47 protein-coding genes and 1 riboswitch (2 of these 48 only partly in view) are annotated in these 57,538 nt (G+C 74.5%); of the genes, 25 read left to right on the forward strand and 22 right to left on the reverse strand.

Annotation, left to right across the window (positions count from 1 at the left end; all coding sequences use genetic code 11):
• The 3 genes from ACIP37_RS24015 to ddaH all read left to right on the forward strand — a co-directional run.
• Window positions 1-688 carry the 3' end of an amino acid adenylation domain-containing protein gene (locus ACIP37_RS24015; protein ID WP_400844470.1) on the forward strand. The gene continues 10,316 nt to the left of window position 1, outside the view, so the window shows 688 of its 11,004 coding nt (coding positions 10,317-11,004); its start codon lies beyond the left edge, outside the window; the stop codon is at window positions 686-688.
• Window positions 685-909: an MbtH family protein gene (locus ACIP37_RS24020; RefSeq protein ID WP_063349723.1), complete on the forward strand. Its 225-nt coding sequence runs from the start codon at window positions 685-687 to the stop codon at window positions 907-909. The genes ACIP37_RS24015 and ACIP37_RS24020 overlap by 4 nt, the downstream gene beginning before the upstream one ends.
• 253 nt (window positions 910-1,162) lie before the next feature.
• Window positions 1,163-2,002 carry a dimethylargininase gene (gene ddaH, locus ACIP37_RS24025; RefSeq protein ID WP_363585092.1) on the forward strand — a complete coding sequence of 280 codons (840 nt, stop codon included), beginning with the start codon at window positions 1,163-1,165 and terminating at the stop codon, window positions 2,000-2,002.
• Window positions 2,003-2,197: 195 nt separating this feature from the next.
• Here the strand turns inward: ddaH and trpD are convergent, their stop codons facing one another.
• The 3 genes from trpD to ACIP37_RS24040 are packed head-to-tail and all read right to left on the reverse strand — an operon-like array spanning window position 2,198 to window position 5,372.
• Complete coding sequence (trpD, locus tag ACIP37_RS24030; protein ID WP_363585090.1) at window positions 2,198-3,259, reverse strand: anthranilate phosphoribosyltransferase; 1,062 nt, start codon at window positions 3,257-3,259, stop codon at window positions 2,198-2,200.
• A gap of 41 nt (window positions 3,260-3,300) precedes the next feature.
• Window positions 3,301-3,876 (reverse strand): aminodeoxychorismate/anthranilate synthase component II, encoded by a 576-nt coding sequence (locus ACIP37_RS24035; RefSeq protein ID WP_063349726.1) that lies wholly within the window; start codon window positions 3,874-3,876, stop codon window positions 3,301-3,303.
• Window positions 3,873-5,372 (reverse strand): anthranilate synthase component I family protein, encoded by a 1,500-nt coding sequence (locus tag ACIP37_RS24040; RefSeq protein WP_400810049.1) that lies wholly within the window; start codon window positions 5,370-5,372, stop codon window positions 3,873-3,875. The genes ACIP37_RS24035 and ACIP37_RS24040 overlap by 4 nt, the downstream gene beginning before the upstream one ends.
• Window positions 5,373-5,567: 195 nt before the next feature.
• Here ACIP37_RS24040 and ACIP37_RS24045 point away from each other — a divergent pair, with 195 nt between their 5' ends.
• Window positions 5,568-6,911 carry a class II 3-deoxy-7-phosphoheptulonate synthase gene (locus ACIP37_RS24045; protein WP_063351485.1) on the forward strand — a complete coding sequence of 448 codons (1,344 nt, stop codon included), beginning with the start codon at window positions 5,568-5,570 and terminating at the stop codon, window positions 6,909-6,911.
• Window positions 6,912-7,131: 220 nt separating this feature from the next.
• On the forward strand, window positions 7,132-10,251 hold the full coding sequence (locus ACIP37_RS24050) for a BTAD domain-containing putative transcriptional regulator (RefSeq protein WP_363585086.1): 3,120 nt from the start codon (window positions 7,132-7,134) through the stop codon (window positions 10,249-10,251).
• On the opposite strand, the gene ACIP37_RS24055 is transcribed toward ACIP37_RS24050, so the two are convergent.
• A complete protein-coding gene (locus tag ACIP37_RS24055) occupies window positions 10,248-10,586 on the reverse strand; it encodes a hydroxyisourate hydrolase (protein ID WP_363585084.1) in 339 nt (112 codons plus the stop codon). The genes ACIP37_RS24050 and ACIP37_RS24055 overlap by 4 nt on opposite strands.
• A 301-nt stretch (window positions 10,587-10,887) precedes the next feature.
• On the opposite strand from ACIP37_RS24055, the gene ACIP37_RS24060 reads away from it, so the two are divergent.
• The 5 genes from ACIP37_RS24060 (at window position 10,888) to ACIP37_RS24080 (ending at window position 16,199) form a co-directional block, all read left to right on the forward strand.
• Entirely contained in the window at window positions 10,888-12,081 is a 1,194-nt protein-coding gene (locus ACIP37_RS24060) for a pyruvate carboxyltransferase (RefSeq protein WP_363585082.1), read from the forward strand.
• Window positions 12,081-13,481 (forward strand): 3-isopropylmalate dehydratase large subunit, encoded by a 1,401-nt coding sequence (gene leuC, locus ACIP37_RS24065; protein ID WP_363585081.1) that lies wholly within the window; start codon window positions 12,081-12,083, stop codon window positions 13,479-13,481. The genes ACIP37_RS24060 and leuC overlap by 1 nt, the downstream gene beginning before the upstream one ends.
• Before the next feature lie 109 nt (window positions 13,482-13,590).
• On the forward strand, window positions 13,591-14,229 hold the full coding sequence (leuD, locus tag ACIP37_RS24070; protein WP_363585079.1) for a 3-isopropylmalate dehydratase small subunit: 639 nt from the start codon (window positions 13,591-13,593) through the stop codon (window positions 14,227-14,229).
• Between the two features lie 119 nt (window positions 14,230-14,348).
• Window positions 14,349-15,386: an isocitrate/isopropylmalate family dehydrogenase gene (locus ACIP37_RS24075; RefSeq protein ID WP_363585077.1), complete on the forward strand. Its 1,038-nt coding sequence runs from the start codon at window positions 14,349-14,351 to the stop codon at window positions 15,384-15,386.
• A gap of 396 nt (window positions 15,387-15,782) precedes the next feature.
• Complete coding sequence (locus ACIP37_RS24080; protein ID WP_063349734.1) at window positions 15,783-16,199, forward strand: metalloregulator ArsR/SmtB family transcription factor; 417 nt, start codon at window positions 15,783-15,785, stop codon at window positions 16,197-16,199.
• 8 nt (window positions 16,200-16,207) lie between these two features.
• Here ACIP37_RS24080 and ACIP37_RS24085 read toward each other — a convergent pair whose 3' ends face one another.
• From ACIP37_RS24085 to ACIP37_RS24120, 8 genes are all read right to left on the reverse strand, one after another.
• Window positions 16,208-17,617 carry a nitrate/sulfonate/bicarbonate ABC transporter ATP-binding protein gene (locus tag ACIP37_RS24085; RefSeq protein WP_400810044.1) on the reverse strand — a complete coding sequence of 470 codons (1,410 nt, stop codon included), beginning with the start codon at window positions 17,615-17,617 and terminating at the stop codon, window positions 16,208-16,210.
• A gap of 33 nt (window positions 17,618-17,650) precedes the next feature.
• Window positions 17,651-19,408 (reverse strand): ABC transporter permease subunit, encoded by a 1,758-nt coding sequence (locus tag ACIP37_RS24090; RefSeq protein WP_363589665.1) that lies wholly within the window; start codon window positions 19,406-19,408, stop codon window positions 17,651-17,653.
• Window positions 19,409-19,697: 289 nt separating this feature from the next.
• Window positions 19,698-20,063 carry a glyoxalase gene (locus ACIP37_RS24095; RefSeq protein ID WP_363589663.1) on the reverse strand — a complete coding sequence of 122 codons (366 nt, stop codon included), beginning with the start codon at window positions 20,061-20,063 and terminating at the stop codon, window positions 19,698-19,700.
• The gene (locus ACIP37_RS24100; protein ID WP_363589661.1) at window positions 20,060-20,521 is read right to left on the reverse strand and encodes a hypothetical protein; all 462 of its coding nucleotides are present in this window, start codon (window positions 20,519-20,521) and stop codon (window positions 20,060-20,062) included. Before ACIP37_RS24100 ends, ACIP37_RS24095 begins: the two co-directional genes overlap by 4 nt.
• An 87-nt stretch (window positions 20,522-20,608) precedes the next feature.
• Window positions 20,609-21,016: a winged helix-turn-helix domain-containing protein gene (locus ACIP37_RS24105; protein ID WP_363589659.1), complete on the reverse strand. Its 408-nt coding sequence runs from the start codon at window positions 21,014-21,016 to the stop codon at window positions 20,609-20,611.
• 77 nt (window positions 21,017-21,093) lie between these two features.
• On the reverse strand, window positions 21,094-21,360 hold the full coding sequence (locus ACIP37_RS24110) for a hypothetical protein (protein ID WP_363589657.1): 267 nt from the start codon (window positions 21,358-21,360) through the stop codon (window positions 21,094-21,096).
• A 74-nt stretch (window positions 21,361-21,434) separates the two neighbouring features.
• Window positions 21,435-21,707 carry a hypothetical protein gene (locus ACIP37_RS24115; RefSeq protein WP_363375417.1) on the reverse strand — a complete coding sequence of 91 codons (273 nt, stop codon included), beginning with the start codon at window positions 21,705-21,707 and terminating at the stop codon, window positions 21,435-21,437.
• A 95-nt stretch (window positions 21,708-21,802) separates the two neighbouring features.
• Complete coding sequence (locus ACIP37_RS24120; RefSeq protein WP_400810040.1) at window positions 21,803-23,452, reverse strand: NRAMP family divalent metal transporter; 1,650 nt, start codon at window positions 23,450-23,452, stop codon at window positions 21,803-21,805.
• 327 nt (window positions 23,453-23,779) lie between these two features.
• Window positions 23,780-23,957: riboswitch (M-box (ykoK) riboswitch) on the reverse strand.
• Window positions 23,958-24,179: 222 nt separating this feature from the next.
• Here ACIP37_RS24120 and ACIP37_RS24125 point away from each other — a divergent pair.
• Complete coding sequence (locus ACIP37_RS24125) at window positions 24,180-25,499, forward strand: YhgE/Pip domain-containing protein (RefSeq protein WP_400810038.1); 1,320 nt, start codon at window positions 24,180-24,182, stop codon at window positions 25,497-25,499.
• 71 nt (window positions 25,500-25,570) lie between these two features.
• On the opposite strand, the gene ACIP37_RS24130 is transcribed toward ACIP37_RS24125, so the two are convergent.
• Together ACIP37_RS24130 and ACIP37_RS24135 are read right to left on the reverse strand one after the other, a co-directional pair.
• Window positions 25,571-27,838 carry an FdhF/YdeP family oxidoreductase gene (locus tag ACIP37_RS24130; protein ID WP_400810111.1) on the reverse strand — a complete coding sequence of 756 codons (2,268 nt, stop codon included), beginning with the start codon at window positions 27,836-27,838 and terminating at the stop codon, window positions 25,571-25,573.
• Window positions 27,839-27,930: 92 nt separating this feature from the next.
• Entirely contained in the window at window positions 27,931-28,401 is a 471-nt protein-coding gene (locus tag ACIP37_RS24135; RefSeq protein ID WP_363588321.1) for a GreA/GreB family elongation factor, read from the reverse strand.
• Between the two features lie 297 nt (window positions 28,402-28,698).
• Between ACIP37_RS24135 and ACIP37_RS24140 the strand changes: the two genes are divergently transcribed.
• The 5 genes from ACIP37_RS24140 to ACIP37_RS24160 all read left to right on the forward strand — a co-directional run bounded on the left by ACIP37_RS24140 (window position 28,699) and on the right by ACIP37_RS24160 (window position 37,396).
• A complete protein-coding gene (locus tag ACIP37_RS24140; protein ID WP_363588319.1) occupies window positions 28,699-30,141 on the forward strand; it encodes a glyceraldehyde-3-phosphate dehydrogenase in 1,443 nt (480 codons plus the stop codon).
• 526 nt (window positions 30,142-30,667) lie between these two features.
• Window positions 30,668-31,171, forward strand: coding sequence for a hypothetical protein (locus ACIP37_RS24145; protein ID WP_363632548.1), 504 nt, complete (start codon window positions 30,668-30,670; stop codon window positions 31,169-31,171).
• A gap of 342 nt (window positions 31,172-31,513) precedes the next feature.
• Window positions 31,514-32,542 carry a hypothetical protein gene (locus ACIP37_RS24150; protein WP_363588315.1) on the forward strand — a complete coding sequence of 343 codons (1,029 nt, stop codon included), beginning with the start codon at window positions 31,514-31,516 and terminating at the stop codon, window positions 32,540-32,542.
• A gap of 55 nt (window positions 32,543-32,597) precedes the next feature.
• A complete protein-coding gene (locus ACIP37_RS24155) occupies window positions 32,598-34,484 on the forward strand; it encodes an HSP90 family protein (RefSeq protein WP_363588313.1) in 1,887 nt (628 codons plus the stop codon).
• A complete protein-coding gene (locus ACIP37_RS24160; protein ID WP_400810034.1) occupies window positions 34,484-37,396 on the forward strand; it encodes a hypothetical protein in 2,913 nt (970 codons plus the stop codon). Before ACIP37_RS24155 ends, ACIP37_RS24160 begins: the two co-directional genes overlap by 1 nt.
• Before the next feature lie 84 nt (window positions 37,397-37,480).
• Here ACIP37_RS24160 and ACIP37_RS24165 read toward each other — a convergent pair whose 3' ends face one another.
• Window positions 37,481-38,773, reverse strand: coding sequence for a carbohydrate-binding protein (locus tag ACIP37_RS24165; RefSeq protein ID WP_400810032.1), 1,293 nt, complete (start codon window positions 38,771-38,773; stop codon window positions 37,481-37,483).
• 208 nt (window positions 38,774-38,981) lie between these two features.
• Window positions 38,982-39,908, reverse strand: coding sequence for a LysR family transcriptional regulator (locus tag ACIP37_RS24170; RefSeq protein ID WP_400810030.1), 927 nt, complete (start codon window positions 39,906-39,908; stop codon window positions 38,982-38,984).
• A 202-nt stretch (window positions 39,909-40,110) separates the two neighbouring features.
• Between ACIP37_RS24170 and ACIP37_RS24175 the strand changes: the two genes are divergently transcribed.
• From ACIP37_RS24175 to ACIP37_RS24185, 3 genes are read left to right on the forward strand one after another with little or no spacing between them, the layout of a single operon-like run.
• Window positions 40,111-41,049 (forward strand): DMT family transporter, encoded by a 939-nt coding sequence (locus ACIP37_RS24175; protein WP_400810028.1) that lies wholly within the window; start codon window positions 40,111-40,113, stop codon window positions 41,047-41,049.
• Window positions 41,050-41,058: 9 nt separating this feature from the next.
• Entirely contained in the window at window positions 41,059-42,369 is a 1,311-nt protein-coding gene (locus tag ACIP37_RS24180) for a sensor domain-containing protein (RefSeq protein ID WP_363588303.1), read from the forward strand.
• Window positions 42,354-43,010: a response regulator transcription factor gene (locus ACIP37_RS24185; protein WP_363632557.1), complete on the forward strand. Its 657-nt coding sequence runs from the start codon at window positions 42,354-42,356 to the stop codon at window positions 43,008-43,010. Before ACIP37_RS24180 ends, ACIP37_RS24185 begins: the two co-directional genes overlap by 16 nt.
• A 46-nt stretch (window positions 43,011-43,056) precedes the next feature.
• On the opposite strand, the gene ACIP37_RS24190 is transcribed toward ACIP37_RS24185, so the two are convergent.
• The 6 genes from ACIP37_RS24190 to ACIP37_RS24215 all read right to left on the reverse strand — a co-directional run bounded on the left by ACIP37_RS24190 (window position 43,057) and on the right by ACIP37_RS24215 (window position 51,063).
• Window positions 43,057-44,271 carry a lanthionine synthetase LanC family protein gene (locus ACIP37_RS24190; protein WP_363632559.1) on the reverse strand — a complete coding sequence of 405 codons (1,215 nt, stop codon included), beginning with the start codon at window positions 44,269-44,271 and terminating at the stop codon, window positions 43,057-43,059.
• A gap of 137 nt (window positions 44,272-44,408) precedes the next feature.
• A complete protein-coding gene (locus ACIP37_RS24195) occupies window positions 44,409-44,579 on the reverse strand; it encodes a hypothetical protein (protein WP_363588297.1) in 171 nt (56 codons plus the stop codon).
• Between the two features lie 12 nt (window positions 44,580-44,591).
• Window positions 44,592-47,369 carry a lantibiotic dehydratase gene (locus ACIP37_RS24200; RefSeq protein WP_400810024.1) on the reverse strand — a complete coding sequence of 926 codons (2,778 nt, stop codon included), beginning with the start codon at window positions 47,367-47,369 and terminating at the stop codon, window positions 44,592-44,594.
• A gap of 1 nt (window position 47,370) precedes the next feature.
• Window positions 47,371-48,333 (reverse strand): thiopeptide-type bacteriocin biosynthesis protein, encoded by a 963-nt coding sequence (locus tag ACIP37_RS24205; protein WP_363632563.1) that lies wholly within the window; start codon window positions 48,331-48,333, stop codon window positions 47,371-47,373.
• 265 nt (window positions 48,334-48,598) lie between these two features.
• Entirely contained in the window at window positions 48,599-49,699 is a 1,101-nt protein-coding gene (locus tag ACIP37_RS24210; protein WP_400844477.1) for a glycosyltransferase family 4 protein, read from the reverse strand.
• Window positions 49,585-51,063 (reverse strand): hypothetical protein, encoded by a 1,479-nt coding sequence (locus tag ACIP37_RS24215; protein WP_400810022.1) that lies wholly within the window; start codon window positions 51,061-51,063, stop codon window positions 49,585-49,587. The genes ACIP37_RS24210 and ACIP37_RS24215 overlap by 115 nt, the downstream gene beginning before the upstream one ends.
• Before the next feature lie 175 nt (window positions 51,064-51,238).
• Between ACIP37_RS24215 and ACIP37_RS24220 the strand changes: the two genes are divergently transcribed.
• The 6 genes from ACIP37_RS24220 to ACIP37_RS24245 all read left to right on the forward strand — a co-directional run.
• The gene (locus ACIP37_RS24220) at window positions 51,239-52,243 is read left to right on the forward strand and encodes a GNAT family N-acetyltransferase (RefSeq protein ID WP_400810020.1); all 1,005 of its coding nucleotides are present in this window, start codon (window positions 51,239-51,241) and stop codon (window positions 52,241-52,243) included.
• The gene (locus tag ACIP37_RS24225; RefSeq protein WP_363588286.1) at window positions 52,236-53,027 is read left to right on the forward strand and encodes an aminotransferase class IV; all 792 of its coding nucleotides are present in this window, start codon (window positions 52,236-52,238) and stop codon (window positions 53,025-53,027) included. The genes ACIP37_RS24220 and ACIP37_RS24225 overlap by 8 nt, the downstream gene beginning before the upstream one ends.
• Window positions 53,028-53,178: 151 nt before the next feature.
• On the forward strand, window positions 53,179-54,036 hold the full coding sequence (locus tag ACIP37_RS24230) for an ABC transporter ATP-binding protein (RefSeq protein WP_363588284.1): 858 nt from the start codon (window positions 53,179-53,181) through the stop codon (window positions 54,034-54,036).
• A 43-nt stretch (window positions 54,037-54,079) separates the two neighbouring features.
• Complete coding sequence (locus tag ACIP37_RS24235) at window positions 54,080-56,710, forward strand: FtsX-like permease family protein (protein ID WP_400810017.1); 2,631 nt, start codon at window positions 54,080-54,082, stop codon at window positions 56,708-56,710.
• Window positions 56,711-56,975: 265 nt separating this feature from the next.
• On the forward strand, window positions 56,976-57,446 hold the full coding sequence (locus ACIP37_RS24240; protein ID WP_363579649.1) for a hypothetical protein: 471 nt from the start codon (window positions 56,976-56,978) through the stop codon (window positions 57,444-57,446).
• Window positions 57,443-57,538 carry the beginning of a multicopper oxidase domain-containing protein gene (locus ACIP37_RS24245; protein WP_363632572.1) on the forward strand. Its footprint extends 1,497 nt past the window's final position, so the window shows 96 of its 1,593 coding nt (coding positions 1-96); its start codon is at window positions 57,443-57,445; the stop codon falls past the right edge of the window. Before ACIP37_RS24240 ends, ACIP37_RS24245 begins: the two co-directional genes overlap by 4 nt.

Here is a 57,538-nt window from a genome sequence, read left to right on the forward strand (position 1 = left end):
TTCGGCCGGCACCGGGATGGTGGTGCAGGCGGCGTTCGCGGCCGCGCTGGGCGACCTCGGCGCGGGGCACGACCTCCCGATCGGAGTGCCGCTGGCCGGCCGGGACGACGAGGTGCTGGACGGCGTGGTCGGCTGCCTGGTCAACACCGTGGTGCTGCGGGTCGACACCTCCGGCGCCCCGACGGCCCGCACCCTGGTCGGGCGGGTCCGGGAGCGGCTGCTGGCCGCCCACGCCCATCAGGACCTGCCGTTCGACCGGGTGGTGGAACTGGTCAACCCGGCCCGGCAGGCGGGCCGCCAGCCGCTGTTCGGGGTGGCGCTCTCCCATCTGGTGCGGGCCGAACCGGCCGACGGCGGGCGGTGGGCCGACGCCGTGACGGTCGCCGAGCGGCCCGTCCCGGTAGCCCGCACCGCCGTCGACCTGCTGCTCCAACTGGTGGAGCGGCGGACCGCGGACGGCGCACCCGGCGGGCTGGAGTGCGCCCTGGTACACGCGCTGGACGGCTGCGACGAGCCGACCGCCCGGCGGGTGGTGGCCGCCTTCCGACGGCGGGTCACCGAGTTCTGTGACGAGTTGAACAACGAGTCGAACGACGAGGTCGACGGCGAGCTCGACGACGAGCCGGCCGACGAGTTGAACGACCTTGCCCACGTGCACGACCACAACCATGAAGTGAGGGCTCGATGAGCAGCACCAACCCCTTCGACGACGAGCAGGGCGCGTTCCTGGTCCTGGCGAACGAGGAGAACCAGCACGCGCTCTGGCCCGCCTTCGTCGACGTGCCCGCCGGTTGGCGCAGCGTGTTCGGCGAGGAATCCCGGCAGGCCTGCCTGGACTACGTCGAGAAGAACTGGACCGACCTGCGTCCGCGCAGCCTGGCCGAGGCGATGGACGCCCGCGTCGACTGAGCGCGATCGGCCGGTCCATCAGGGCTGTTCCGCCCTGGCTTAAGGATCTTCCGTCCCCCGCAAGTGAACTGACAGCATGTCAGAGACGGGCGCGGGGCCGGCCCGCAGGAACGAGTGCGGCGCGCCTGGGTTTCCCCCACGCCCGGCCGCGCCGCCGGCGAGCCGGCCCCGGAGCCCCGCAGGCACCCGATTGCCGCCCGTCCGGACCGCAGCGGCACCGCCCGTTGTCCGAAGCCCTCACGAGGAGTCACCGATGAACGCTGTCACCCCGCGCCCCGCCGAGCGCACGGCCCGGCCCCGGCACTACCTGATGTGCCGCCCCAGCCACTTCGAGGTCACCTACGCGATCAACCCGTGGATGGACCCGGCGAAGCCGGTCGACACCGGGCTCGCCGTGGCGCAGTGGGAGCGGCTGTACGCGCTCTACCAGGAGCTCGGCCACCGGGTCGACCTGATCGACCCGATCCCGGGCCTGCCCGACATGGTCTACGCCGCCAACGGCGCCACCGTGGTGGACGGCAAGGTGCTCGGCGCCCGCTTCCGCAACGCCGAACGCGCCGCCGAGGGCCCCGCCTACCTGGAGTGGTTCCGCGCCAACGGCTACCCCGAGCTGCACGACCCGGAGCACGTCAACGAGGGCGAGGGCGACTTCCTGGTCACCGCCGAGTACGTGCTCGCCGGGCGGGGCTTCCGCAGCACGCCGGCCGGCCACGCCGAGGCCCAGGAGTTCTTCGGGCGCCCGGTGATCGGCCTGGAGCTGATCGACCCGCGCTACTACCACCTGGACACCGCGCTGGCCGTCCTGGACGGCGACGAGATCATGTACAACCCGGAGGCCTTCTCCGCGGGCAGCCGCGAGGTGCTGCGCCGGCTGTTCCCGGACGCGGTGCTGGCCGACGCCGGCGACGCCGCCGTGTTCGGCCTCAACGCGGTCAGCGACGGCCTGCACGTGTTCCTGCCGGAGGCGGCCACCGGCCTCGCCGACAAGCTGCGGGAGCGCGGCTTCGAGCCGATCGGCGTCGACCTGTCCGAGCTGCTCAAGGGCGGCGGCAGCGTCAAGTGCTGCACGCTGGAGCTGCGCCACCGCGCCTGACCGCTGCCCGTCCGCCCGTCCGCCCCTTCGCCCGCCTCCGTGACGCCGGGGGCGGACGAACGGGGCGGACGCGGGCCGTGCGACCACCCCGTACCAACGCGACGGGCCGCGCGGGCCTCCCCCCGAGGAGGTCCGCGCGGCCCGTCGGCGTCGCGCCCCGGTGCCGCCGCCCGACGACGGCGGCCCGGTGGCGGCTCAGTCCGGCCGCCCCGCGCGCGGCGGCCCGCTCTCGGCCCAGCGCTTCAGCAGGGCGGCCGCCGCGCCCGAGTCGACCGCCTCGGCGGCCCGGGGCAGCACGGCCGCCAGCCGCTCGACGACCGGCCGCTCGGAGGGCGTCAGCGCCGCCAGGCCGGCCGCCGCGGACAGCAGGACGGCGTCACGGACGGGGCCCTGCTCGCCGTCCAGGACGGCGTGGACCACGCCCGCGTTGTGGGCCGCGTCGCCGCCGCGCAGCGCGTCCGGGGCCGCCGTCGCGATCCCGAGCTCGCGCGGGTCGAGCCGCTCCTGCACGAACCGGCCGGTGGTCGCCGTCCAGACCGTCGAGGTGGTGGAGACGGACAGTTCGTCGAGGCCGTCGTCGCCCCGGAAGACCAGCGCGTCCACGCCCTGGCGGGCGAACACGGCGGCGATCAGCGGGCCCAGCCGGGGATCGGCGACGCCGACCGCCATGGCCGTGGGCGAGGCCGGGTTGGTCAGCGGGCCCAGCGCGTTGAACGCCGTCGGCACGCCCAACTCCTTGCGGGCGACGGCCGCGTGGCGGAACGCCGGGTGGAAGGCCGGGGCGAAGCAGAAGCCGATCCCGACCTCGCGCACCGAGCGGGCCACCTCCTCGGCCGAGAGCTCCAGCGCGATGCCGAGCCGCTCCAGCACGTCCGCCGAGCCGGAGGCGGAGGAGGCCGAACGGTTGCCGTGCTTGACCACCCGGGCCCCGGCGGCCGCCGCCACGATCGCGGCCATGGTGGACACGTTCACGGTCTTCGCGCCGTCCCCGCCGGTGCCGACGATGTCCAGTGTCGGCCCCGGCACGTCGACCCGCACCGTGTGCTCGCGCGCGGCCCGGACCAGCCCGTCGACCTCCTCGGCGGTCTCGCCCTTGGCCCGCAGCGCCACCAGGAACCCGGCCAGCTGCGCCGGTGCCGCCTCGCCGCGCATCACCCGGTCCATCGCCCAGGCGGTGTCGGCGGTGCTCAGGTCCGTCCCGCCGATCAGCGCCGTGAGCAGCTGCGGCCAGCTGCGCGATTCACCATTCCCTGTCACTGGTCACCCATTTCCGCTCGTCGGTTCCGATGTGCGTGCGGTCAGCGCCCGGCGCCGACCGCGAGGAAGTTCTCCAGCAGCTGCATGCCGCCGGTGGTGGTGATGCTCTCGGGGTGGAACTGCACCGACTCGATGGGCAGGCTGCGGTGCCGCATGCCCATGACGTAGCCGTCGTCGTCGGCGGTCGCGGTGAGTTCGAGGTCCTCGGGCAGCGGCTGGGTGACGATCAGGGAGTGGTACCTGGTCGCGGTGAGGCTGTTGCCGAGGCCGGCGAACAGGCCGCGCCCGTCGTGCGTCACGGTGCTGGTGCGCCCGTGCATCAGCCGGTCGGCGACCTGGACCCGCCCGCCGAACGCCAGGCCGATCGCCTGGTGGCCCAGGCACACGCCGAGCAGCGGGACCTTCCCGGCGAAGTGGTGGACGAGCTCGACGTGGCCGGAGGCCGCCGGGTGCCCGGGGCCGGGGCCGAGCACGACCGCGTCGGGCGCGGTCGCGGCCAGCTGCTCGGGGGTGCGGGTGTGCGAGCGGACCACCTCGGTGTCCGCGCCGAGCGCCCGCAGGTACTGGTCGATGATGTGGACGAAGCTGTCCCGCGCGTCCACCAGCAGAACCTTCACGCCGTCAACTCCTCACCCGTCAGCGCCCAGTAGGCGGCGCCCAGCTTCGCCAACGTCTCGTTCCACTCGCCCTCGGGGGTCGAGTCGGCGACGATCCCCGCGGAACTCTGCACGGAGTACACCGCGCCGTCGTGCGCGATCGTGCGGATGCACAGCGCCAGTTCGCTCCAGCCGCCGACGTCGATCAGGCCGACGGCACCGGCGTAGGCTCCGCGCGGCTCCCGCTCGATCTCGTGGATGATCTCCATGGCGCGCAGCTTCGGCGCGCCGGTCATGGTGCCGGCCGGGAAGGTCGCGCACAGCGACCGCCACACGTCGGCGTCCTCCTCCAACTCGGCGCTGACCGTGGACACCAGGTGGAAGACGTGCGAGAAGGTCTCCACCACCATCAGGTCGTCGGCCGTCAGGGTGTGCGGCTTGCAGACCCGGCTGATGTCGTTGCGGGAGAGGTCGACCAGCATGACGTGCTCGGCCTGCTCCTTGGTGCTCGCCAGCAGGGCCTTGATCCGCCGCTCGTTCTCCTCCTCGTCCTGGTCGCGACGGGTGGTGCCGGCGATCGGGCGCATCACGATCCGGCCGTCCTCGATCCGGAACAGCAGCTCGGGGCTGGCGCCGATCAGCGTGCCCTCGCCGTTCGGGAGCAGGTACATGTGCGGGGAGGGGTTGCGCGAGCGCAGCCGCCGGTAGACCTCGACCGGCGTCAGCGCGGTGCGGACGTCGATCCGGTGGCCGACCTGGATCTGGTAGATGTCGCCGACCCCGATGTGCTCCAGGCAGCGCCGGACCCAGCCGTGGAAGGTGTCGCGGTCCACGCTGTCGTGCACGGACTGCGGGCGGACGGCCGGCGGGCACGCGGCCTGCGGCTCCTGCCCGGCCGCTTCCCGGGCCGCGCCCGCGAGGTCGTGGCGGCCGTGCTCGCCGAAGGCCGGGCTGTCGGCGGTCCGCAGGACCGGCGCGCCGTCGGTGCCGTAGTGCACGCTGTCGCGGAACAGCGTCAGCACGGCGTCCGGGCGGGCCGGCGGCAGCGCCCGGACGGGCAGGTCCTCCATGTGCCAGGCCGCGTCGTAGCCGAACCGGGCCAGGAAGCCGAAGTGGAAGCGGTCGCCGGGCAGGCCCGGCTCCAGGCCGAACAGGCCCTGCGCGCGCCGCAGGAACTCCCAGACGCGGGCCGGCTCGGGGGCCTCCAGCCGCGCGGGGGCGTCCGCGGCGGGGGTGAGGCCCGCCGCCTCGGCGGTCGCCCGCAGCACCGGGGCGAGCTCCGCGATCCCGTCGATCTCCAGGTACGAGCCGTACAGCCGGATCTCGGCGAGCGGGCCGCAGCCGAGCACCGCGGGCCCGCCCTGCCGGCCGGACTCGGTCAGGCTCTCCAGCAGGTACACCTGCTCCGCGCCGAGCCGGTCGCCCAGCCGCGTGTACAGCTCCAGCGGGTCGTGCGGCGGCAGCGGCTCGGTGCCGAGCCGGACGGCGAACGGAGGGTGCGATGGCGCGTCTGGCATCGGAATCCTCATCATGAATGGCCGGCTGGGTACGGCCGGTGAACCAATGGCCTCCAGTCAATCCGTTCGTCCCGGAAGGCGGTCAGACCAGTTCTCCGGTGCGGGAGCAGGCCAATTCGCGGACGCTTGACCTTCTTTCCGCGGCCGGGCTGCAATGAGCGGGCCAGCGATTTCCGTTCCCATCCGAGGGCCGTGATGAATCGAATTCCGCAGACCGGAGCACCTGCCGCCTGGCGTTCCCTGCCGGCGGCCCAGCAACCGCAGTGGCCGGACCAGGCGGCGCTGCGCGAGGTGGTCGCCGACCTGTCGGCCGCCCCGCCCCTGGTCCTCGCCGAGGAGTGCGACCGGCTGACCGACCGGATGGCCGCCGTCGCCGCCGGCGAGGCCTTCGTCCTCCAGGGCGGCGACTGCGCCGAGACCTTCGGCGGGCTCACCGCGGACGCGGTCACCGCCAAGCTGCGCACCCTGTTGCAGATGGCGGTGGTCCTGACCTACGCGAGCGGCGTCCCGGTCGTGAAGATCGGCCGGCTGGCCGGGCAGTACGCCAAGCCCCGCTCCCAGCCGGACGAGACCCGCGACGGCCTCAGCCTGCCCTCCTACCGGGGCGACGCGGTCAACGGCCCGGAGTTCACCGAGGCGGCCCGCCGCCCGGACCCGGCGCGGCTGCGGCGGATGTACGAGGCGTCGGCGGTCACCCTCAACCTGGTCCGCGGCTTCGCGGCCGGCGGCAGCGCCTCCCTCTACCAGGCCCACCAGTGGAACCGCGGCTTCCTGGAGGACTCCGCCGAGGCCCGCCGCTACGAGGAACTGGCCGACGGCGTGGACCGCGCACTGCGCTTCCTGCAAGCCTGCGGCTGCGACCCGGCCGGGCTGCTGGAGGCCGAGTTCTTCGCCAGCCACGAGGGACTGCTGCTGGACTACGAGCAGCCCCTCACCCGCACCGACCCGCGCACCGGGGCGCACTACGCCACCAGCGGGCACCTGCTCTGGGTCGGCGAGCGGACCAGGGGCCTGGACGACGCGCACATCGCGTACTTCGCCGGGATCCACAACCCGATCGCCGTCAAGCTCGGCCCCACGACCACCGCGGACGAGGTCCTCGGCTACGTCGACCGCCTCGACCCCGACCGCCGGCCCGGCCGGCTGACCTTCGTGGTGCGGATGGGCGCGGGCCGGGTGCGCGAACTGCTGCCGCCGCTGGTGGAGAAGGTCACGGCGGAGGGCGCCCGGGTCGCCTGGATCTGCGACCCGATGCACGGCAACACCGTCCAGACCGACGACGGCCGCAAGACCCGCCGCTTCGACGACATCCTGGGCGAGGTCGCCGGCTTCTTCGAGGTGCACCGGGAGCTGGGCACGCACGCCGGCGGCATCCACGTCGAACTCACCGGCGACGACGTCACGGAGTGCCTCGGCGGCGGCGACCAGGTCCGCGCCGAGGACCTGCACCAGCGCTACGAGACGGCCTGCGACCCACGGCTGAACCACCGCCAGTCCCTCGACCTCGCCTTCCGGGTGGCGGAGCTGATGAAGGCCTGAGAACCGCCCCGGGCCGCGGTTGGCCGGATCGGTGCGCGCCGATCCGGCCAACCGGCTTTTCCGCGCCGATTCCCCGTCGGTCACCCGGGGGCGCGGACGCCGATCGCAGTCCGTCAGGCGGCGTCTTTTGGGGAGAACTGAATATCGTTGACCCATTGACCGGGCCGTCCTTAGAGTGCCTTGCGATCCTGCGCCTATTCCTCTGGGGGGAGTGGAAACGGTGGGGTACCGACCTGGTTCCGGCATACGCCACGACGGCAGTTCCTCACCCGTGCCCCGGGTCGAGTACCGCATTCTCGGCCCGCTCGAAGCGCTCGTCGACGCCAGGCCGCTGAACCTCGGCGGGATCCGGCAGCAGACGGTGCTCGCCGCGCTGCTCCTCGACGTCAACCGGGTGGTCAGCGTGGACCGCCTGGTCCGCGCCCTCTACGAGGAGGCCCCGCCGGCCACCGCCCGCGCGCAGTTGCAGATCAGCGTCTCCGCCCTGCGCCGGCTGTTCGCCGTGCACGGCCTCTCCGACGTCATCACCACCCACCCGCAGGGCTACATGGTGAAGGCGGCGGACGCCCAGCTCGACCTGCTCCAGGCCCGCGACCTGGTCGGGAAGGCGCGGGCGCTGCGCGACCGGAAGGCGGCGGACCGCGACCGGACGGCGGAGGACCGCGACCGCAAGGCGGAGGCCGCCGCCCTCTTCCGGCAGGCGCTCGGACTGTGGCGCGGCGACCCCCTCGGCGGCCTGCCCAGCGAGGCGCTCCGGTCCGCCGCCGGCCAGCTCACCGAGCAGTGGGTCGGCGCCACCGAGGAGTGCGTCCAGCTCGAACTCGCACTCGGCCGGCACGGCGCGGCCGTCGGCGAACTCATCGGCCTGGTCGACGAGTTCCCGTTACGGGAGCGGCTGCGCGGCCAGCTGATGCTGGCGCTCTACCGCTCCGGGCGCCAGACCGAGGCGCTCCAGGTCTACCGCGACACCCGTCAGTGGATGATCGACGAACTCGGTGTCGAACCCGACCCCCGGCTTCAGCGGCTCGAACTCTCCATCCTCGCCGGCGACCCCCGGCTCGACCTGCCCGACGGCCGTCCGGCCGCCGCCCACGCCACCCCGGCCGCCGAGTCCGCCGCCGCGCCGCCCGTGGCCACCGCCGCCCCCGTCACCGTCCCGGAGATGCTCCCCGCCGACCTCGCCGACTTCACCGGCCGCGAGCACCTGCTCGCCGGCCTGCGCGAACGGCTGCTGCTCTCCTCCCACGACCAGTCCCGGCTCGCCGTCCCGATCGTCTCCGTCGTCGGCAAGGCCGGGGTCGGCAAGACCGCCGTGGCTGTCCACGCGGCCCACCAGATCGCCGCCGAGTTCCCCGGCGGGCAGCTCTTCGCCGACCTGCACGCCGGGGCCCCCGACACCGTCGGCCCGGCCCAGGTGCTGGAGCGCTTCCTGCGCGCCCTCGGCGTCAACGGCACCGCCATCCCCGACGGGCTGGAGGAGCGGGCCGAGATGTACCGGGCCCTGCTCGCCGAGCGCCGGGTGCTGATCGTCCTCGACAACGTCGCCACCGAGAGCCAGATCACCCCGCTGCTGCCGGGCAAGCCCACCTCGGCCGTGATCGTCACCAGCCGGCGGCACATCGGCAGCCTCGCCGGAGCCGTCCGGGTGGACGTCGACACCTTCGACCCCGACCAGTCCGCGGAACTGCTCGGCCGGATCGCCGGCCCCGCGCGGGTGGCGGCCGAACCGGAGGCGGCGAAGGCGCTGGCCGAACTCTGCGACCACCTGCCGCTGGCGCTGCGCATCGCCGGCGCCCGGCTCGCCGCCCGGCCGCACTGGGAGATCACCGAACTGGTGGAGCGGCTGGAGGACGGGACCCGCCGGCTCGACGAGCTCAAGTACGCCGACGTCGGCATCAGGGCCGGCCTCTCGCTCACCTACGAGAGCGTCAGCGAGGACGCCCGCCGGCTGCTGCGGCGGATCGCCCTGATCGACGAGGGGCCGTTCTCCACCTGGGTCGGCATGGCGCTGCTCGACCTGCCCGAGTACCAGGTCCAGGACCTGATCGACGAACTCTCCGACGCCCAGCTGCTGGACGCCGTCGGCACCGCGCCCGGACGCCACACCCAGTACCGGCTGCACAACCTGGTCCGGGTCTTCGCGCGCGAACGCCTCGTCGACGAGGAGAGCGTCGAGGAGCGGGAGTCCGCACTGGCCCGGGTGATCGGCTGCTTCCTCTACCTGCTGATCGAGGCGAGGCAGCGCGAGTACGGCCGCGACGTGCTGATCCGCGGCCGCGGCACCGCCCTGCACCCGCTGCCCGCCCGGACGGTGGACCGGCTGCTGGCCGAGCCGCTGCGGTGGTTCGCCCGGGAGCGGCCCATGCTCGTGCCCCGGGTCAGACAGGCGGCCATGATGGGCCTCACCGCGCACTGCTGGGAACTCGCCGTCACCGCCGTGACGTTCCTGGAGACCCACGGCCGGCTCGACGACTGGCGCGACACCCACGAACTCGCCCTCGCGGCCGCCCGCAAGGGTGGCGACCGGCTCGGCCAGGCCGCCGCACTGCACTCCCTCGGCTCGCTCGCGCTGACCCGGCAGAACTTCGCCGCCGCCGAGGAGCGCTTCCGCCAGGCCGCCGGGATCTTCACCGACCTCGGCGACGACCTCGGCTCCGCCCTCACCGCCCGCGGCCTCGGCTACCTCGCCCGGGTGGACGGCCGGATCGACGAGGCGACCGCCCACTACCAGGCCGCCCTCACCGTCCTGCGGGCGAGCGGCGGCTCCGTCGCCGTCGCCTACGTGCTGCACAACCTGGCCCAGCTCAAACTGGGCGAGGGCGACGAGGAGGGCGCCGGAGAGCTCCTCGACGAGGCGTTGCGGCTGAGCCGGGAGGGCCGCGGCCGGCGGGTCGAGGCCCAGGTGCTGCACCGGATGGGCCAGAGCCACCTGGAACGCGGCGGCTACGACCGGGCCCTGGAGGCCTTCTCCCGCGCCCTCGACGTCGTCCGGCTGATCGGCGACCACACCGGCGAGATCTACGCCCTGCACGGCATCGGGGCGGCCCGCCACCGGCTCGGCGAGAGCGGCGAGGCCGCCCACGCCCTGCACCGCGCCCTGCTCCTCGCGGAGGGCTCCAACGAGCGGCTGATCATGGGCCGGATCCTCGTCACCCTCGGTGAGTTGGCGCTCGGCACCGGGGAGGCCGACCTGGCGGTCCAGCACCTGCGGCGGGCCCGGCTGGTGTTCCGCCTCATGCGGACCCCCGCCGAGGAGGCCCGCACGCTCGACCTGCTGCGCTCCGCCCGGCTGGCCGCCGGCGACCCGGAGCCCCCCGCAGGCCCGGGTCCACCTTCCTAGTCGGCGATGAAGGCCACCGCGTAGTGGTTCAGCGAGAGGGTGAGGCTCACCCGGTGCCCCGACTCGCCGTCGGAGACCCGGAAGGTGGCCGCCACCTCGGGGTGCACGGTGAACAGGCCGAGCCCGCTGAAGTACCGGTCGACGTCGAACACCAGCCGGTAGAGGCCGCGCCCGCCGTCCGTCCCGCCCCACTCCTCGATCCGGCCGCTCGCGTCCGTTCTGCGCTCGACCACCGGCACCCACTCGTTGTCGACCAGCGACTCCAGTCTCGCGTCGAGGCCGACGGCGGTGCGCCCGTGGACGCTGTCCAGCGCTTCGACGATGACCCTCGCCATCAGCCCACCCGCCCCGGGCGCGGTAACCGGGCCGGCGGACGTTCCTCGGACGGGATATCTCGCATGAAAACCACTCCTTGCCTCAGTACACGATGCATTGGGAAAAGGGCGCGTCAAGCCTATTGTCAGGGGTCCCGCTATCGGCCCGCCATCGAATGATTATTTGTTCGAAAAGTCTTGACGGGCAGTGATTCCGGACCAGTAAAGTCACCGCTGCCAGCCACAATCCTCCGCCGCCGCACACCGCGACCTCCCGTCCGGTCGCCCGTCCGGCGGCGTTCCCGAAAGAGGCGGAAAATCCATGTCTCCGAAATCCGTCCCCACCGCACGGCGGCTCCGGGTATTCGACTCGACACTGCGCGACGGCGAACAGGCCCCGGGCAACGCGATGAACCCCGACCAGAAACTGGAGCTGGCCCTCGCCATCGAGGCGACCGGCGTGGACACCATCGAGGCCGGCTTCCCCAGCTCCTCACCGCGTGACTTCGAGGCGACCAGACTGATCGCGGGCGCGCTCACCACCGCCAAGGTGGCGACTCTCAACCGGGCCGTCCGCGCGGACATCGAGCTGGCCGCCGAGGCCGGCGGCGTCGAGCGCCACCAGGTCCAGATCATGGCCACCGGCAGCGACGTCCACCTGGAGCACAAGCGCGGCCTCACCCGGGCCGAGGGCCTGCACGAGATCATCGACAGCATCCGGTTCGCCCGCGAGCTGGGCTTCACCGACATCACGCTCGGCATCGAGGACGCGAGCCGGGGCAGCGACGACCTGCTGCGCCCGATGATCGAGGCCGGCATCGAGGAGGGCGCAGGCACGGTGGCGCTCGCCGACACCACCGGCTGCCTGATCCCGGCCGAGTTCGGCGCCCAGGTGGCGCGGGTCCGCTCCTGGATCCCGGACCACATCATCCTGTCCACCCACTGCCACCAGGACCTCGGGCTCTCCCTCGCCAACGCCCTGGCCGGCGTCGAGGCGGGCGCGGACGAGGTGCAGGCCACCATCGCCGGCATCGGCGAGCGCGCGGGCAACACCCCGCTGGAGGAACTGGCGGCGGTACTGCTCTACAAGGGCGAGCAGCTCGGCCTGACCAGCCGGCTGCGCACCGAGAAGTTCTACGAGGCCTACCAGCTGCTGGCCCGGATCATCGGAATGTCGACGCCGCGCAACAAGGCGATATTCGGGGAGAACGCCTTCGCCACCCAGGCCGGAATCCACCAGGCCGGAATGCTGCGCAATCCGGTGACCTACGAATACGTCGAGCCGCACAGCTTCGGCCGGGAGCGCGGAATTCTCATCGGCCGGCACTCCGGGCGCAATGTGGTCCGCAACCTGTTCGACCAGATGGGAATCGGCGCCGAGCGCGACCTGCTCGACGAGATCTACGAGACCTACATCGCGGGCCGCGCCGACGGCACCTGCATCGAACTGGGCGAGCTGCGCGAGATCATCGCCGAGCGCCTGGAGCGCACCAGCGAGATGGCGGTGGCCAGCTGATGGGCGGCACCGAGCGCAACCTGATCGAGAAGGTCTGGCAGAGCCACGTCGTCGACCAGGCACCGGGCGAGCCCGACCTGCTCTACATCGACCTGCACCTGCTCCACGAGGCGAGTTCCCCGCAGGCCTTCGACGGCCTCCAGCTGGCCGGCCGCCGGGTCCGCCGGCCCGACCTCGCGCTCGCCCTCGAGGACCACAACGTGCCCACCAACACGCTGCTGGTCAAGGACGCGATGGGCAGCGCCCAGCTGGAGCGCCTGCGCGAGAACTGCGAGGAGCAGGGGATCGAGCTGTTCTCGCTCGGCGACGACCGGCAGGGCATCGTGCACGTGGTGGCGCCCGAACTGGGCTTCGTGCGCCCCGGCATGACCGTGGTGTGCGGTGACAGCCACACCTCCACGCACGGCGCCTTCGGGGCGCTCGCCTTCGGCGTCGGCACCAGCGACGTCGAGCACGTGCTCGCCACCCAGACGCTGGCGCTCCAGCGCCCCCGGACGATGTCCGTCGAGTTCGTCGGCGAGCCGCCGGCCGACGTCACGCCGAAGGACCTGATCCTCGCGCTGATCGCGCACATCGGCGCCAACGGCGCCAACGGCTACGCGATCGAGTACCGCGGCAAGGCCGTCGAGAACCTCTCCATGGAGGGGCGGATGACGGTCTGCAACATGAGCATCGAGGCGGGCGCCCGCGCCGGCCTGATCGCCCCCGACGACACCACGCTCGCCTACCTGCGCGAGCGCTGGGACCCGGCCGCCGAGGCCGACTGGGACGAGGCCGTCCGCTACTGGCAGTCCCTGCGCACCGACGAGGGCGCCGCCTTCGACCGCGTGGTCGAACTGGACGTCACCGGGCTCAAGCCCTTCGTCACCTGGGGCACCAACCCCGGCCAGGCCGTCCCGCTGGACGCCGCGGTGCCGGCGCCCGAGACCTTCGCGACCCCCGCCGAGCAGCAGGCCGCGCGCCGCGCCCTGGAGTACATGGGCCTCGAACCGGACGTCGCCCTGCGGGACGTCGAGATCAACACGGTCTTCCTCGGCTCCTGCACCAACGGCCGGATCGAGGACCTGCGGGCCGCGGCCGACGTGCTGCGCGGCCGCAAGGTCTCCGACCGGATCACCATGCTCGTCGTCCCCGGCTCGATGGCCGTCCGGGCCCAGGCCGAGGAGGAGGGCCTGGACCAGGTCTTCCTCGACGCGGGCGCGCAGTGGCGGCTCTCCGGCTGCTCGATGTGCATGGGCATCAACGCCGACCGCCTCCAGGGCATCCAGCGGGTCGCGTCCACCTCCAACCGCAACTACGAGGGCCGGCAGGGCACCCACGCCCGCACCCACCTGGTCTCGCCCGTCGTCGCCGCCGCCACCGCCGTGGTCGGCCGCCTGGCCGCGCCGACCGAGCTGTGACCGCGCCCGCCGGGCACACCCGCCCGACCCGCCCGACCCGTTCCACCCGACCGGCCTGTTCGACCCGTTCGACCGACCGCAGCCAGACCGACCAGCAGGGGGCAGAGGCATGAGGGAGCCGCTCACGGCGCACACCGGACAGGCCGTGGCCCTGTCCCGGGACGACGTCGACACCGACCAGATCATCCCGGCCGAGTTCTGCAAGCGGCTGACCAAGACCGGCTACGCCGACACCCTGTTCGGGCACTGGCGCAAGGAGCCCGGGTTCGTCCTGAACCAGCCGCAGCACCAGGACGCGAGCGTCCTGGTGGCGGGCCACAACTTCGGCACCGGCAGCTCCCGCGAGCACGCCGTGTGGGCCCTGCGCGACTGGGGTTTCCGGGCCGTCATCGCCACCAGCTTCGGCGACATCTTCCTGCGCAACGCGCTGAAGAACGGCCTGCTGGCCGTCGCCCTGCCGGTGCCCGTCGTCGCCGACCTCGCCGAACGCGCCCAGGCCGACCCGAAGTTCGAGATCACCGTCGACCTGGAGCAGCTGACCGTCGGCACCGACCTCGGGACCTGGGAGTTCGAGGCCGACCACCGCGCCCGCTGGCTGCTGCTCAACGGCCTCGACGACATCGACGTCACCCTGCGCAAGGCCGACGCGATCGCCGCCTTCGAGCAGGGCCGCCCGGCCTGGATGACCAGCATCACCCGCGGCGCCTTCTCCTCCCCGGACACCGCGAAGCAGCGCCGGGCCTCCTGACGACCGCACCCCCCGGCGCAGCTCCCAGGGCCGCGCGGCGGTGACCCTGCCCGACGCCCCCGGCCCGGCCGACCCGACCCACAACCGGCCGGCCCCACCCCAGAAACGGTGAGAGACCCATGACCAAGACAGTGACCGTCATCCCCGGTGACGGCATCGGCCCCGAGGTGACCAAGGAGGCCCTGGAGACCATCGAGTCGCTGGGCCTGGACCTCGCGGTCGACGTGCTCGACCACGTCAACGCCGACACCTACCTGCGGACCGGGGTCTCCCTGTCCGACGAGGACTTCGAGCGGATCAAGGCGAGCGACTCGGTGCTCTTCGGCGCCATCGGCGACCCCCGCGTGAAGACCTCGGACTACGGCCGCGGCGTCCTGCTGCGCCTGCGCTTCGACCTCGACCTGTACGTCAACCACCGCCCGGCCACCCTGCTCCAGGAGCGGCTGAGCCCGCTGCGCGACGCCCGGACCCGCGCCATCGACGCCGTGATCGTCCGGGAGAACACCGAGGGCCTCTACACCGACATCGGCGGTGTGCTGCGCGGGAACACCGTGCACGAGATGGCCGTCGACGCGGACGTCAGCACCTACATGGGCGTCTCGCGGGTGATGGAGTACGCGTACTCGATCGCCGAGCGCGGCGTCTGCATGGTCGACAAGTCCAACGCCGTCCGGCACGGCGGCCAGGTGTGGCAGCGGGTGTTCCGCGAGGCCGCCGCGAAGCACCCCGCCATCAGCTCCACCCACCTCTACGTCGACGCCGCCGCGATGAAGCTGATCTCCGACCCGTCACAGTTCGACGTGATCGTCACCAACAACTCGTACGGCGACATCCTCAGCGACCTGGCGGCCATGCTGGCCGGCGGCCTGGGCAACGCGGCCTCGGCCAACATCAACCCGGACACCGGGTTCGGCCTCTACGAGCCGGTGCACGGCAGCGCGCCCGACATCGCCGGCCAGGGCATCGGCAACCCCTTCGGCGCCATCCTCAGCTCCGCGCTGATGCTGGAGCGCCTGGGCTGGGCCGCCGAGGCGAAGGCGATCCAGCTGGCCGTCGGCACGGCCGTGGCCGAGGGCGCCTGCACGCCGGACCTCGGCGGCTCCCTCACCACCGAGCAGGTCGGCGCCGCGGTCAGGGCGGCCCTCGCGGCGGCCTGACGGCATGACCCGCCCCCCCCCCCCCCAACCGCCGCCGTGGTCGCCCCACCGACCACGGCGGCCGGGTCCGTCCTCCCCGACACCGCCCGGCGGGCGGGCGTCCGAAGGCGGACCCAGGCCGCTCAGCCCCAGGGATTGTGCTCGTGCGATTCGCTGACCGCGGTACGGAACGTGGTGTGCTCGATCATCTCGTACGGACTCCAACTCCTGGACGGTGCGGCCGGTCGGCAGCGGTTGAAAGGATGGCTGAAGCCTGGCAGCTCCGGCCATCGGCCCACTATCGACGCCCGCTGTCGACGCCCGCCGGGTACGCCCGCTGTCGACGCCCGCGCCCGGCCGGACGGCACCGGGTTCGGCGCCGCCGGGGCGGCGGGGCCGGCTCGGTAGGATCCTGGCATGGGTGCGCAGGAAGAGGCGTGGGACACGGACGCGGCGGAGCGGGCGGTCGCGGTGCTGAAGGCGGTCGCCGACCCCTCCCGGTACCGGCTGCTCTGGGCGCTGACCCGGCGGGAGCTGCCGGTCAGCGAACTGGCGGAGCTGCTGGGCGCGCACGTGGCGGCGACCTCGCAGCACCTGGCCAGGCTGCGGGCGGCCGGGCTGGTCGTCTCGCGCCGGGAGGGCACCCGGATCTTCTACCGGGCCGCCGAGGTGCGCGGCCTGCTGACGGAGGCGGCGCTGATCGCCAACGACCTGCCCGGGCGCGGTGACGGCGGTGACGGCGGCGGTACCGGCCCGGCCGCCGCGACGGCCGAGCAGCCGTTCGCCCGCGCCGTCCGCTCCGCCCGCCGCCGCCCGGCCACCGGCCAGGCCTGAGGCCCGTCCTAGGGCGTCTCCTCGTCGAGCCGGTACTCCCGCAGGGCGGCGTCGTAGCCGAACAGCCCGGCGTAGCGGCCCCAGTCGGTGGCGGTCTCCAGCTGCCGGTCGACCTGTTCGCTGGTGTAGTGGTGGGCGAGCAGGTCGCGGAAGAAGCCGGCGTGCACGGCGGTGCCGGGGCGGCCGCGCAGGCCGTTGGTGATCAGCCGGACCAGCGGGACGTCCACCGCGGCTCCGGCGAAGATGGTCCGGGACTCCTGGACGTCGGCTCCGGCGAAGGCGGTGCCGGCCTCGGTGAGCAGCAGGTCGTCGCCGTGGATCTCGGCGAAGCCGAGCAGGTCGAGGGCGTCGAGCTGGGGGAGCATGTCGTCGATGTCGAGGCCGAGTTCGTCGGCGAGGTCGGCGAGGTCGCAGCAGCCGCCGCGGTGGGCGATCATCGCGGCGAGGCCGGCGAGGCCGTCCACGCTGGCGGTGGGCAGCGGGGTGTTGGCGACGGTGCGCCGGTCGGGCCGGGCGCCGTCGGCGCGGCCGGGCAGGCGGGTCTCCTTGGGGCGTCCGGTCATGATCCGGTAGACCCGGTCGACGAGTTCGTCGAAGGCGGCGGCGTCGCGGTCGCGGGGCCGGTCGAGGTCGACCTCGACGGTCTCCCGGATGGTGCCGTACGGGCGGGAGCCGAGGACGACGACGCGGTCGGCCATCAGGACCGCCTCCTCGATGTTGTGGGTGACCAGTACGACGGCGCGGGTGGGGAACTGGCCGGACTCCCACAGTTCCAGCAGTTCGCCGCGCAGGTTCTCGGCGGTGAGGACGTCCAGCGCCGAGAAGGGCTCGTCCATCATCAGCACGTCCGGTTCGACGACCAGGGCGCGGGCGAAGCCGACGCGCTGGCGCATGCCGCCGGAGAGCTCCTTGGGGTAGGCGGACTCGAAGCCGGCCAGGCCGATCAGGTCGATGGCCTGGACGGCGGCCTCGGTGCGCTCCCGGGGCGGCACGCCGCGGGCCTCCAGGCCGAGTTCGACGTTCTGCCGGACGGTCAGCCAGGGCAGCAGCGCGAAGGTCTGGAACACCAGGGCGCTGCCCGGGTTGGCGCCGGTGAGCGGGGTGCCGCGGTAGGCGACGGTGCCGGAGCTGGGCGGGATCAGTCCGGACAGGCAGCGCAGCAGGGTGGACTTGCCGGAGCCGGAGCGGCCGAGCAGGGCGACGATCTCGCCGGCCCGGACGGTGAGGTCGATGCCGGACAGCACGGGCAGCGCGCCGTCGGCGCCGGCGTAGGCCTTGGTGAGGCCGACGGTCTCCAGCAGGATCTCGCCGTCGGCGGGGGAGCCGGGGAAGTCGGGGGAGTCGGAGGAGTCTGCGGGGGAGAACACAGCGGCGGTGGGCGGCGCGGTGCGGGCGGCGCGCGGGAACGGGAAGCGCATGCGGGGACCTCCGGGGCGGGGAGCGGGCGCGGGTCAGAGCGAGTAGCGGCGCTCGGCCAGGCGGTAGAGGCGGCGCCAGAGCAGCCGGTTGAGGGCGACGACGTACAGGCTCATCACCGCCACCCCGGCGAGCAGGTGCGGGTAGTCGCCGTGCTCGGTGGCCCGCGCGATGTACGCGCCGAGGCCGGTGGCGGTGAGCGTGGTGCCGCCGAAGGTGACGACCTCGGAGACGATGGAGGCGTTCCAGGCGCCGCCGGAGGCGGTGAGTCCGCCGGTGACGTAGGCCGGGAAGATCCCGGGGATGATCAGCCGTCGCCAGCGCTGCCAGCCGCGCACGCCCAGGTCGTCCATGGCCTCGCGCAGGTCGGTGGGGATGGCCATGGCGCCGGCGATGGTGTTGAACAGGATGTACCACTGGGCGCCGAGGGCCATCAGCAGGACGCCGCCGAGGTCGATCGACAGCCCGGTCCGCAGCAGCAGCCACACGACCAGCGGGAAGAGGAAGTTGGCAGGGAAGCTGGCGAGCACCTGCACCAGCGGCTGGGCGATCCGGGTCAGCCGGGGGGAGAAGCCGATCCGCACGCCGACCGGCACCCAGACCAGGGTGGCGACGGTCACCAGGACGACGACCCGGGCGAGGGTGGCGAGGCCGAGCAGCAGCGGTTCGCCGAACACGCCGAGGCCGGTCGCGCCGTGCAGGTAGCGGCCGAGGTCGACCAGGCCCCAGAGCACGAGGCCGCCGGCGACGGCGGCGAAGGCGGTGTCCCCGGCGCGCCGCCGCCCGGGGTCGACGGCCAGCGGGCGGTCGTCGGTGCCCAGCAGGCGCCCGGCCCGGGAGAGCGCCCGCCACCCCGGGCGCAGCAGCCGGCCGAGCAGCCCGGGCCAGTGGGAGCGGCGCAGCAGGTCCAGCACGACGGAGCGCTGCACCTCGGTGGCCTCGGACTGCTCGTTCTTGAAGCGTTCGGCCCAGGCGGTGAGCGGGCGCCAGAACAGCAGGTTGACGCCGACCACCAGGACGGCCATGGTGGCGATCGCCCAGCCGACCCGGCCGAGGTCGCCGGCGGCGATGGCCGCGCCCGCGTAGGAGCCGACCCCGGGCAGCGCGTAGCGCTGGTTGTCGACGCTGATCGCCTCGGAGGCGACCAGGAAGAACCAGCCGCCGCCGAAGCTCAGCATGCCGTTCCAGACCAGGCCGATCATGCCCGAGGGCAGTTCGACCTTCCAGAACCGCATCCACCGGGTGAAGCGGAACGAGCGTGACAGCTCGTCGAGTTCGGGCGGCAGCGAGACCAGCGAGCAGTAGAAGCCGAAGGTCATGTTCCAGGCCTGGGAGGTGAAGATGGCGAACACCGCCGCGCACTCCAGGCCCAGTACGGAGCCGGGGAACAGGGCGAGGAAGCCGGTCACCGCGACGGTCAGGAAGGCGAGCACCGGTACCGACTGGAGGATGTCCAGGGCCGGGATCAGGACCCGCTCCAGCCGGCGGCTGCGGGCCGCGGCGTAGGCGTAGCCGAAGGTGAAGACCACCGACACGGCGAGCGCGGCGAACATCCGCAGCAGCGAGCGGGCCGCGTCGTACGGCAGCCGGGCCGGGTCGGTGTCGACCGCCGCGTTCCGGCCGGTGGAGAACCGGACGGTGGTGCCCTGCCCGACCCGCAGCGCGAGGTAGAGCAGCACCAGGACGGCGGCCGCGACGAGCGCGTCCACCCAGGTCATCCGGGCCAGGCGGGCGGCCGTCCGGGACGGCAGTGAGCCCCGGGCGGCGCCCGGGGCCGGCTTCGGCAGGGTCATGGGGTGCACCTCCGGCGCGCACCCGGGGCCCCGGGGTCGGGAGAGGTGCGTGCGACGTCAGCGGGATCGGGACGAACGCCGCGTCCCCCCGGGCCGTTGCGTCAGGCGCGCGGTCGGGCGTGGGGGAGGCGGCCGGTACGGCGGCGCGTACTGGGAGGGTCTTCGCCCATGGCCGCCTCCTCCGGTGGTGTCGTCTGGTGTCGTCCCGGCCCGTCCTGCGGGCCCCGGGCAGTCTGCTCCTCGGGTACGTCCGTAGGCAAATGGATCCGGGGTTCCTCCGCGCGCCGGCTCAGGCCGCTTCGACGAACTCCAGCAGGTTGCCGACGGGGTCGGTGGTGTAGAAGCGGCGCCGGGGCGGCAGGCTGTCGTCCCACACCACGAGCGCGCCGAGCTCGGACAGCCGCGAGGCGAAGTCGTCGATCTCGGAGACCGCGATCCCGGGGTGGGCCTTGGTGCTGGGGCGGAAGCGCTCCTCGATGCCGAGGTAGAGCCGGACCCGGCCGCCGTCGGCGGCGAACCAGCAGCCGCCGCCCGCGGTCAGCGGCCGGGGCTTGGGGATCTCGGCCATCTGCAGGACGTCGCCGTAGAAGGCCCGCAGCAGGGCCTCGCTGCCGGGGGGTGCGGAGAGCTGGACGTGGTCGAGGGCCGTGATCACTGCGGCCTCCTCTCGGGAGCGGTGTGGTGCCGGGCCGCGGTGACCAGCAGCCGGGCGGTCGGGGTGGACAGGTCGAGGTGGTGGGCGATCCACTGGGGGTCGTGCCCGTGGGTGGCGAACACCCAGGCGGTGTAGAGCCGGTTCAGGCCGGGGGCGCCGGGCGACAGCAGCAGCGGTCGGACCTGCTCCATCGGGAACCCGTCCAGGGAGCGGGCGCTGAACCACTGGGTGTCGTCCTCGTCGGGGGCGGCGGGTCGGGCGGTGCCGCGCCCGCTGCGGGCGAGCAGCAGGGCGAGGAGCAGCCCGGCCGCCGAGGCGCCGATGAGCACGCCGGAGAGGAAGATCCGCAGCCGCCCCGGGGCGACGCCGACGGCGATCCCCTGGAGGGTGAGGAGGAGCAGGACGCCGCACAGCGCCGTCCCTCTGCTGGTCCAGGGGAACAGGGCGGTTCTGGTCACGACGGTGTCCTCCTTCGGTGGGGTGGCGGCCGGTGGGGTGCCGCCGGGGCGGGCGATCGGGCCTCGGGCGGCGCGGCCGGACGGCGGTCAGGCGACGCGGGTCAGGCGCGGGTCGTACTTGTAGCCGATCTGGCGGACGGTGGCGATCGCCTCCCGGTGGCCGGGGCCGAGCTTGCGGCGGATCCGGGCGATGTGGGTGGCGATGGTGCGGGTGTCGCCGGTGTCCGGCCGGCCCCAGACCGCCTCCATCAGCTGGCGGCGGGAGTGGACCCGCAGCGGGTTGTCGACCAGGTGCGCGAGCAGCTCGAACTCCAGGTAGGGGAGGGTCAGTTGCTGCCCGTCGACGGTGACGGTGCGCTGTTCGGGGTCCACCACCAGGCCGGTGTCCGGGTCGACGGCGGGCCGGGGGGCCGGGGCGGGGCGCGGACGCCGGGGCGGGGCGGCGGCGGTGTGGTCCGAGAAGATGGCTTCGAGCCTGGGGTAGCGCACGGCCATGGCGGATGCTCCTTCGGCGGGTCGGTGCGGAGTCGGTGCGGAGTCGGTGCGGATCTGTACGAATCGGGACGGGCCGGTCAGCGGGCGGGGTGCCAGGGGTGCCAGGAGGCTTCCAGTCGGGCGGTGCCGTCCGGGGCCGTGACGGTCCGCCAGCTGGCCCGCAGCCGGGCGGGGCGGTCGGCGGAGGCGGCGGCCGGTGCCGGGGCCTGGGCCGTGACGGCGTGCAGGACGGGGCTGTCCAGCGGGCTCTCCGCCAGGCGTCGGCCCACGACGGCGAGCGCGGCGCGCAGGCGGCCGCGGCCGGCGGACGGGAGGGAGGGGTGGAACGCGGCGACGATGGACATGGCAGGTCACCTCCGTGACGGGGCGGCGGGTGGAGGGGGTGCGCGAGGGCGCGGGTGGTGCGGTCGGCGGGGCGTCAGCCGTGCGGCCGGTGGCGGGCGGCGGCGCGGCTGAGGCGGCGCGCGGCGGCCGGCGGGAGGTCCGCGAAGTCGGCGAGCCAGTCCGGGCGGTGGCCCTGGCGGGCCAGCAGGTAGGCCAGGTGCACGCGCGGCTCGTACGCGGAGGCCCGGGTGTTGGGCGTGCCGGAGTGCGGGCAGGCGCCGGGGTCGTCGAGGCGGTAGTCCCTCTCGACGCCGTCGTGCAGGGCGAGGCGGACGCGCGGGCAGTGGTGGTGAAGGGCGGTGCGCATGGCCGTACTTCCTTCCTTCCCCGGGTGCGGGGCGGTCGAGGTTTCCGGGTCGGGGCCGGGGCGGCGGCACTGTCGGGCGCCGCCCCGGCGGCGGCTCAGTGGTTGAGCGCGGTCTGGACGATCTTGATGATGACCATCACCATCGCGACCAGGAGGTAGGCGCGCAGGGCGCCCATGCCGACCTTGCGGGCGGTGGACATGACCGGCTTGCCGAGGGTCTCCAGCGGGGGCATCCGCCATTCCTCGCGGCCGGTGCGGTCGATCGGGTCCTCCTTGGTGGCGGTGCGGCCGAAGGTGAAGAAGTACCCGGCGACCAGCACGCCCGCCACGCCGCAGCCGGCCATGATCCACAGGATCGCCTGCGAGCTGATGTCGGGCCAGACCACGGCGGCGGTCAGGATCAGCGACAGCATCACCAGGACCCCGACCACGGCGGAGGTGAAGGCGTTGGTCTTGGGCCCGTTGACCCACGGCCCCAGGACGGCCTTGTCGTTGCAGAGCAGCAGCAGGAACACCGTCGCCGAGGGCAGCAGCACACCCGCCAGCACCTGGACGAACTGCGTCATCAGGCCCTGGGTGTAGCCGGTGGACAGCAGCGTGATCGCGGCCGCCGCGACCACCAGGCCCGCGTAGATCGCGTAGAAGCCCTTGGCGCCCTTGACGCCCCGGTGCAGCGAGTGCCTGATGCCGAACACGTCGCCGATCGCGTAGGCGGTGGAGAGGGAGACGGCGAAGGCGCCGATGATCGAGGCGTCCAGCAGGGCGATGGCGAACAGCACGCCCACCACGTGTCCGGCCTTGTCCTCAAGGCCCTTGGCGACGGCGGCCGCGTCGGAGAACTGGCCGAAGCCGTCGGTGCCGGCGAAGGCCGCGGCGGTGAAGCCCATCATCGCGGCGGCGCCGATGATGACGATGGCGATCCCGATCCACAGGTCGACCTTCTCGTACTTCATGAACCGCGGCGTGATCCGCTTGTCGATGACGTACGACTGCTGGAAGAACAGCTGCCACGGGGCGACGGTGGTGCCCACGATGGAGACGATCACCAGCATCACGGCCGCCAGCTGGCCCGAGCCGCCCGGCATGCCGGGCACCACGAAGTCGTGCGCCATCTGCGAGGTCTTCGGGTGGACCATGAAGTAGATCGGCACCAGCAGCAGCGAGCCCACGCACAGCGTGACCGCGACGCGCTCGAAGCGCTGGAACGAGCCGGTGAACGCCGAGGCGATGATCACCACCGCCGCCAGCACCACCGCGGCGACCTTCGGCAGCCCGAGGTATCCGGCCGCCAGGGTGACACCGATGAACTCGGTGACCAGCGTCAGCGCGTTCAGCAGGAACAGGTCGATGACGCTGAACGCGCCCCAGAACTTCCCGAAGCGCTCCAGGATCAGCCGGGCGTGGCCGACACCGGTGACAGCGCCCAGGCGCAGCACCATCTCCTGGTTCACGTACAGCACCGGGACCAGCATCAGCAGCGTCCACAGCAACTGCGTGCCGTAGTTCTGCCCCGCCTGCCCGTACGTCGAGAAGGCGCCCGCGTCGTTGTCGCCGACCATCACGATCAGGCCGGGGCCCACGATGGCGAGCAGGGTCTTGAGTCTTGCGGACAGGCCGTGGCGCGGCGTGGTGTCGTCGAGCCGGATGGTGCCGAGCGCACCCTTGATGTCGCCGACGTGGGCGTCGTCCAGTACCGCTGAACGCGGGGCGGGGACCTTGGAGTTGAGCGTGGCGTTGGTGGTCATGACGATCCTCCCGTGGGCCCCGGGGCAGGCGGGGCGATCGGGGGCGCACGGCGGCGATCCCCCTGCGGACGGGCGCGGCGCATCGCCACCCGGCGGTGCGGGCCCGTTCGGGCGCGGCGAAGCCGGGAGTTGAGGTGATGAACCGTCAGAAACGTTCGCAGGGAGGGTCGTTACCGCGTGCCGGGAGTGTGCGAGGACAGGCGGGGGTAGGGGCAACTGTGGCCCGGACTACTGCAATCCATGTCTCTCGCCTCCTCCCGGTCGACGCACCCCGTGGTGCGTGTGATCGACGCGGCAAGGAGTTCGCCGGCGCGCGAAGCGACCGCCGGTTCACCCCAACTCGTCAGAGCTTTGGCACTCCACGGCGTGTCCAGCCCGGTCGGGCCGGAAGCCACTTCGGATCAACCCTTAGGTCGGGAAGATCTGTCCTAACCCTGGGCGTCTCTCGACGTCGTCGGATCAGTGGCCTGTGTCCGTGAAGAAGCCTCACCGAACGAGGTGCCTTCTTCAAACCTCCAGAAGCATAGACCGCGCGGAGGCCAATACTTGCGTACTTGGTAGAACCTTTACCTTCTGTCTCCGGTCGTCCCGGCCGAGGCGCGGCGGGGGGTTGCGGGGGGCGGCGGGGCGGATCGGGTGACGTGGGGTTTTGCCGCCGGGCCGCCACGGAACGACTTCCCACCGCATCGGCAGCAGCACCAGGTTGCGCCCGAATCCGAGGGGTGGCATGGCGTCCGCAGGCTCCCAGGGTGGTCCCCGGCAGGCGCGGGCCCTCGTGCTCGCCCGCCACGCGAAGCTGTGGCTCGTCCCGAGCATCCTGTGCGGCCTGCTGGCCGTGGTGCTCTCGCTGCTCTACATGGGCGGCATCCTCAACCCGACCGGGCACCTGCACCGGCTCCCGATCGCCCTGGTGAACGCGGATCAGGGCCCGCCGCCGCCGGGCCGGGCGGAGACCCTGGGCGCGCGGCTCAGCCGGGAGATCGTCGCCGGGACGCCCGGCAGCACCGTCGACTGGCGCCAGGTCGACCAGGCCGAGGCGATGGACCAGCTCTCCACCGGGAAGGTCTACGGCGCGCTGCTCGTCCCGCAGGCGTTCACCGCCGACGTGGCGGCACTGACCACCGGCCGGGCCACCGAACGGCCCACCCTGACGGTGCTCACCAACCCCGGCCTCGGCAGCCTCGGCTCCTCGCTGGCCTCCCAGATCACCCAGTCCGCCGCCCACCAGGCCTCGCTGGCGCTCGGCAAGGAGCTGACCGCGGCCGCGCCGCCGTCCGGTTCCGCCGGCTCCGGCTCCGGCTCCGGCACGGGCACCAGCGCCACCGCGCGGCTGCTGCTCGCCGACCCGCTCGCCGTCACCACCCGGGTCGGCCACCCGATCGGCGCCCACAGCGGGCTCGGCCTGAGCGCCTTCTACTACACCCTGCTGGCCGTGCTGACCGGCTTCATCGGCGGCAACATCATCCACAACGGCGTCGACACCGCGCTCGGCTACAGCGACAGCGAGCTCGGCCCCTGGCACACCCGGCGCCCGACCGTCCCGATCACCCGCACCCAGACCCTGCTGCTGAAGATGGTCATGACGGCCGGCATCATGCTGCTCACCACCACCCTGGTGATGCTCTGCTCGGTCACCGTCCTCGGCATGGACGCCCCGCACCAGGCGCTGCTCTGGGTCTTCGCCTACTGCGCCAGCCTCGCCGTCGGCCTCGGGGTCCAGGCGATCAATGCGGCGTTCGGCGGGATCGGGCAGCTGGTGTCCATGTTCGTCTTCATCGCGCTGGCGCTGCCCTCCTCGGGGGCGACCATCCCGCTCCAGGCGGTGCCCGGCTTCTACCGCTTCCTCAGCGTCTTCGAGCCGATGCGCCAGCTCAGCGACGGCATCCGGGCGATCCTGTTCTTCGACGCCCGGGCGGACGCGGGCCTGGCCCGGGGCTGGACCATGATCGCGGTCGGCGTGCTGCTCGCCCTGGCCTTCGGCTTCGGGATGACCCGGTACTACGACCGCAAGGGCCTGCACCGCTGGACGCCGCAGCCGTCGGAGTAGGCGTTCAGGAGTGGGCGTTCAGGAGTGGGCGTTCAGGAGTGGGCGTCTGGAGTGGGCGCCGTCCTCGGTTCCTACGCCTTGGTGACGGTGACCTTGAGGTGCTTCATGATCGGCTGGTCGCTCTGGGTGCTGTGGTCGGCGATCGCGCACAGCACGTTCATCTCGGGCATGTAGCCCGCCGCGCAGCCGCGCGGGATGTCGTACGGGATCGCGAGGTAGCCGTTCAGGGTGCGGGTGCTGCCGTCCTTCGCGGTGCTGGTGATGTCGACCGGATCGAACTCGGCGATGCCGCGCTCGCGCATGTCGTCGGTGTTCAGGAAGACCAGCGTGCGCAGGTTCCGCACGCCCCGGTAGCGGTCGTTGTCGGAGTAGATCGTGGTGTTCCACTGGTCGTGGGAGCGCATGGTGCCCAGCGCCAGGGTGCCCGGGGCGGGGACGACGTCGGGCAGCGGGGCGGTGGAGAACTCGGCCCGCCCGGAGGGGGTGAGGAAGACCAGTTCGCGGGCCGGCTGCTTGATCCGGAACCCGAGGGGCAGCCGCACCCGGCGGTTGAAGTCCTCGAAGCCGTCCAGGGCCCGGGACATGGTGTCGCGGATGCGGTCGTAGTCCTCGATGTACCACTCCCACGGTGTCCCGCTGTCCGGCAGCGCCGCGCGGGCCATCCCGGCGACGATGGCGGGCTCGGACAGCAGGTGCGGGGAGGCCGGGCGCTTCATGCCGACGGACAGGTGCACCATGCTCATCGAGTCCTCGACCGAGGTGCTCTGCACCCCGCCGCGCTGGTGGTCCTTCTCGGTGCGGCCCAGGCACGGCAGGATCAGCGCCCGGCGGCCGTGCACCAGGTGGCTGCGGTTCAGCTTGGTGCTCACCTGGACGGTCAACTCGCAGCCGCGCAGCGCCTCGTGGGTGTAGGGCGTGTCGGGCGCGGCGAGCGCGAAGTTGCCGCCCATGGCGACGAAGACCGTCACCTCGCCGCGCCGCATCGCCTCGATGGCGGAGACGGTGTCCAGGCCGTGCGCGCGTGGCGGGTCGATCCCGCAGGCCTCGGCGAGGCGGTCCAGGAACTCGGGTGAGGGGCGGTGGTCGATGCCGCAGGTGCGGTTGCCCTGGACGTTGCTGTGCCCGCGCACCGGCGACGGGCCGGCGCCCTCGCGGCCCAGGTTGCCGCGCAGCAGCAGGAGGTTGACGATCTCCCGCACGGTGTCCACGCCGTGCTCGTGCTGGGTGACGCCCAGGCACCAGCTGACGATGGAGCGGTCGGCGTCGCGGTAGACCCGGGCGGCCTTGAGGACCTCGGCCCGGTCGAGCCCGCTCTGCCGCTCGATCTCCTCCCAGGGGGTGGCCCCGCACAGCGCGCGGTAGGCCTCGAACCCGGTGGTGTGGCGCTCGATGAACTGCCGGTCCAGGGCCCGGGGGTCGGCCGTGGCCTGCTCCAGGATCGCCTTGGCCATGCCGCGCACCAGTGCCATGTCGCCGCCGATGCGCGGCTGGAGGTTCAGCGTGCTGGTCTTCGTGGACTTGAACAGCGCCATGTCCACGAAGTCGTGCGGGACGATGGTGCGGGTCGCGGCCGCCTCGATCAGCGGGTTGATGTGCACGATCTGCGCGCCGCGGAGGTGCGCGTCGGCGAGGGCGGTGAGCATCCGGGGCGCGTTGGAGGCGGCGTTGACGCCCATGATGAACAGCGCGTCGGTGACCTCCCAGTCCTTGAGGTCGACCGTGCCCTTCCCGGTGCCCAGCGAGGCCTGGAGGGCGCGTCCGCTGGCCTCGTGGCACATGTTGGAGCAGTCCGGCAGGTTGTTGGTGCCCAGTTCGCGGGCCATCAGCTGGTAGAGGAAGGTGGCCTCGTTGCCGAGCCGGCCGGAGGTGTAGAAGGCGGCCCGGTTCGGGTCGTCCAGCTCGCGCAGGGTGCGGCCGACCAGCTCGAAGGCGTCCTTCCAGCTGATCGGGACGTAGTGGTCCGAGGCGGCGTCGTACACCATCGGCTCGGTGAGGCGGCCCTGGTCCTCCAGCGCGAAGTCGCTCCACCCGGACAGCTCGGTCACCGAGTGGGCGGCGAAGAACTCGCGGCCGACCCGCTTGCGGGTCATCTCCCAGGTGACGTGCTTGATGCCGTTCTCGCAGATGTCCAGGTGCAGGCCCTTGGTGTCGTCCGGCCAGGCGCACCCGGGGCAGTCGAACCCGGTGTTCTCGTGGTTCATCCGCATGATCGCCCGGGGCCCGTCCACGTACGCGCCCTCCTTCACCAGGAAGCGCGTCACGCTCTTCGCGGCACCCCAGCCGGCGGCCGGGTGGTGGTACGGCGCGAACTGCGGCGGCCCGACGGGGTCGGGGCCCACGGCCGGCTCGTCCCGGGCGGGGCGGTTCCGGGCGGCGTGGTTCTGCGCGGGGTCCTGCGCGGAGTCGTCCCGCGCGCGGCCGTCGGGGGAGTTCACGAAGCCCTCCGTCCGCCGACCGACAGCACGACCGCGCTCGCCGCGCCGTTCGGCGCCTCGTAGTTCACGGTCTCCCCGGCATGCCGCCCGAGCAGCGCTCGCCCGAGCGGGCTGTCTGCGGTCACCAGGGTCTCCTCCCGCACCTCGGCGAGCTCCGCCACCTCGACGGTCTCCTCCACCCCGTCCGCGAACCGCACGGTGACGGTGGAGCCCACCCCCACCACCTCCGTGGACGGCGGCCCGGCGGCGGCCCCCTCGCGGACCCGGGCCTCCAGCTCGGCGATCCGCTCGTCCAGCCGGGCGACGTCGTCGGCCCGCTGCAACTCGTCCGCCGCGTCCGCCCGGTCGCCGACGTCCTCCCCGCGCAGCGTCCCCACCACTTTCGCCCGCTCGCCGCGCAGCTCGGCCAACTCCTCCTGCACGGCGCGCAGGGCCTCGGCACTGATGGGCTCGGGACCGTCTGTCATGGCTGCTCCCGGGTCGTTCGCGGAACGCTCAAGCACGGGTCGCTTCCATTACCCCACCACCCCGCACCCCCGGCAAATCCGCCGTGGGCGAGGCTCCCGCGACCGGCCCCGGGGGTGGCGGTGATCACCTTCGCGGTGGGCGGGCGTCGGGGCGGTGGGCCCCGGTCGGGACGAAGCCGCAGGTCCGGGCGGTGCGGGCGGGGCGCGGCCGGGCAGGCGGGGGGAGGGACCGGCCGAAGGGGTGGGGGCGGGCGAAGCTACCATGTGCGCAACACCCTCAGCTCGAAAGATGGACTTGTGACTGTCAACGACGACGTGTTCACGGACTGGAAGAACCGCGAGGAGATCGCGGAGTCGATGATCCCGATCATCGGGCGACTGCACCGCGAGCGGGACGTGACCGTCCTGCTGCACAGCAGGTCCCTGGTGAACAAGTCGGTGGTCAGCATCCTGAAGACGCACCGCTTCGCCCGCCAGATAGCCGGCGAGGAGCTCTCGGTCACCGAGACGATGCCCTTCCTGAGTGCGCTGACCACCCTGGACCTCGGCCCCTCGCAGATCGACATCGGCATGCTCGCCGCGACCTACCGGGCCGACGACCACGGCCTGTCGGTCGAGGAGTTCACCGCCCGGGCCGTCTCCGGCGCCACCGGCGAGAACAAGCTGGAGCGCCGCGACGCCCGCGACGTCGTCCTCTACGGCTTCGGCCGGATCGGCCGCCTGGTCGCCCGCCTGCTGATCGAGAAGGCCTCCGGCAACGGCCTGCGCCTGAAGGCCATCGTCGTGCGCGACAGCGGCGGCGACGACCTGGTCAAGCGCGCCTCGCTGCTGCGCCGGGACTCCATCCACGGCCAGTTCCAGGGCACGATCACCGTCGACGAGGCGAACAACAAGATCATCGCCAACGGCAACGAGATCACCGTGATCTACTCCGACGACCCGACCAAGGTCGACTACACGGAGTACGGGATCAAGGACGCCATCCTGATCGACAACACCGGCCGCTGGCGCGACCGGGAGGGCCTGTCCAAGCACCTGCGCCCCGGCATCGCCAAGGTCGTGCTGACCGCGCCGGGCAAGGGCGACGTCCCGAACATCGTCCACGGCGTCAACCACGACACGATCAAGCCCGACGAGCAGATCCTGTCCTGCGCCTCCTGCACCACCAACGCCATCGTCCCGCCGCTGAAGGCGATGGACGACGAGTACGGCGTGCTGCGCGGGCACGTGGAGACCGTCCACTCGTTCACCAACGACCAGAACCTGCTGGACAACTACCACAAGGCCGACCGTCGCGGCCGCTCGGCACCGCTCAACATGGTGATCACCGAGACCGGCGCCGCCTCGGCCGTCGCCAAGGCCCTCCCGGACCTCCAGGCGAAGATCACCGGCAGCTCGATCCGCGTCCCCGTGCCGGACGTCTCGATCGCCATCCTCAACCTGCAGCTGGCCCGCGAGACCAACCGCGAGGAGGTCCTCGACTACCTGCGCGACGTCTCGCTGACCTCGCCGCTGAAGCGCCAGATCGACTACACCGACTCCCCGGACGCGGTCTCCAGCGACTTCATCGGCTCGCGCCACGCCTCGATCGTCGACGCCGGCGCCACCAAGGTCGAGGGCGACAACGCGATCCTCTACCTGTGGTACGACAACGAGTTCGGCTACTCCTGCCAGGTCATCCGGGTCGTCCAGTACGTCTCGGGCGTCGAGTTCCCGACTTACCCGGCCCCGGCGGTCTGATCCTCCGGCAGTTCCGGCAGTCCCGGCGGCGGGGCGGTGACCAGTACGGTCGCCGCCCCGCCGCCGTTCACGCCCCGGCTCCGTCCTTGATCGGCCCGGGTGCACCCGGACGCGGGTGGGCCGGGGGCGGCGGCTATCTTGATGGGTCACGGACATCCGGAGGGAGCGGGCGATGGGGATGGGGATGGCTGGTCGGAGGGTGGCTGCCGCAGTGGCGGCCGGGGCGTTGATGGGGGTGCTGGCCGGGTGCTCGTCGGGTTCTACGGGGAGTTCCCCGGCGGGCTCGGACGCGGCCAAGGGCGCGGCGGGGGCGGCGAGCGCAGTGGCGAGCGCGACGGGTCCGGCGGGCGGTGAGAGCGGTGCAGGGGCTTCGGTCTCCGCGTCGGCGTCCGCGTCCGCGTCTGCTGCCGCGACGGGGGCGGGTGCGGCCTCGGGTGCGGCCTCGGCGCCGGCGACCGGAGGCGGCGGCGCCGGGGCCTCCGCTCCGCCGGCCGGTGCGGCGACGCCCGGGGCGGACCTGGAGGCGGTGCTGCTGGACGACAAGCTCGTCGGGCAGGTGCTGCCGGACGCGAAGGCGATGGCGGGCTGGGAGGAGGAGAAGCGCAAGGTCGACACCATCGACCACGCCACCACCTGCACCGCGTCGGTGCCGTGCACCGGCAAGCCGCTCAGCGGTTCCGTCCGGTTCTCCTCGGGGGATCTGGTCGCCCGCTTCATCGTCGAGACGCTGCCGAACCGCGACGCCGCCAAGGGCAAGCTCAAGGAGTCCTACGCCTCCTACGGAGCCGGGCCGTTCCGCAAGGTCGACTCCCCGGTGCTGGGCAGCGAGAGCCAGGTCTTCCAGGGCCAGCTGGGCGAGGGTGAGGGCATCGGCATCGTGCTGCGCTCGGGCACCGTCGTCGCCAGCGTGACCACCGAGGGCGGGCCGGCCGACGTGGCTGCCGCCCGGCGGTTCGGGGCGATGCTGGTCAAGCGGATCGAGCAGGCCCAGGCGGGCAGGACCCCGGACGCCGGGCTCGGACTGGCCTGACGGCCGCCGCGTACGCGAAGCGAAGCGAAGCCCCGGGCCGAGGAGGCGCCGGGGCCGCTTGCGCTCGGCGCCGGACCGGACGGCGCCGGACCGGACGGCGCCGGACCGGACGGCGCCGCCGCCCTCGACGTGCCCTCACCCCGTTCGACGTGCCCTCACCCCGGCCGTCGGCCCCGGCCGTTCGCCCCGGTCGGCGGGCCGTGGGGCGGTCCCCGCGCGGGCCGGACCGGGACCGCCCCTGGGCTGGGGAAACGGATGTCGGTCGGCCGTGATATCTACTCATCTGGGGTGGCCGTCGTGCGGCCATGCGAAAGATGCCGATGATGTTCGAGGGGGCCACACATGCCGCTGTTCCGACGCCGCTCCGGCGAGGAGGCCGCGCAGAGCGGGGCGGGCTGGCGCGGGAGGGTGCGACGGGCCGTCGGGTCCGCGCCCGTGGCGGCCGTTGCGGCGCCGCGGCTGGATCCGGCGCTCGGGGACGAGTCGCTGCGCCTGATGCTCGGCCAGGCCGCCGCCGGTGACTGGGCGGCCCTGGGCCCCGCGCTGGCCGCCGTCGGGGACGGCGCCGATCTGACCGGGCGGGTCGGTGCGATCGCCGAGGTGCCCCGGGTCGAGGAGTGGACGGCCCGGGCCCTCGCCGACCGGCCCGAGGACACGTCGGCGCTGCTGCTGTCCGGTGCCCGGCACGTCACCTGGGCCTGGGAGGCCCGGACGGGCGCCCGGGCGAAGCACGTGTCCGAGAAGCAGTGGAAGGTGTTCCACGAGCGGCTGGACGTCGCCGAGGAGCAGCTGCTGGAGGTCGCCGAGCGCGAGCCGTCCTGGCTCGCCCCCTGGTACTTCCTGCAGATCAGCGCCCGCGGCGCCTCGCTCCCGGCGGAGGTCGCGACCTGCCGCTTCGAGGCCGCCGTGCGCCGTGCTCCCGGGCATCCGGCCTCGCACCGCCAGCGCCTCCAGCAGCTGTGCGCCAAGTGGGGCGGCTCGCACGAGGAGATGCACGCCTTCGCCCGGTCCTCGATGCTCGCGGCGCCGGAGGGCAGCCAGCTCGGCGAGCTGGTCGTGCTGGCGCACCTGGAGCGCTGGCTGGATCTCCCGGACGGTGAGGACCGCGCCTACCTGGCCAGTGCGGAGGTGGTGGCCGACTTGCAGGAGGCGGCCTTCCGCTCCGTGCTGCACCCGGACTTCACGCCGGTCCGCGGCTGGCAGGGTTCCTTCAACGCCTTCGCGATGGCCTTCTCGCTGGCCGGCCAGCGCAAGACCGCGCGCCTGCTGTTCGAGGCCTTGGACGGCGCCGTCACCGAGTCGCCCTGGCACTTCCTGTCCGGTGATCCGCTCAAGGCGTTCGCCTCCCACCGGGACCGCTGCGCGTACTGACGCCCCGGCCCGCCCAGAACCTCCGTCACCCGCCCCGCGATCGAAAGAGCCCCCGGTGTCCCCATCCGAGAACCCGACGCCCGACAACGCGGCGAGCGCGCACACCTTCCAGGTGGACCTGCGCGGCCTGGTGGACCTGCTCTCCCACCACCTCTACTCCAGCCCGCGGGTGTACCTGCGCGAGCTGCTGCAGAACGCGGTGGACGCGATCTCCGCCCGCCGCGCCCTCGATCCGCAGGCGCCGGCCCGGATCGTCGTGCGCGCCGACGACGAGCTGAGCGTCACCGACACCGGCGTCGGCCTGACCGAGGCGGACGTCCACACCTTCCTCGCCACCATCGGCCGCAGTTCGAAGCGCGACGCCGACGGCCGGCTGGACGGCGCCGGGCTGGCCCAGGCCCGCGGCGACTTCATCGGCCAGTTCGGCATCGGCCTGCTGGCCTGCTTCGTGGTCGCCGACGAGATCACCGTGGTGACCCGCTCCGCCGCCACCCCGGACGCGCCGGTGATCGAGTGGCGCGGCGGCTCCGACGGCCGCTACACGATCCGCACCCTGCCCGCCGCGGCCAAGCCGGAGCCGGGCACCACCGTGACGCTGGTCCCCCGCGCCGACGCCGCCGAGTGGACGCGGTCGGGCCGTGTCCTCGCGCTGGCCCGGGACTTCGGCAGCCTGCTGCGCCACGACGTCACGGTGGTGGACGCGAACGGCACCGAGCACCGGGTGAACCGCACCCCGCCGTGGGCCGAGCGGCACGGCTCGCCGCTGGCCCGGCGCGACGCGCTGACCGAGTACTGCCGCGCAGCCTTCGACTTCACCCCGCTCGACACCATCGACCTGGACCTGCCGCTGGTCGGCCTGCGCGGCGTCGCCTACGTGCTGCCGGACGCGGCCCCGCCGTCCCGCCGTTCGGGCCACCGGGTGCACCTCAAGGGCATGCTGCTGTCCGACCAGGCCGCCGAACTGCTGCCGGACTGGGCGTTCTTCGTCCGCTGCGTGGTGGACACCGACGGCCTGCGCCCGACCGCCTCCCGCGAGGGCCTGTACGCGGACGAGACGCTGGCCGCCGTCCGCGACGCGCTGGGCGTCCGGATCCGCGACTGGCTGACCGGCCTGTCCGCGAGCGATCCGGCGCTGCTGCACCGCTTCCTGTCCGTGCACCACCTGGCCGTCAAGGAACTCGCCCGTTACGACGACGAGTTGCTGCGGATGATGCTGCCGTGGCTGCCGTTCGAGACCACCGACGGCAACGTCACCCTGGACGAGTTCACCCGCAGCCACCCGGTGGTGCTGGTGACCCGCACGGTCGAGGAGTTCCGCCAGGTCGCCCCGATCGCCGGCGCCGCCGGCCTCGGCGTGGTCAACGGCGGCTACACCTACGACCGCGACCTGGTGCACCGGCTGCCCGAGATCCGTCCCGGCGTCTCGGTCTCCGACCTCGACCCGGGCACCGTCACCGCGCACCTGGACACCGTCGACCCGGCCGCCGAGCTCGCCGCGAACGCCTTCCTCGCCGTCGCCCGCGAGGTGGTCGGCCGCTTCGACTGCGACGTCGCCCTGCGCAGCTTCCACCCGACCAACGCGCCCGCGCTGCTGCTGGACAACCGGGAGGCCCGGCACGAGCGCAGCCGCGCCCAGCTCGCCGAGGAGGCCGACGGCCTGTGGGCGGACATCCTGGGCTCGCTGCGCGCCGAGGCGCCCCGCGCCCAACTGGTGCTCAACCACCTCAACCCGCTGGTGCGCCGCGCCGCGACGGTCACCAACCGCGAGCTGGCCGTCACCGCCGTCGAGGCGCTGTACGGGCAGGCCGTGCTGATGACCCGCCGCCCGCTCAAGGCCAGTGAGAGCGCCCTGCTCAACCGCTCGTTCATCAGCCTGCTCGACCACGCCATGCTCGGCCACGAGTCGGCCGGCCCGGACCGCACCGACCCGAAGGAGGCCTGATGCTGGACACCCCCGACGCGGTGATGGCCGCGCTGCGCGAGAACGACGCCCGCCCGTACGGCCGCCAGCGGACCGTCGCGGCCGAGGAACTCGTCGACGCCGCCGAGCAGTTCGACGACACCGGGGCGCGCTCGATGGCCCTGCTGGAGCTGATGGAGGCGTACGAGTACGACGGCGAGCGCAGCAAGAGCCCGGTCGTCTTCGCCCGCCTCCTCAAGCTGTGGGACGCCGACCCGGACGGCTTCGGCGAGTGGGCCCGCCAGCAGGTGTTCTGGCGCTTCAAGTGGGTGGCCGGCGCGCTCCTGGGCAACCCGGACGTGCCGCTGCCGGCCCTGCGGCGCTGGCACACCGAACTGCGCGACCGCTACCGGGCGGCCGGCTTCGACCTCCAGCCGTACTACGCCCAGCGCTACCACCTGGCCGCGCAGACCGGCACCGGCCGCCAGGACGCCTACGAGCTGTGGACGGCCCGCCCGCGCTCCGAGCTGAGCGACTGCCACGCCTGCGAGACCCGGGCGCGCGCCGAGCACTTCGCGGACGCGGGCGACGACGCCCGGGCGCTGGAGGTCCTGCAGCCGGTCCTCGACGGCCGGAGCAGCTGCGAGCAGGAGCCCGCCCTCAGCCAGGCCGCCGCCCTGCTTCCGCTGCTGCGCCGGGGCCGTCTGGACGACGCCCGCTCCAGCCACCTGACCGGCTACCGCGCCGCGCGCGGCAAGGCCTCGATGGCGCGCGCCGTCGGCCGCCATGTCGAGTTCTGCGCGCTGTCCGGCAACGAGCCGCGCGGCCTGGAACTGCTCGCCGAGAACCGCGACCTGTTCGCGGTGGCCGGCGAGCCGTCCGGGCTGCTGTCCTTCCTCACCGGCGTCGAGGTGCTGCTCGCCGTCCTGGCCCGGGGCGGCCACGGCGGGCTCGCCGTCAGCGGCCCGCCCGGCACCTCCTGGACGGCGGACACGCTGCTCGCCCACGTGCGCGCCGAGGCCGACGCGCTCGCCGCCCGCTTCGACGCCCGCAACGGCACCGACGCGGTCGGCGCCGACCGGCGCGCCCGGCTGGCCCGCGAGCCGCTGCTGGCCGAGCCGCTGGCCCTCGGCGTGCGCGCCGCCGCCGCGCCCGAGCTGGCCGCCGCCCCGGCGCTCGCGCCCGCACCGCGTCGGGCCGTCGAGCCGGAGCCGGAGGACTTCACCGCCCTGGTGGTCCGGGCCCGCGAGCTGGAGCTCGTCGGGCACCCGGACGCCGACCGGCTCTGGCGGCGGATCGCCGAACGCGCCGCCGCCGACGGCTTCGCCCACCCCGAGGGCACCGCGGTCGGCAGCCCCGGGCGGCTGCGCGCCGAACTCGCCGAGCAGCGGGCCCACCAGGCGCTGGAGCGGGACGAGCACGCCGACGGCCGGGCCGGGCTGCTGGCCGCCGCCGACCTGTTCGAGCAGGCCGGGCTGCCCGGTCAGGCCCTGATGGTCCGGGCCCGCGCGCTGATCGTGGAACTCGGCGAAGTCGAGGGCACGGTGGCCGACTGGCCGGCGCTCGACGAGGTGCTGCGCCGGGCCGAGGAGCTGCGGTCCGCCGGCGCGATGGCCGACGACGACCACCTGATCGTGTGGCAGGTCCGCGCCTACGCCGCCCACCACGACCTGGTCGAGGCGCTGCCCGAGCCGCCCGCCGAGGCCGTCGAGCGCTTCGAGGCGGCGGCCGGCGGCTACCACCGCACCGCCGTGGAGCTGGGCTCCGCCCGCCGCGCCGCCACCTCCCGCCAGTACCTGGCCGACGCGGCCGCCCGGCAGGGCCGGCTGGCCGAGGCCACCACCGAACTGCGCGAGGTGCTCGGCGAGTTGGACGCGGCCGAACTGCGCTGGCACACTCCGCGGGTGCTCGGCCTGCTGGGCCAGGTGCTGCTGCAGGGCGGCGAGTCCGCCGAGGCCGTCGAGGTGTTCCACCGGGCGCTCGCCGAGGCCGCCCGCTGGGGCGACGACTCCTACCCGTACGCGCCCACCTACCTGATGCTCGGCCACGCGGCCATGGGGGCCGGCGACCGCGGCGGCGCGGTCCGGGCGCTCACCGAGGCGGCCGCGCGCTTCGACCGCAAGGGCCGGGAGGCGGCCGAGGACGCCGCCCGGGCCCGCCTCCAGCTGGCCGACGTGCTGCGCGCCGCCGACCGCACGGCCGACGCCGTCGCGGTGCTGGAGTCGGTGCTGCTGGACGCCGCCGCGCCGGAGCTGGACGTGCGGATGCTCGCGCAGGCCCGGCTGGACCTCGCCCGGGGCCTCACCGAACTGGACGAGCACCGGGACGCCGCCGAGGAGTACCTGCGGCTGGCCGACGCCGTCGCCGGCTGGGAGGAGCAGGACACCCACACCATGGTCGCCTGCGAGGCCGCGCTGGCGCTGGCCCGGGCGGACCGCTGGGAGGCCGCGAAGGCCGCCCTCGACCGCGCCCTCGCGGCCCACGCCCAGGCCCCCCAGGTCGACCAACTGGCCGCGACGCTACGCGAGTTCGCCCGGCTGACGATGCACGCCGAGGGCCCGGAGGGGCTGGCGTCGGCGCTGGCCCGGCTGGCCGAGGCGGACGCCGCCGGGGAGCACGCCGGGCAGGCCGGTCAGGAGTACAACCCCTGGTACCTGCGCGGCGGTTCGCACTACGAGCGGGCGCGCTGCCTGGCCATGGCCGAGCGCCACGAGGAGGCGCTGGCCGAGGTCGAGCGGGCGATCGCGGTCTACGAGGGCGGCGACGAGCGGGCCGGGACGTCCCGGGCCGAGGCCGTCCGGCTGGCCGCGCTGATCGAGGGCGCCGACCTCGGCCGTACCGGGGCGGCCGTCGCCCGGCTGACCGCGGGCATCGCCCGCTGCGAGGCCGCCGGCCTCCCGGAGGCGGCGCAGGTGCTGGCCGACCTGCGGGAGCGGTTCGCGGCCGCGAACTGACCGCGGCCGCGAACTGGCCTGCCCGGGGCCCGGGGTGCGCAGATCCCCGGGCCCGGGCGTCGCCCGTCAGCCCGTCGGCCCGTGTCAGCAGGGACCGTCGTCGCCCCAGACGCCCCACTGGCCGCTGGCGCTCGGCACCTCGTTCAGCGTCCACCACTTGGCGTGGTACTTGTGGCCGCCGTACGAGACCTTGCTGCCGCTGGTGTACGTGGTGCTCGCGCTCCACGCCGGGTCGGTGCAGGTCCCGGGGGTGGTCGGGGGAGTCGTCGGCGGCGTGGTGGGCGGGGTGGTCGGCGGCGTGGTGGGGGGCGTGGTGGGGGGCGTCGCCCCGGCGAACTTCACGGTGTACTTGGTGAAGTCCCAGTCGTTCTGCGCCACGCTGGAGCAGGAGCCGGACAGCCCCGGGTCCACCGGGCCCGTGCACTGCCGGTCCCGGTTGACCGACCAGTAGGTGTACCGGGCCAGGTCGTGCGCGGTGGCGAAGTCCAGCACGGCCTGGAAGTCCGCCTGCCGGAAGTACTCGGCGGCGTCGGTGCGGCCGTTCATCATCGACACGCCCTCGTGGGCGTAGGCCGTCGCCTCGGACCAGCCGAAGGTGGTCTGGAGGATCTGGTTGAACTTCACCAGCGCGTCGGTCTGCGCGGCGGCGCCGTTGAACCCGCCGTCGAACGGCATGATCGAGTAGTTGTTCGGCGTGAAGCCCTGCGACTTGGCCTCGTTCAGCATCTGTGTGCCGAACCAGCCCGTCCCCGCGTTGGTCCCGGCGGTGGTGATCGAGATGTAGAGGCCGGGGTTGTTCTGCTGGAGGATCCGGGCGGCGCCGATCTCGTTGTGGATCGCCGCGGTGTTCTCGTACTCCGGCTCCTCCAGGTCGAAGTCGATCGCCTTCAACTGGTACTTGGTGATCACCTTCTGGTACCCGGCGGCGGTCGCCTCCGGCGTGCCGCAGACCTGGCCGAGCTTGGTGCCGCCGTACCCGCCGACCGACACCGAGACGTCCCCGCCCTTGCCGCGGATGGTCTGGATGACGCCGGGCATGGTGGTGTCGGTGTCGATCGAGGAGGTGCCGCCCCAGGCCGGCGAACAACTGGTGCCCTGGGCCAGGATGAACGCCAGCTGGAAGGCCTTCTGTCCGGTGGCGTCCATCACCGCCGCGGCGTCCGGCGGGCTGTTGTCCTCGGGCATCAGATAGGGCGCCGAGGCGTACCAGTTGCTGCCGAGGCCGGTCGTGGTGTCGGCGGCGGCGGAGCCGGTGTTCGCGAGCGCGGCGACGCCGCCGACGACCAGGCCGAGCACCCCGGCCACGGCGGCGGCGACCCGGGGCGGGCGGCGGCGCGGGTTCCGGGGGGCGGGGTGTGGGTGAAGTGCGCGTTCCATCGAGGGCCTTTCCAGGCGGGACGGCAGTGGGGGAGGGGCTGCTCACGCCGGAGGTGGGGGTGGCGCGCAGACCGAACGGGCCTCCGGCAGGGGGTAGTTGCCGAAGACTGTCACTGGTATAGACCTGTCGAGGAAGGGCGGTCAACCCCGAAATGGTCAAGCCGGGGTCCGGCGCCGGCGGTGGGCCGGGCGCCGGACGGGCTCCCCGTCAGGCGCGCGCCGCCACGCGGACCCCGACCCCCGCCCCCTGTGCGACCCCCGCCCCCTGCGCGGCGCCCACCGCCGCCAGCAGCCCGCCGACCGCCGGCGACCACGGCCGGCTGGTCGGCCCGGTGAGCGTGAGCGTGCGGTGGACGGCCGGCCGGATCGGGACGAGCACGCAGTCGGCCGGGAGCATGGTCAGCGCCAGCGCGGGCATCACCGAGACCCCGACGCCCGCGTGCACCATGCCGATGAGCGTGTTGAGGTCGCGGATGCGGTGCCGGGGGGTGAAGCGGGTGCCGGCCCGGCGGAAGGCCTCGCGGATGTGGCGTTCGCAGCCGCCCTCGGAGAGCAGGAAGTCGTCGTCCTCCAGGTCGGCGACATGGATGGTCTCCTGCCCGGCGAGGGGGTGGTCGCGGCGCAGCAGCGCGTGCATGGAGTCGGCCCCGAGCGCGACCGCCCCTGGCGGGAGCGGCCCGGGGTCGACCAGGACGGCGGCGTCGACGGTGCCCGCCTCCAGCCAGGTGGCGAGCTCGTCGTCCTCGCCCTCGAAGACCCGGACGGTGACCTGCGGGTAGGCGGCCTTCCAGTCCCGGAGCAGCCCGGGCAGCAGCGCCTGGCAGACGGTGGTCGGCGCGGCGAGCCGTACGGTCCCGACGGGGCCGCCGGAGTGCCGGGTGGCGATGGCGCGCACGGCGGCTGCGGAGGCGACGGCGGTGCGGGCGTGGGGGAGGACCTGCTCGCCCAGGGGAGTGGGCCGGGCCGGGGTGCCGCGCAGCAGGACGGGCGCGCCGAGGGTCCGCTCCAGCGCGGCGACGGCGTGCGAGACGGCGGACTGGCTGATGCCCAGTTCGTCGGCGGCCGCGCCGAACCCACCGGTGTCGGCGACCGCGACCAGTGCCCTCAGCTGGGCCAGGTTGACCTCCGAGGCCATGAGACTTCCTCATCCATCCGGCACTGCCACTTGTTGGACTCATGCTCTGCCACCGGGCCACCCTCTGTCCAGACGGGACCCGAGGCGGGACCCGAGGCGGGACCCGAGGCGGGACCCGAGGCGGGACCCGAGACTGGACCCTGGGCGGGACCGGGACGGAACCCGACACGGAACCAACGGGACGAAGGTGGAGGTGATCCGGGTGCGGCGCTGGTTGCCGGGCTTCGTGGCGCTGTCGGCGATCTGGGGCGCGAGCTTCGCGCTGATCAAGGTGGCGGTGGAGGCGGGGGTGCCGCCGCTGTGGGTGGCGCTGTGGCGCTGCGCCCTCGGGGCGGTCACGCTGTGGGCGATCCTCGTGCTGCGCCGCGAGCGCGTCCCCCGCGACCGCGCGCTCTGGGGGCACTCCGCCGTGGTCGCGGTGCTCCTCAACACCGTGCCGTTCACGCTGTTCTCGTTCGGCGAGACCCGGGTCAGCTCCGTCCTCGCCGGGGTGATGAACGCGACCACCCCGCTGTTCACCCTGCTGTTCGCCGTCCTCATCGTCGCCGAGGAGCGCCGCCCCGGCGCCCGTCGGCTCTCCGGACTCGCCCTCGGCTTCGTCGGCGTGCTCACCGTGCTCGGGGTCTGGCGCGGCATCGGCTCCGGCGAGGCCGCCGGCGGCCTCGCCTGCCTGGCCGCGGCCTGCTGCTACGGCGCGGGCTTCACCTACCTGCGCCGCTTCCTCTCCGGCCGGCCGGAGTCGGTGGTCACCCTCTCAGCCGTCCAGATCGCCTGCGCCACCGCCGAGCTGGCCGCCGTCGCGCCGTTCGCCGCGGGCGCCCCGCACTGGCCGGGGGCGGGCGCGGCCGGAGCCCTGCTGGTGCTGGGTGCGGTCGGCACCGGCCTCGCGTACCTGCTCAACCTCGGGCTGGTCCGCACGGCCGGCACCGCGGTGGCCTCCGCCGTCACCTACGTCATGCCGCTGTGGTCCACGGCCCTCGGCGCGGCCTTCCTCGCCGAGCCCGTCGGCTGGAACGCCCTGGCCGGCGGCGTCCTGGTGATCGCCGCCGTCGCCCTGACCCGCCCCCGGCCCGCACTCCGCCCGGCCGGCTCCGCCGTCTCCACGCCTGACGCCCCGAGGCCTGGTCAGAGGGTTCGTTAGAGTGACCGGGTGAACGAGGAGGAGCAGCAGCCGACGGCCGTCTGGGCCGCGCTGCGAGCCCACCCGCTGCACTTCCCCGTCACCCCGTGGGTGCCGCGCTGCTGGGCCTACCTGCTCGGCGGCGCGCTGCTCGGCCCGCTGCTGCTGGCTGCCCTGACGGTGCTGCTGGTGCTCGGTCTGGGCCTGTCCGTGGTCGGGGTCGGACTGCCGGTCCTCCTCGCCCTGGCCCTCGCGGGCCTCCCCGCCGCCGCCCTCGAACGCCGACGGCTGCGGCTGGTCGAGCCGGTACCGCTGCCCGACCCGCACCGCCCGCTGCCCGGCGCCGGCCGCCGCGCCCGGCTGCGGACCCGCCTGCGCGAGCGCGCCACCTGGCGCGAACTGGCCCACACCGCGCTCACCGCCACGGCCCTCGCCGCCGCCGCGCTCGGCTTCAGCGCCGCGCTGCTGTTCTCCGGCGCCCTGGTCGCCTCCCCGGTGATCGTCTGGGCGCTGGCTCCCGAAACCGTCATGATCATTCCCGGCAGGGCGGTGTCCGGGCCGCTCGCCGCCCTGCCGTTCAGCGCCGCCGGGCTCGCCGGGCTCCTCCTCTGCGCCTACGCCGGGGCCCTGCTGACCGCCGCCCAGGTGGCCCTCGCCCGCCTCCTGCTCGGGCCCCGCGAGGAGGACACCGGCCGACAGGTCCTCGAACTCACCCGCTCCCGGGCCCGGCTCGCCGACGCCTTCGAAGCCGAACGCCGCCGCATCGAACGCGACCTGCACGACGGCGCCCAACAGCAGCTCGTCGCGCTCAGCATGACCCTCGGCCTCGCCGACCACGCGCTGCGCGACGGCAGCGCCCAGTCCGGCGACCGGGCCACCGCCCTGGTCGCCCGGGCCCGCGGCGAAGCCCGGCAGGCCCTGGAACAACTGCGCGGCCTGGTCCGCGGCATCCACCCCCAGGTGCTCACCGACCACGGCCTCGCCGCCGCCGTCGCCGAGGTCGCGCTGCGCCACCCCATCCCGGTCCGGTCCGACTTCGACCTCCCCGGCCGGCTGCCCGCCCCCGTCGAGACCACCGCCTACTTCACCGTCACCGAAGCGCTCACCAACGCCGCCAAGCACAGCGGCGCCGCCGCGATCACCGTCAGCGGGCGCATCGCCGACGGCCGGCTGGTGCTCCAGGTGACCGACGACGGCCACGGCGGGGCGGACCCGGCCGCCGGGGCCGGACTGCGCGGACTCGCCGACCGGGTGGCACTCCTGAAAGGACGGCTCATGGTGACCAGCCCGACGGGCGGCCCGACCACGCTGCGGCTGGAGGTCCCGTGCTCCGGATCGTGATCGCCGAGGACGCCGTCCTGCTGCGCGCCGGACTCGTCGAACTCCTCACCCTCGGCGGCCACCGGGTGACCGCCGCCGTCGGCGACGCCCGCGCCCTCGCCGCCGCCGTCGACACCGAACGGCCCGACGCCGTCATCACCGACGTCCGGATGCCGCCCGACTTCTCCGACGAGGGCCTGCGCGCCGCCCTCGACCTGCGCGAACACCACCCGGGCCTGCCCGTCCTGGTGCTCTCCCAGTACGTCGCCACCCCGTACGCCACGCGCCTGCTCGCCGCCGCCGGCGCCCAACCCGCCGGCCTCGGCTACCTCCTGAAGGACCGCGTCGGCGACGTCGCCGACTTCCTCGACGCCCTGCGCCGGGTCGCCGCCGGCGAGACCGTCATCGACCCCGACGTGGTCCGCGTCCTGCTGCGCCAGCAGTCCGCCGACCGCCCCCTCACCCGCCTGACCCCCCGCGAACGCGAAGTCCTCGCCCTCATGGCCGAGGGCCTCAACAACCAGGCCATCGCCACCCGGCTCACCATCACCGAGGCCTCGGTGGTCAAACACTGCGGCAACATCTTCATGAAGCTCGACCTCGACCCCACCGAAGGCAACCGCCGCGTCCTCGCCGTCCTGGCCCACCTCCGGGAGGCGTAGGGCGGGTCCGACAACAGGCTCGGGTCCGACAACAGGCGTCGGTGGCTCAGCGCAGACCGAGACAGGGCAGCCAGGCCCGTGAGGCGTCGTGGCCTGCGGTGAGCAGGGCGCACAGCGGGCCGGCCGCGCCCCCGAGCAGGCCCATCCCCTCCGCGCCCAGGGCCTCCACCTCGGGCAGGCGGGCCCTGAGGTGGGTGAGCAGACGGGCCTTCAGCGCGGTCGCGGCGGGCAGGCCGGCGTGGTGGGCGAAGGCGTCGGCCACCGCCAGCACGCCCGAGGCGCCGTGGCACAGGGCCAGCAGGTCGCTCGCGCGGTCGCCGAAGAGGTGGAACCGGTCGTCGTACCGTTCGGCGAGCGTGCTGAAGGCCGCTGCGGCCCAGGTGGCCGCCTCCCGGTCGCCCGTCGCGTCGGCCGCGTCCCACAGCGCCCAGGACACTCCGGGGGTGCCGTAGCACCAGGCCTGGCGGGCGCGCGCTCCGGCGGGCGGCGGGCCGTCGAGCCCGGCGCCGTCCCAGGTGCGGATGGAGCGGGCGTCGTCGAAGGACTGCCGCATCAGCCACCCGGTCGCGCGGCGCAGGGCGGGCGTCAGGTCGGGGTGCGGTCCGAGGTGGCGTACGGCTGCGGTGAGTGCGACGACGACTCCTGCGGCGCCGTGGCCCGTGCCGGTGTTGATCCGTCCGTCGAGCCAGCCCAGGTGCGGGTGGCCGGCGTACTGCCCCGTCCGCAGCCGGGGCAACTCGTCGGCGTCGCACAGCCGGGCCAGGTGGTCGGCGTACGGGCCGAGTTGGGCCGGTGTCGGGCGGGTGCCCGTGCTCAGGGCGAGCAGGGTGCCGGAGGGGCCGACGATGAGGTCGTAGTCCGGGAAGGCGACCTGTTCGCAGCGCCAGGTGAGGGCCGGCGCGGTGCGGACCAGGTGGTCGCGGAGCCGGTCGGCGACCGGATGCAGCCCCGGGAGCACCCGGGCTCCCAGCCGCAGGCCCGCCAGCGTTCCGGCCAGTCCGCCGTCGTACAGCCCGCAGTGGCCCGGCCCCTGGCCGGCGGTGCGGGCCCACACCGCCACGGCACGGGCCGCAGACCGTTCGGCCTCCGGCCCCCCGGTGGTGTGCAGCAGGGCGGCCAGGACGGGGATGCCCGGATCGGAGGGGTGCTCGGCGACCGCCGGGCTCTCGCGGGGCCGGGCGGACCAGGCGTCGAGGAGCCGGACGGCGAGTCCGGTGACGGCGGTGCCGGTGTCCTCGGCGTTCGCGGTGTGCTGCGGCACGGTGGCTCCTCGGGAACGACGGGTCGGCACTCCGCCCGGCCTGGAGGGGCCGGGCGGAGTGCCGGTGGTGGCGGCCGTCAGGGGCCGCTGTCCGGGTGGCCGTCCGAGGGCGTGCCCTCGGACGGCCTGACGGGAGATCAGCAGAACACGCCGCTACAGAGCAGCACCGTGTCGCAGATCAGGACGGTGCAGACGCCGCTGCAGCCGCCGCTGCTGGCCTCGGGGGTCGGCAGGGTGGTCTCGGTGATGCGCGCGTCCAGGTCGCCGATGAGGGCGTCGAGGTCGGTGAGCGCCGTGATGTCGGGCATGGTTGTCCTCCTTCAGGAGCGGTGATGGGTGGAGACCGCCCCGGTGGCCCGCCCGCGAGGGGCGGGCGCACCGGGGACGTCGGGTTCGCCGCGCAGTGCGGCGGCGGCGGGCTCCGCGAGTTCCTCGGCGCCCTGGTCGAACGGAAGTCTGAGCAGCAGTTGGGCGGCGACGGCGGCACCGCCGTGCACGGGGTCGTGGAGCAGCAGGCCGCCCGGGTCGGGAAGCATCTCCTCGACCAGCAGGTCCGCACCGGGGTGGCGCGCGCAGATCCGCTCCAGCAGGGCGACGGCGGTCAGCGCCGCGAAGTCCACGGGCACCGGTTTCGGCTGGGGTACGGCCCGGACGAACGCGAAGCGCGGCAGTCCGGCGGAGCGCCCGAGGGCGGCGAGGGCGCGCACCTTGGTCAGGTCGCCGTCGCCGGGCCGCCACAGCTGGGCCGGCGGCACGCGCCAGACCGCGGGGCTGATGACCAGGGCGCCGCCGCCGACGGTCACCCGGGGCAGTCGGTCCGTGTCGGGGAACGCCTCGGCCAGGCCGTCCAGGCGGATCAGGCGCGAGCCCGCCGGGTGGCCGGCGGCCAGCAGCAGCCGGACCAGGACGTCGTACGGGGGCAGGGGCGTACGGGTGGCGTGGTGGACGGGCAGCAGCCGGCACCCGTCGGCCTCGGCGATGATCCGCGGGCCGACCCGTCGCAGGGTGATGCGCTCCAGCGGCAGGTAGCGGGCCGTCAGGCCGTCCGCTCCCTGGTACGGCAGGGGATCGGGATCGCCCGTCCACCAGCCGGTGATGACCGGCCGCCGTACGGCGTTGGCGGCGCGTCCGGCCAGCGGCGGCACCAGCAGTTCGACGAAGCGGGCCCCGGACAGCCGCTCGACGGAGGCGAGGAAGGCCCGGTAGCTCCGGAGGTTGTCGTAGCCGCCGTGCAGGGTGTGGAGCGCGTCGGCGAACCGGGCGTCCAGCACGCCCGCCGGTGAGGCGGTCTCCAGTACCGCGACCGGTCCGGGGCCCGGCAGCGGACGCAGCAGGCAGTCCAGGGGCCAGGGTGGCAGCGCGGTCGCGGCCGGGGGCGCCCCGAGGATGTCCAGCAGGTCGTCGTCCAGGTCCACCGGTCCGCTGCCGGCCCGGGCGGACAGGTGGGCCAGCAGCCCGGCGTAGCCGGACCCGGAGGTCTCGGCGGGGTGCCAGCCCGCGTACCGGCGCGGGGGCTGAGGCGGCGGCGGGCAGCTGCCGTCGGGCAGGTGGCGCGCGAGGATCTCGCCGAGCGGGCACGGCCGTTCGGTGAGCTCCGCGAGCTCGGCCGGCAGCCGGTGCGGGTCCGGCCCCGCGAGCCGGTCGGCCTCCCGCAGCCACGCCACGCGGGCGGCGGTGCCGAGGCCCTGCTGCACCTGGCGGGCGGCCGCTCCGGAGACGGCCGAGGCTATGGTGCGGTAGGAGTCGGTGAACCACGGCCGGGAGTCGTCGGCGGGGGCGGCGGAGCCGGTGGTGCGGAGCGCCGACGCGGGGGCGGGGGCGGGTATGGGCGCGGGTGCGGCGGAATTGGCGCTCGGTGCAGGTGTCGGAGGAGGCGCCGGTTGCGGAAGGGTGCCGCGCGCGTGGACGTCCTCGGCGGCGAGCCAGCCCGTGGTGCGGCGGCGCGGGGCCGCGCAGGCCTGGAGCACGCCGAGTCCGAGCAGGTGCGCGAGGAAGCCGCGCAGCACCGTGGGGGCGGAAGCCGCCGCCCCGGCCGCCGCTGCGACGGTCGTCGCCGTGCCCAGCAGAGCCGCTTCGAGGTCGCCCAACGGGCGAGGGCCGCCGGCCAGTTGAGCCAGCACGTGATCCAGGGGGAGGGAGCGCCGCAGGTCGACCTGCCGCAACCGGCCCCGGTCGTGCGGGTCGGTCACCCAGCAGCGCAGGACGCCGGCGCCCGGTGCGGTGCCCGCCGGCTGGGGGAAGTGCAGCGGAGCCAGGGCCAGCACCGTGGCCGGGTCCGCCGCCCGCAGGTCCAGGGCGCCGAGCCGGGCCCGCACCCCGTGGACGTTCTCCACGGCCTGGGCCGCCACCTCGCCGAGGGTCGTGCCCGGCGGGACGAGCCGCAGCAGGGTGCCGTCGGCCCCGCCGCCGTTCCCGTCATCGTTCCCGCCGCCGTTCCCGCCGCCGTTCGCGCCCGTCGGGGTGACCGGCAGCAGGATGACCTGGCCGACCCAGCCGCGCGGGGTGGTCTTCGCCGCGGCCCGACCGAGCGCCCGCCACACGTATGCCGCCCGTTTGCGCAGCCGCTTCCCGCTCCAGGACTCGCCCGCGGCCAGCCGGCCGGCCACGTCTGCGGCCGCTCCGGGCTCCACCTCGTCCAGGAAGGCCCGCATGACGGGCGACGCGCACACCAGGGACCAGCCCAGGGCGCCCACGCGCTCGCGCTCGGCCGCCACCGCGGCCTCCAGCCGCCGCAGGGCGACGGCCGCCGACTCGGCCTCGCCGGACAGCCGTGCGGCGTCCGCGACGAGGCCGCCGGCGGCGGGCAGCCGCCCCAGCAGCCCGCAGTCGGCCGGGCCCGGTGCGGCGCCGGAGTGCAGCCGACGGCGCACGGCCAGCACGGCGCGGCGGTCGGCGGCGGTGAGGGCGGGGTGCGGCACGACCACGATGCCCAGCTGCTCGGCCAGTCGGCGGGCGTGCTCCGCCCGCCGTTCGTCCCGTCGGGCGTGGTCGGCGACCTGTGCGAACAGCTCCGGGTTGCCCGCCGCCGCCCACGCTGCCAAGGGCATGCCGGCCACGCGGAGCAGCGCCGCAGCGCCCAGTTCCCGGTCCTCGTCCACGTCAGGACCTCCCGTCACCGGTGAGCGCGTGGGTCAGCAGGCTCTGCCGGGCCAGGGAGAACCGCCCCCGGTTCCAGTGGAAGACGACGTAGTGGGCGGCGGCGCGGCGCGGGCCGATCACCGCTTCACCGGACTCGAAGTAGCCGGTGCGCCAGCCCTCGGCGGCCCGGCGCACGGCGTCCCCGTGCACCTCGACCGCCGCCCGCCGTTGCGGCGGCAGCGGATCGAGCAGGCTCCGTCCGCCGGCTCGCCAGGCCGCGAGGATGCCCGCGGCGGCGCGCCGGGTGTCCTCGTCGGGCTCGGTGCCCAGCCTGCGGCCGGCGTCGTCCTGGAGCACCTGCCAGACCCCGCGGTGCTCCCAGCCGACGATGCCGAGGCCGTCGAGGAGTTCACCGAGGAGGTACAGGGACAACCGCCAGTCCGCGACCGCCTCCGGTCGGCCCGGTGCCGCGACGGTGTCGTGGTGATCGAGCCAGGCCAGGGAATCCACCGTGAACAGGTCGTGGACGTGCCGCATCGATCGCGGGCCGCCGAAGAGGTAGGTCTCCGGCTCGTACCGCCCGCACAGCGGCGGTTGCGGCTGTCCGTCCACCGCGCGGAAGCGGCGCGTCAGTTCCTCGCGCAGTGCCCCGACATCGGACCGGCCCGCCTCGAACCGGACCCGCAGGCCGGGCGGTTTGTGCATGAAGAAGAAGGAGCGCGCCGCGCCGGCGGAGATCAGGTCGCGGGCCGTGTCTGCGACGGCGCGGTACGTCCGGTGCCAAGTGGCCGGGCCCGGCGCGAGGTTGATCTGCACCCAGCCGTCCTCGGGCCGGTCGTCGCGCAGCGCGGACAGCCCGGCCGTCAGGAACGCGCGGCGCGCGGTCTCGTACTCGGGGCCCGCGGAATCGACCGGTACCGTTCCCCACGGAATGTCGCGAGCGTCCCGGAGGCAGTCGGCCAGCAATCGTTCGACCTCCACCATGGTGCCCACCTCCTCGTGATTCCGGCTCTACTCCTGGGGTTTCCACCATTCGGTCGGATTGAAAAACGGAAGGCAAATATTCATATGATGAAAAAGGGTGCGCCCGCTGCGCGTACGGGACTTCGCGCGCTGAAGGCGCATCCTGCGGGCGGATTCTGAAGCCTTCGCCCCCCCCTGACTCGATGATCGCCCGCATGTTGGTGAGTGGGTGTCACTTCTGCTCGAACTCCCATTGAAAAAAACGGCGTTGGCGGGTCCGAAAGTGTCAGGGGAGCTCGGCGGGAGCGCCGGTGACGGACCGGGTGGGGTCGAGCAGGTGGGCGAGGCGGTGGGCGGAGGCGGTCCAGGACCAGTGGGTGGCGGCCCAGTCGCGGCCGGCGGCGCCCATCCGGGCGCGGTCCGCCGGCGGGGCGAGGAGGAGGCGGGTGAGGGCGGCGGCCACGTCGGCCGGGTCGCGCCCGTCGACGACGGTGCCGGTGACGCCGTCGAGGACGGTGTCGGGGGCGCCGCCGGAGCGGCCGGCGACGACGGGCAGGGCGGCGGCGGCCGCTTCGAGGTAGACGATGCCGAGGCCTTCGGCTTCGAGGCCGGCCCGGCGGGTGCGGCACGGCATGGCGAAGACGTCGGCCTCGGCGTAGTGGGCGGCGGTGGCCGCGTGGTCGAGACCGCCGGCGAATTCGACGCTGCCGGGCTCGGTGCACCGGTGGGCGAGCGCGCGCAGACGGTCCTCGTACGGGCCCTGGCCGACGAGGACGAGGACGGCGCCGGGGACGGCCCGGCGGATCGCCGGCAGGGCCCGGATCAGGACGTCCTGCCCCTTGCGCGGGACGAGCCGGGCGACGCAGAGGATCACCGGCCCGGTGCGGGCCCGCCGGGCGCCCTCGGCACCGGGCCGGAAGCGGTCCGGGTCCACGCCGGGGACGAGGCGCGCCAGCCGGGCGTCCGGGCCGAGGGCGGGGGCGATCCGGGCGCGGGTGTACTCGCCGAGGTAGGTGACGACGTCGACGCTGCGGCCTATCCGGCGCAGCAGGCGGCGGGCGCCGGGGGTGCGGGCCCACCAGATCTCGTGGCCGTGGGTGGTGGCGACGGTGCGGCGGATGCCGTCGGCCTGGCGGAGCAGGCCTGGGGTCATCGCGGCGAGCGGGGCGGCGGCGCCGAACCAGACCCGGTCGCAGCCGTGGGCGCGGGCGATCTCGGCGGCGCGGCGGGTGGCCCGGGCGGTGGGCAGCAGGGTGCGGGCTCGGTCGCGGATCACCGGGAAGGGGAGAGCGGCGTCGTGCCGATCGGCGCCCGGTTCGGCGGAGGTGTAGACCACGACGTCGGAGTGGGGCAGCCGGGTGGCCAGGGCGTGGACGAAGGTTTCGATGCCGCCTTGGCGGGGCGGGAAGTCGTTGGTGACGATGAGTGTGCTGCCCATGGGCGGGTGGGACCTCGGTTCGGTGTCGGAGAAGCGGCCGGGGAAGGGATCGGAGAAGGCGTCGGGGAGGGGCTCGGAGCGGGGGAGACGGGGAGGGCCGGCGGGAGGACCCGGGCGAGCAGGACGAGGAGGACCGGCAGCGCGAGGTAGCCGAACCGCCCGGCGGGGGCGAGCAGGAAGGCCAGGGCGAGCCCGAGGGCGAGCCGGTCGGCGGCGTCCGCCGCGTGCCGGGGCGGGTGGGTGGGCAGGGAGGCCGCGAGGGCGGCTGCGGCGAGCAGCAGCAGGCCGACGGCCGCGTACCAGCCGGGCGGGCCGAGGTCGGCGAGCAGCCGTCCGGGCAGCGGGCTGGCGGCGGGGGTGGGCAGGTCGCCGCGGCCGGTGGGGAAGGCGAACACCTGGTGGAGCATCGGCCCGGGCGAGCGCAGGGCGCCGGGCAGGACGAGCAGGGCCGTGCCGCCCACCGCGACGGCGGCGGCGCGCAGGGCGGGGCGCCGTCCGGCGGTGGCGGCGAGCAGCGCGGTGACCACGGCGACGGCCGGCCAGGCCGTCCACTTGAGCGAGAAGGCGGCGGCGAGGGCCAGTCCGGCGGGGGCGGGGCGCCGTCGGGCGGCGAGGGTGAGGGCGAGCCAGCAGAGGCCGGTCATCGGCAGGTCGACGCCGCTGACGCAGAGCGGCAGCGCGACGACGGGCGAGGCGGTCAGTGCGGCGAGGGCGGTCCGCGGGCCGAGGGGTGGGGTGGTCGGCGTGGGGAGGGCGGTCCGCCGCCCGGCGGGCGCGGAGCGCAGCAGGCAGGCGAGGAACGCGGCCGCGCACCAGAGCCGTGCGTCGCCCGCCACCCGGGCGAGCGGCAGACCGCCGAGTGACAGGCCGTCGAGTGACAGGCCGCCGAGCGGCAGTCCGTCGAGCAGGGCCCGGGGGAGTCCGAGGATCGCCATTCCGGGCAGGTACGGGGTGTACTCGGCCACCGTCCGGGGCTCGGCGAGGTACGGCGTTCCGGTGTGCAGCAGCAGGGCCCCGGAGCGTTCGATCACCCCGACCTCGCTCTGCCCCCGGCTGGTCAGCACGAGGGCGAGCAGCGGCACGGCGACGGCCCCGGTGAGTGCGAGGGCGATGGACAGCGGCCGGCCCCGGCGCGTCGGCAGGAGGGCGGCGAGCGCCGCCAGCAGGTAGCCGACGGCGGCGCAGGTGCCCCAGGTGCGGTGCGGGCCGAGGTCGGAGAGCAGCGGGAAGGCCCCGGCCCATCCGGCCGCGAGGAGCCATCCGCCGCACCACGCGGCGGCGTGTCGCCGGTCTGGGGAGTCGTGCCGATTCATCACCCGTTCATTGCATCGTCGCAGGTCAGCCTGGTCATCACGGTCAGGTCGAGTCCTCTGGTCGGGTTTCCCCTACCATCCGTCGGGGCCGTCGCCCGGCGACCTTCGCATCCGATCTGACGTTCGGTGTTCGTCGGATTACGGAAAGTGCCCGCGCTCCCGCTATCGTGTCGGCGTGGTGAGGTCGTGGGATGCGGCAGTGGAGCGGGCGCAGGACCGGCTGGCGGCGGGGCCGCGGCTGCGGGCGGTCGCCGAGGGGGACGAACGGCGGTTCGCCCTCTGGGACTTGGCGTCCCTGGTGGAAGGTGAGCTGGGGGAGCTGGTGGCCCCGGACGAGCTGACGCCGGAGGCCGAGCGCCGGTGGCGCGAGCGGCTGGGGGAGAGCGGCCGGGAGTGGCCCGGCGGCGAGCTGTACCGGCGCCGCTACTGGGTGCTGGACGAGGACGGAGCCGCGGCCGGCACGGTGGCGGTGGACAACTGGACCAAGGGACCCGGCCAACTCGCCGTCTCCTCCCTCTACTTGATCCCGGAGGCGCGTGGCCGGGGGCTGGCCGCCGGGGCGCTGGACGAGGTGTACGCGGCGTCCGCCGCGGAGGGCCTGCCCGGCTTCCGGCTGGAGGCGCACTGGGCCTGGCAGCACGCCGTCCGCTACTACCTGCGCCGCGGCCTCTGGGTGGTCGGCTGGAAGCGTTCGCTGGCCCTGGCCCGGATGCCGCAGCTCCCGCCGTACCGGGTGTGCGAGGAGGGAGGCTGGCTGCACCTGCTGGTCGCGGACCGGGGGTGGGGCTGGGTGCCGATGCTCGCTGCCGGCTGCGAGGGCCGCTGGCTGCGGCTGGACGAGACGCCCGACTATCGGGCGGCCGACGGCTGGGTGCACGAGTACGCGCGTTCGACGCTGGCGCTGCACCTGGCGCTCGCGGGCCGGCCGCTGGTGCGCGGCCCGCAGTGGTGGGCGGAGGCGTGGCGGTGGTCGGACGCCGGGGAGCCGGAGGGGCTGGCCTACAAGATCGAGCACTTCGAGCAGCTGGCCCTGGCGGCGGGCCGCCAGGTGGTCAGTCCGTACCGCCCGGCGGTGGCGGCGTCTGAAACCCCGACCCCGACCCCGCCCCCGGCACCGGCGCTGAGAGCGGAGGCCCCGGTGGCGGCGGCGCCGGGGCTGGCAGACTCGGGGGATGGCTGAGATCGAGATCGACGGCGCGCCGGCCGACCCGGCGCGGCTGGCCGCACTGGGGCTGCTGAACTACGGGCACTTCACCACCCTGCGCGCCGAGGCGGGCCGGGTCCGGGGCCTGGCGCTGCACCTGGACCGGCTGGTCCGGGACTGCCGGGTGCTGTTCGCCGCCGAGTTGGACCGGGAGGCGGTGCGGGAGCGGATCCGCGCGGTGCTGCCCGCCGACGGCGCGCCGGTGATCGTCCGGGTGACGGTGTACGACCCGGAGCTCGGCCTGGAACGCCCCGGCGCCCCGGCGGTGCCCCGGCTGCTGCCGACCACCCGCCCGGCGGCGGCAGCGGCGCCGGGCCCGCTGCGGGTGCGCACGGTCGGGTACCGGCGGGAGCTGCCGGAGGTGAAGCACGTCGGCCTGTTCGGCCTGGTCCACCACCGCAGGCGGGCCCAACTCGACGGCTACGACGACGTCCTGCTGGTGGATCCGGACGGCGGCGGGGTGGTCGAGGGCGCCACCTGGAACGTCGGCTTCCTCGACGGCCGCCGACTGGTCTGGCCGGACGGCCCGAGCCTGCCCGGGGTGACCGCCGCGCTGCTGGCCGACGCGTACGGCGGGCCGCAGTCGCGCGAGCGGGTGGACGCGTCCGGGCTGGGCCGCTTCACGGCGGCGTTCGCGGCGAACGCGGGCGTCGGCGTCCGGCCGCTGGCAGCGGTCGACGGTACGGCCTTCGACCCGGCGCACCCCGTGCTCGCCGAACTCGCCACCGCCTACGGGGAGATCACCGCCGACCCGGTGTGAGCCCGCCCGGCGCGGGCCCGCAGCCCCCCGGAGGGGGGTGGGGATATCCCCACCCCCGGTCCGCCAGCGGCCTCCATGGTCCGCCGGCCTGGCCTTTTCTAGCGTGGAACCCGTCGACGACCACCGACGATCCCCGAGGGAAGGCCCACCCATGGCACGCCGCCACGACCGCCCATCGACCGAGCCGTACGCCGCCGGACCGTACGCCGCCGGCCCGTACGCGACGGGGGCGTACGGCGGCGGCCCGTACCCCGAGCAGGGCGCCCGTCCGGCGATCGAGCTGCGCGGGGTGCGCCGCACCTACGGCCGCGGCGGCGAGACCGTGCACGCGCTGCGAGGGATCGACCTGGCGCTGGCCCGGGGCAGCTTCACCGCCGTGATGGGCCCGTCCGGCTCCGGCAAGTCGACCTTCCTGCAGTGCGCGGCGGGCCTGGACAAGCCCGACCAGGGGGAGATCCGCCTCGGCGGCGAGGACATCACCCGGCTGAGCGAGGACCGGCTCACCAAGCTGCGCCGCAGCCGGATCGGCTTCGTCTTCCAGTCCTTCAACCTGCTGCCCTCGCTGACGGTGGAGCAGAACGTGCTGCTCCCGCAGCGGCTGGCCGGCGAGCGCCAGGACCGCGCCCGGGCCCGGGAGCTGCTGGCCCAGGTCGGCCTCGGTGAGCACGCCAAGCGGCGGCCCGGCCAGCTCTCCGGCGGCCAGCAGCAGCGGGTGGCGATCGCCCGCGCGCTGATCACCGACCCGGACGTGGTGTTCGCCGACGAGCCGACCGGCGCGCTGGACACCCGCACCGCGCACGAGGTGCTGGGCCTGCTGCGGCGCGCCGTGGACGACCTGGGCGCGACGGTGGTCATGGTGACCCACGACCCGGTGGCGGCCTCGTTCGCCGACCGGGCGCTGTTCCTGGCCGGCGGCGCGCTCGTCGACGAGCTGCACCACCCGCAGGCGCAGGCCGTCGCCGACCGGATGGTCTCGCTCACCGCCCGCCCGGTGGGGGTCGCGGCATGAACGGGCGGCGTGGACCGATCGACGAGTGGAACGGGGCAGGGGCATGAGCAACGGACTGGCGCGCGCCTCGGTGCGCTTTCGACCCGCCTCCTTCGTGGGCACCCTGGTCGCCCTGCTGCTGGGCGCCGCCGTGGTGGTGGCCTGCGGCGTGCTGCTGCAGACCGGCCTGACCGCGAGCGTCGCACCGCAGCGGTACGCGGGTGCCCCGGTGGTGGTCGCGGCCGATCCGATGGTGCGGATCACCGCCAAGGTCGGCCGCGACAACGAGACCAGGGAGCTGACCACCCCCGAGCGGGCCCGGACGGACGTCGCCCTGGTGGGCCGGATCGCCGCACTGCCCGGGGTCGCCGCCGCCCGCCCGGACAGCGCCTTCCCGCTGCCGGCCGGCGCCGGCACCCCCGCCCTGACCGGCCGGGGCTTCGCCGCGCTCGGCATCGCCGGCCCGGCCGACCAGCTGGTCGAGGGCCGTGCGCCCGGCGCCGACGAGGTGGTACTGGACGCCGACACGGCGCGCGCCGCCCACCTCGCGCCCGGCGCGAAGCTCACCCTCACCGCCCCCGGCGGCACCGGCGACTACCGGATCTCCGGCCTGGCCGCCGCCCAACCGGCCGGCCCCACCGCCTGGTTCGCCGACGCCACCGCCGACCGCCTCTCCGGCCACCCCGGCCGGATCGACGCGATCGCCGTCCAGCCGCGCGAGGGCGTGGACCGCGCCGCGCTGGTCGCGCAGGTCCGCCAGGCCCTCGACGCCCAGGCCCTCGGTGCCAAGGCCGCGGACACCCGGGCCGCGGACGCCAAGGCCGCCGGCACCCCGGCCCTCGGCCTTGAGGCCAAGGCCGAGAGCGGCGGCGCCAAGGTCTTCACCGGTGACGGCCGCGGCACCGTCGAACAGCCCGCCATCGGCGAGGCCCGCACCCTGCTGATAGGGCTCGGCGGCAGCTTCGGCGGCTACGCCACCATGACCGCGATCTTCGTCGTGATGAGCACCGTCGCCCTGGCCACCGGCCAGCGCGCCCGCGAGTTCGCCCTGCTGCGCGCCATCGGCGCCACCCCGCGGCAGATCCGCCGCACCATCGCCACCGAGGCGATGCTGGTCGCGCCGGTCGCCGGGGCGCTCGGCATCCTGCCCGGACTGGCCCTGGCCCGCTGGTGGTTCGACGAACTGACCTCGCGCGGCGCCGTGCCGCAGGGCGTGCGGCTGGACGTCGGCCCGCTGCCGATGCTCGCCGCCGTCCTCATCTGCACCCTCGCCGCGCTGACCGCCGGCTTCCTGGCCGCCCGCCGCCCCGCCAAACTGCGCCCCGGTCAGGCGCTCGGCGCGGCCGCCGTCGAACCGGGCCACCCCGGCAAGGTCCGGACCGTCATCGGGCTGCTCTTCGCCGCCGGCGGCGTGGTGGCCGCCGCCTTCGCGGCCGCCCTGGACGGCATCAACGCCGCCAACACCGCGCTCGGCGTGGTCATGTGCTTCATGCTGGCCGTCGCGCTGCTCGGCCCCTGGGTGGCGCGGGTCGCCGCCACGGTGTTCGGCGCCCCGCTGCGGGCCGGCGGCGCCCCCGGCTCGCTGGCCGCCGACAACACCCGCGCCAACGCCCGCCGGCTGGCCTCCGCGATCACCCCGATCGTGCTGGTCACCGCCTTCTGCGGCACCCTGTTGTTCCTCCAGAGCACCATCAGCCACACCACCGGCGCGAACGTGCGGGACGGCATCGTCGCCGACCACGTGATCGGCTTCACCGGCCCCGGCCTGCCCGCGGGCACCGCCGGGCGGGCCGCCAAGGTGCCCGGTGTGGACGCCGCGGTCGGCGTGCTGCGCACCGCCGCCGTGTACACCCACGACATGCAGCTCGGCTCCGCCACCGCGCTCGGCGTCGACGGCGACCCGGCCCGGCTGTCCCGGGTGCTCGACCTGGGCGTGCGCAGCGGTTCGCTCGCCGACCTGGGCCGCGCCGCCGACACCGTCGCCCTGGACGCCACGCTGGCCGACGCCCTGGACGTCAAGGTCGGCGACCGGGTGCCGCTGCGGCTCGGCGACGGCACCCCGGTGCAGCCCGCCGTGGTCGCCGTCTACGACCGCGGGCTCGGCTTCGGCCAGGTGCTGCTGCCCCGGGCGGTCGTCGCCGGGCACGTCACCGCCGGGTACGACAGCCAGGTGCTGGTCGCCGACGCGCCGGGCGCCGACCGCGCGGCGGTGGCGGCCGCGCTGGCGGGCCTCGCGGGCCCCGGCGGGGCGACCGTGACCGACCGGGCCGGATTCGTCGCCCAGTCCGACAAGATGATGGAGCTGAACGCCTGGGCCAACACCGTGATGGCCGGCGTGCTCGGCGGGTTCGCCGCCGTCACCGCCGTCAACACCCTGGTGATGACCGTCCTCGACCGGCGCCGCGAGGTCGCCCTGCTCCGGCTGGCCGGCACCACCCGGCGCCAGGTGCGCGGCATGATGCGCTGGGAGGCGCTGCTGGTCGCCGCGACCGGCCTGGTGATCGGCGGGGGGATCGCCTGGGTCGCCCTCGTCCCGATCGCCCGGGGCGTCGCCAACTCCTCCCCGTACATCCCGCCGGCGCTCGCCCTGCCGCTGGCCGCCGGAGCCGTCCTGCTCTGCCTCGGCGCGACCGGGTTGCCCGCCCGGGCCCTGCTGCGCACCCGCCCGGTGGCACTGGGCGCCGCCCGGCAGTAGCGGAGGCCCGCGCATGCTCGAAGGGCCCCGTCCGGTACCGCCGGACGGGGCCCTTCGAGCATGCGCGGCACCTGCTCGAGGATCGCTGGACGGGCACACCAGAGCCTCGCTCGTACGGGTGACAAAAGCCGGGCCGAGTAGGCGCAATGGGGTAGCCGGGAAACTCCAAACCCCTTTATTGGAGCTGATCGTGATGTCGGATCAGCTACGCTCTCGCCCGCCCCGCCCGTCCCGCCCGACCCGCCGAAGCAGAGAGTAGCCCGACATGAGCAGTCCTCCCGCGGCCGCCGCGCCCCGCTGGCCGCTGATCCTGCTGCGCACCACCGCGACCACCCTGGCGGTCCTGGCCCTGCTCCAGGTCATGCTGGCCGGCAGCTTCCTCAACGGCACCTACGAGTCCCTCAAGGACCACGAGGGCAACGCGATGACGCTGGCCACCGTGGTCCTCGGCCAACTGGTGGTGGCCGCGCTGGTGCGCCGGCCCGGCCGCGGCCCGCTCTGGCCGCTGTGGACCACCGCCGTGCTGACCGTCGCCGTCGTCGGCCAGATGGCAGCCGGCTACGCGCGGTCGATCAGCGTGCACGTCACCCTCGGGGTGCTGCTGGTCAGCGGGGTCCTGTTCGGGCTGGTCGGCGCCTGGCGGCTGCCGCTGCCCGCCCGCGCGGACCACCTGCCCGAGCCGGACGGCAGCGGACGCCTGCCGCGCCCCGGCGGGCCGCTGGAGGTGTCCAAGTGAACCGTCGCCGGTTCCTGGGCGTCGGCGCCTCCGTCCTCGGCGCGGGCGCGCTGGCCGCCGTCGCGGGCCCCGCCGCCGCCCGGCTGTTCGCC

This window comes from Kitasatospora sp. NPDC088861 (assembly GCF_044750105.1).
In the GTDB taxonomy this organism is placed as follows: domain Bacteria; phylum Actinomycetota; class Actinomycetes; order Streptomycetales; family Streptomycetaceae; genus Kitasatospora.

Coding starts and splice junctions, on each gene's coding strand:
- ACIP37_RS24040 (WP_400810049.1), bottom strand. CDS start 5,372: ATGCCAGACGCGCCATCGCACCCTCCGTTCGCCGTCCGGCTCGGCACC.
- ACIP37_RS24170 (WP_400810030.1), bottom strand. CDS start 39,908: ATGGCCTCGGAGGTCAACCTGGCCCAGCTGAGGGCACTGGTCGCGGTC.
- ACIP37_RS24230 (WP_363588284.1), top strand. CDS start 53,179: ATGGCACGCCGCCACGACCGCCCATCGACCGAGCCGTACGCCGCCGGA.
- ACIP37_RS24115 (WP_363375417.1), bottom strand. CDS start 21,707: ATGCGCACCGCCCTTCACCACCACTGCCCGCGCGTCCGCCTCGCCCTG.
- ACIP37_RS24225 (WP_363588286.1), top strand. CDS start 52,236: ATGGCTGAGATCGAGATCGACGGCGCGCCGGCCGACCCGGCGCGGCTG.
- ACIP37_RS24105 (WP_363589659.1), bottom strand. CDS start 21,016: ATGGCCGTGCGCTACCCCAGGCTCGAAGCCATCTTCTCGGACCACACC.
- ACIP37_RS24215 (WP_400810022.1), bottom strand. CDS start 51,063: ATGAATCGGCACGACTCCCCAGACCGGCGACACGCCGCCGCGTGGTGC.
- ACIP37_RS24020 (WP_063349723.1), top strand. CDS start 685: ATGAGCAGCACCAACCCCTTCGACGACGAGCAGGGCGCGTTCCTGGTC.
- ACIP37_RS24235 (WP_400810017.1), top strand. CDS start 54,080: ATGAGCAACGGACTGGCGCGCGCCTCGGTGCGCTTTCGACCCGCCTCC.
- ACIP37_RS24125 (WP_400810038.1), top strand. CDS start 24,180: ATGGCGTCCGCAGGCTCCCAGGGTGGTCCCCGGCAGGCGCGGGCCCTC.
- ACIP37_RS24135 (WP_363588321.1), bottom strand. CDS start 28,401: ATGACAGACGGTCCCGAGCCCATCAGTGCCGAGGCCCTGCGCGCCGTG.
- ACIP37_RS24060 (WP_363585082.1), top strand. CDS start 10,888: ATGTCTCCGAAATCCGTCCCCACCGCACGGCGGCTCCGGGTATTCGAC.
- ddaH (WP_363585092.1), top strand. CDS start 1,163: ATGAACGCTGTCACCCCGCGCCCCGCCGAGCGCACGGCCCGGCCCCGG.
- ACIP37_RS24160 (WP_400810034.1), top strand. CDS start 34,484: ATGCTGGACACCCCCGACGCGGTGATGGCCGCGCTGCGCGAGAACGAC.
- ACIP37_RS24090 (WP_363589665.1), bottom strand. CDS start 19,408: ATGACCCTGCCGAAGCCGGCCCCGGGCGCCGCCCGGGGCTCACTGCCG.
- ACIP37_RS24110 (WP_363589657.1), bottom strand. CDS start 21,360: ATGTCCATCGTCGCCGCGTTCCACCCCTCCCTCCCGTCCGCCGGCCGC.
- ACIP37_RS24150 (WP_363588315.1), top strand. CDS start 31,514: ATGCCGCTGTTCCGACGCCGCTCCGGCGAGGAGGCCGCGCAGAGCGGG.
- ACIP37_RS24120 (WP_400810040.1), bottom strand. CDS start 23,452: ATGACCACCAACGCCACGCTCAACTCCAAGGTCCCCGCCCCGCGTTCA.
- ACIP37_RS24240 (WP_363579649.1), top strand. CDS start 56,976: ATGAGCAGTCCTCCCGCGGCCGCCGCGCCCCGCTGGCCGCTGATCCTG.
- ACIP37_RS24165 (WP_400810032.1), bottom strand. CDS start 38,773: ATGGAACGCGCACTTCACCCACACCCCGCCCCCCGGAACCCGCGCCGC.
- ACIP37_RS24085 (WP_400810044.1), bottom strand. CDS start 17,617: ATGCGCTTCCCGTTCCCGCGCGCCGCCCGCACCGCGCCGCCCACCGCC.
- ACIP37_RS24075 (WP_363585077.1), top strand. CDS start 14,349: ATGACCAAGACAGTGACCGTCATCCCCGGTGACGGCATCGGCCCCGAG.
- ACIP37_RS24205 (WP_363632563.1), bottom strand. CDS start 48,333: ATGGTGGAGGTCGAACGATTGCTGGCCGACTGCCTCCGGGACGCTCGC.
- ACIP37_RS24080 (WP_063349734.1), top strand. CDS start 15,783: ATGGGTGCGCAGGAAGAGGCGTGGGACACGGACGCGGCGGAGCGGGCG.
- leuD (WP_363585079.1), top strand. CDS start 13,591: ATGAGGGAGCCGCTCACGGCGCACACCGGACAGGCCGTGGCCCTGTCC.
- ACIP37_RS24045 (WP_063351485.1), top strand. CDS start 5,568: ATGAATCGAATTCCGCAGACCGGAGCACCTGCCGCCTGGCGTTCCCTG.
- leuC (WP_363585081.1), top strand. CDS start 12,081: ATGGGCGGCACCGAGCGCAACCTGATCGAGAAGGTCTGGCAGAGCCAC.
- ACIP37_RS24195 (WP_363588297.1), bottom strand. CDS start 44,579: ATGCCCGACATCACGGCGCTCACCGACCTCGACGCCCTCATCGGCGAC.
- ACIP37_RS24055 (WP_363585084.1), bottom strand. CDS start 10,586: ATGGCGAGGGTCATCGTCGAAGCGCTGGACAGCGTCCACGGGCGCACC.